The 47,612-nt window shown below is 64.4% G+C and carries 41 protein-coding genes; 21 read left to right on the top strand and 20 right to left on the bottom strand.

The features are described 5' to 3' along the window. Window positions 1–673, bottom strand: a 673-nt coding sequence (locus ACK4OE_RS03500) for an ABC transporter ATP-binding protein (protein WP_409883048.1), incomplete at its 3' end; no start/stop codon positions are given. 40 nt (window positions 674–713) lie between these two features. Beyond that, window positions 714–2,660: an AMP-dependent synthetase/ligase gene (locus tag ACK4OE_RS03495; protein WP_409883046.1), complete on the bottom strand. Its 1,947-nt coding sequence runs from the start codon at window positions 2,658–2,660 to the stop codon at window positions 714–716. 225 nt (window positions 2,661–2,885) lie between these two features. On the opposite strand from ACK4OE_RS03495, the gene ACK4OE_RS03490 reads away from it, so the two are divergent. Then, on the top strand, window positions 2,886–4,637 hold the full coding sequence (locus ACK4OE_RS03490; protein WP_409883044.1) for an ExeA family protein: 1,752 nt from the start codon (window positions 2,886–2,888) through the stop codon (window positions 4,635–4,637). Window positions 4,638–4,639: 2 nt separating this feature from the next. After that, window positions 4,640–5,473 carry a general secretion pathway protein GspB gene (locus tag ACK4OE_RS03485; RefSeq protein WP_409883042.1) on the top strand — a complete coding sequence of 278 codons (834 nt, stop codon included), beginning with the start codon at window positions 4,640–4,642 and terminating at the stop codon, window positions 5,471–5,473. Window positions 5,474–5,935: 462 nt separating this feature from the next. On the opposite strand, the gene ACK4OE_RS03480 is transcribed toward ACK4OE_RS03485, so the two are convergent. Next, on the bottom strand, window positions 5,936–7,114 hold the full coding sequence (locus tag ACK4OE_RS03480; RefSeq protein WP_409883040.1) for an ABC transporter substrate-binding protein: 1,179 nt from the start codon (window positions 7,112–7,114) through the stop codon (window positions 5,936–5,938). Window positions 7,115–7,268: 154 nt separating this feature from the next. Between ACK4OE_RS03480 and ACK4OE_RS03475 the strand changes: the two genes are divergently transcribed. Then, the gene (locus tag ACK4OE_RS03475) at window positions 7,269–8,003 is read left to right on the top strand and encodes a Crp/Fnr family transcriptional regulator (protein WP_409883038.1); all 735 of its coding nucleotides are present in this window, start codon (window positions 7,269–7,271) and stop codon (window positions 8,001–8,003) included. Between the two features lie 42 nt (window positions 8,004–8,045). Here ACK4OE_RS03475 and ACK4OE_RS03470 read toward each other — a convergent pair whose 3' ends face one another. Further along, window positions 8,046–9,761 carry a methyl-accepting chemotaxis protein gene (locus ACK4OE_RS03470; RefSeq protein WP_409883036.1) on the bottom strand — a complete coding sequence of 572 codons (1,716 nt, stop codon included), beginning with the start codon at window positions 9,759–9,761 and terminating at the stop codon, window positions 8,046–8,048. Between the two features lie 420 nt (window positions 9,762–10,181). Here ACK4OE_RS03470 and ACK4OE_RS03465 point away from each other — a divergent pair, with 420 nt between their 5' ends. From ACK4OE_RS03465 to htpG, 7 genes are all read left to right on the top strand, one after another. Next, entirely contained in the window at window positions 10,182–11,081 is a 900-nt protein-coding gene (locus ACK4OE_RS03465; RefSeq protein ID WP_409883034.1) for a DUF4394 domain-containing protein, read from the top strand. Window positions 11,082–11,167: 86 nt separating this feature from the next. Then, window positions 11,168–11,743: a methylamine utilization protein gene (locus ACK4OE_RS03460; RefSeq protein ID WP_409883056.1), complete on the top strand. Its 576-nt coding sequence runs from the start codon at window positions 11,168–11,170 to the stop codon at window positions 11,741–11,743. Beyond that, window positions 11,740–14,094, top strand: coding sequence for a putative bifunctional diguanylate cyclase/phosphodiesterase (locus ACK4OE_RS03455; protein WP_409883032.1), 2,355 nt, complete (start codon window positions 11,740–11,742; stop codon window positions 14,092–14,094). The genes ACK4OE_RS03460 and ACK4OE_RS03455 overlap by 4 nt, the downstream gene beginning before the upstream one ends. Window positions 14,095–14,477: 383 nt before the next feature. Beyond that, on the top strand, window positions 14,478–15,305 hold the full coding sequence (locus tag ACK4OE_RS03450; RefSeq protein WP_409883054.1) for a pseudouridine synthase: 828 nt from the start codon (window positions 14,478–14,480) through the stop codon (window positions 15,303–15,305). Between the two features lie 55 nt (window positions 15,306–15,360). Next, window positions 15,361–16,644 carry an esterase/lipase family protein gene (locus tag ACK4OE_RS03445; RefSeq protein ID WP_409883029.1) on the top strand — a complete coding sequence of 428 codons (1,284 nt, stop codon included), beginning with the start codon at window positions 15,361–15,363 and terminating at the stop codon, window positions 16,642–16,644. Between the two features lie 99 nt (window positions 16,645–16,743). Beyond that, on the top strand, window positions 16,744–17,679 hold the full coding sequence (locus ACK4OE_RS03440) for an exopolyphosphatase (RefSeq protein WP_409784713.1): 936 nt from the start codon (window positions 16,744–16,746) through the stop codon (window positions 17,677–17,679). A gap of 156 nt (window positions 17,680–17,835) precedes the next feature. Continuing rightward, window positions 17,836–19,809, top strand: coding sequence for a molecular chaperone HtpG (gene htpG / locus ACK4OE_RS03435; protein ID WP_409883027.1), 1,974 nt, complete (start codon window positions 17,836–17,838; stop codon window positions 19,807–19,809). 139 nt (window positions 19,810–19,948) lie between these two features. Here the strand turns inward: htpG and ACK4OE_RS03430 are convergent, their stop codons facing one another. Further along, the gene (locus tag ACK4OE_RS03430; RefSeq protein WP_409883025.1) at window positions 19,949–20,257 is read right to left on the bottom strand and encodes a hypothetical protein; all 309 of its coding nucleotides are present in this window, start codon (window positions 20,255–20,257) and stop codon (window positions 19,949–19,951) included. Then, window positions 20,238–20,786, bottom strand: coding sequence for a hypothetical protein (locus tag ACK4OE_RS03425; protein WP_409883023.1), 549 nt, complete (start codon window positions 20,784–20,786; stop codon window positions 20,238–20,240). The genes ACK4OE_RS03430 and ACK4OE_RS03425 overlap by 20 nt, the downstream gene beginning before the upstream one ends. A gap of 790 nt (window positions 20,787–21,576) precedes the next feature. On the opposite strand from ACK4OE_RS03425, the gene ACK4OE_RS03420 reads away from it, so the two are divergent. From ACK4OE_RS03420 to ACK4OE_RS03410, 3 genes are all read left to right on the top strand, one after another. After that, entirely contained in the window at window positions 21,577–24,969 is a 3,393-nt protein-coding gene (locus ACK4OE_RS03420) for an IPTL-CTERM sorting domain-containing protein (protein WP_409883021.1), read from the top strand. 186 nt (window positions 24,970–25,155) lie between these two features. Further along, the gene (gene xrtH / locus ACK4OE_RS03415; RefSeq protein ID WP_409883019.1) at window positions 25,156–25,779 is read left to right on the top strand and encodes an exosortase H; all 624 of its coding nucleotides are present in this window, start codon (window positions 25,156–25,158) and stop codon (window positions 25,777–25,779) included. Between the two features lie 25 nt (window positions 25,780–25,804). Next, on the top strand, window positions 25,805–26,422 hold the full coding sequence (locus ACK4OE_RS03410; RefSeq protein WP_409883016.1) for an exosortase H-associated membrane protein: 618 nt from the start codon (window positions 25,805–25,807) through the stop codon (window positions 26,420–26,422). Between the two features lie 179 nt (window positions 26,423–26,601). Here the strand turns inward: ACK4OE_RS03410 and ACK4OE_RS03405 are convergent, their stop codons facing one another. From ACK4OE_RS03405 to ACK4OE_RS03375, 7 genes are all read right to left on the bottom strand, one after another. Next, window positions 26,602–27,330: a response regulator transcription factor gene (locus ACK4OE_RS03405; protein ID WP_409883014.1), complete on the bottom strand. Its 729-nt coding sequence runs from the start codon at window positions 27,328–27,330 to the stop codon at window positions 26,602–26,604. Window positions 27,331–27,513: 183 nt separating this feature from the next. Beyond that, window positions 27,514–27,762, bottom strand: coding sequence for a hypothetical protein (locus tag ACK4OE_RS03400; protein WP_409883011.1), 249 nt, complete (start codon window positions 27,760–27,762; stop codon window positions 27,514–27,516). Between the two features lie 327 nt (window positions 27,763–28,089). Continuing rightward, a complete protein-coding gene (locus ACK4OE_RS03395; protein WP_409883009.1) occupies window positions 28,090–29,190 on the bottom strand; it encodes a serine/threonine protein kinase in 1,101 nt (366 codons plus the stop codon). Window positions 29,191–29,235: 45 nt separating this feature from the next. Then, window positions 29,236–30,330, bottom strand: coding sequence for a DUF2855 family protein (locus ACK4OE_RS03390; RefSeq protein WP_409883007.1), 1,095 nt, complete (start codon window positions 30,328–30,330; stop codon window positions 29,236–29,238). Between the two features lie 85 nt (window positions 30,331–30,415). Then, window positions 30,416–30,832 (bottom strand): organic hydroperoxide resistance protein, encoded by a 417-nt coding sequence (locus tag ACK4OE_RS03385; RefSeq protein ID WP_409883005.1) that lies wholly within the window; start codon window positions 30,830–30,832, stop codon window positions 30,416–30,418. Between the two features lie 84 nt (window positions 30,833–30,916). Further along, window positions 30,917–31,378 carry a MarR family winged helix-turn-helix transcriptional regulator gene (locus tag ACK4OE_RS03380; RefSeq protein ID WP_409883003.1) on the bottom strand — a complete coding sequence of 154 codons (462 nt, stop codon included), beginning with the start codon at window positions 31,376–31,378 and terminating at the stop codon, window positions 30,917–30,919. A 265-nt stretch (window positions 31,379–31,643) separates the two neighbouring features. Beyond that, a complete protein-coding gene (locus ACK4OE_RS03375; protein ID WP_409883001.1) occupies window positions 31,644–32,471 on the bottom strand; it encodes a crotonase/enoyl-CoA hydratase family protein in 828 nt (275 codons plus the stop codon). Between the two features lie 199 nt (window positions 32,472–32,670). Here ACK4OE_RS03375 and ACK4OE_RS03370 point away from each other — a divergent pair, with 199 nt between their 5' ends. Beyond that, the gene (locus ACK4OE_RS03370) at window positions 32,671–33,735 is read left to right on the top strand and encodes an OmpA family protein (protein ID WP_409882999.1); all 1,065 of its coding nucleotides are present in this window, start codon (window positions 32,671–32,673) and stop codon (window positions 33,733–33,735) included. Window positions 33,736–33,938: 203 nt separating this feature from the next. Here the strand turns inward: ACK4OE_RS03370 and ACK4OE_RS03365 are convergent, their stop codons facing one another. Continuing rightward, on the bottom strand, window positions 33,939–34,787 hold the full coding sequence (locus tag ACK4OE_RS03365; RefSeq protein WP_409882997.1) for a 3-hydroxybutyryl-CoA dehydrogenase: 849 nt from the start codon (window positions 34,785–34,787) through the stop codon (window positions 33,939–33,941). Between the two features lie 120 nt (window positions 34,788–34,907). Here ACK4OE_RS03365 and ACK4OE_RS03360 point away from each other — a divergent pair, with 120 nt between their 5' ends. Continuing rightward, window positions 34,908–36,503, top strand: a complete 1,596-nt coding sequence (locus tag ACK4OE_RS03360) for a GMC family oxidoreductase (protein WP_409882995.1) — start codon at window positions 34,908–34,910, stop codon at window positions 36,501–36,503. Between the two features lie 23 nt (window positions 36,504–36,526). On the opposite strand, the gene ACK4OE_RS03355 is transcribed toward ACK4OE_RS03360, so the two are convergent. Next, entirely contained in the window at window positions 36,527–37,390 is an 864-nt protein-coding gene (locus ACK4OE_RS03355; protein WP_409882993.1) for an ABC transporter permease, read from the bottom strand. Window positions 37,391–37,474: 84 nt separating this feature from the next. Between ACK4OE_RS03355 and ACK4OE_RS03350 the strand changes: the two genes are divergently transcribed. From ACK4OE_RS03350 to cynS, 6 genes are all read left to right on the top strand, one after another. After that, window positions 37,475–38,686, top strand: a complete 1,212-nt coding sequence (locus ACK4OE_RS03350; RefSeq protein ID WP_409882991.1) for a PAS domain S-box protein — start codon at window positions 37,475–37,477, stop codon at window positions 38,684–38,686. After that, window positions 38,683–39,369 (top strand): response regulator, encoded by a 687-nt coding sequence (locus ACK4OE_RS03345; protein ID WP_409882989.1) that lies wholly within the window; start codon window positions 38,683–38,685, stop codon window positions 39,367–39,369. The genes ACK4OE_RS03350 and ACK4OE_RS03345 overlap by 4 nt, the downstream gene beginning before the upstream one ends. Window positions 39,370–39,515: 146 nt before the next feature. Then, entirely contained in the window at window positions 39,516–40,922 is a 1,407-nt protein-coding gene (locus tag ACK4OE_RS03340) for a CmpA/NrtA family ABC transporter substrate-binding protein (protein WP_409882987.1), read from the top strand. 1 nt (window position 40,923) lies between these two features. After that, complete coding sequence (gene ntrB / locus ACK4OE_RS03335; protein WP_409882985.1) at window positions 40,924–41,793, top strand: nitrate ABC transporter permease; 870 nt, start codon at window positions 40,924–40,926, stop codon at window positions 41,791–41,793. Then, window positions 41,783–42,652 carry an ABC transporter ATP-binding protein gene (locus tag ACK4OE_RS03330; protein ID WP_409882983.1) on the top strand — a complete coding sequence of 290 codons (870 nt, stop codon included), beginning with the start codon at window positions 41,783–41,785 and terminating at the stop codon, window positions 42,650–42,652. Before ntrB ends, ACK4OE_RS03330 begins: the two co-directional genes overlap by 11 nt. A gap of 109 nt (window positions 42,653–42,761) precedes the next feature. Continuing rightward, the gene (gene cynS / locus ACK4OE_RS03325; protein ID WP_409882981.1) at window positions 42,762–43,205 is read left to right on the top strand and encodes a cyanase; all 444 of its coding nucleotides are present in this window, start codon (window positions 42,762–42,764) and stop codon (window positions 43,203–43,205) included. 22 nt (window positions 43,206–43,227) lie between these two features. Here the strand turns inward: cynS and ACK4OE_RS03320 are convergent, their stop codons facing one another. From ACK4OE_RS03320 to ACK4OE_RS03300, 5 genes are all read right to left on the bottom strand, one after another. Next, entirely contained in the window at window positions 43,228–43,995 is a 768-nt protein-coding gene (locus ACK4OE_RS03320) for an anti-sigma factor domain-containing protein (RefSeq protein WP_409882979.1), read from the bottom strand. Beyond that, the gene (locus ACK4OE_RS03315; RefSeq protein ID WP_409882977.1) at window positions 43,992–44,558 is read right to left on the bottom strand and encodes a sigma-70 family RNA polymerase sigma factor; all 567 of its coding nucleotides are present in this window, start codon (window positions 44,556–44,558) and stop codon (window positions 43,992–43,994) included. The genes ACK4OE_RS03320 and ACK4OE_RS03315 overlap by 4 nt, the downstream gene beginning before the upstream one ends. A 99-nt stretch (window positions 44,559–44,657) precedes the next feature. Continuing rightward, entirely contained in the window at window positions 44,658–45,242 is a 585-nt protein-coding gene (locus tag ACK4OE_RS03310; protein WP_409882975.1) for a DUF3455 domain-containing protein, read from the bottom strand. Window positions 45,243–45,373: 131 nt separating this feature from the next. Beyond that, window positions 45,374–46,717, bottom strand: coding sequence for an FAD-dependent oxidoreductase (locus ACK4OE_RS03305; protein ID WP_409882973.1), 1,344 nt, complete (start codon window positions 46,715–46,717; stop codon window positions 45,374–45,376). Then, a partial coding sequence (locus ACK4OE_RS03300; protein WP_409882971.1) for an acyl-CoA dehydrogenase occupies window positions 46,714–47,612 on the bottom strand: 899 nt, incomplete at its 5' end. The genes ACK4OE_RS03305 and ACK4OE_RS03300, both read right to left, overlap by 4 nt.

Here is a 47,612-nt window from a genome sequence, read left to right as displayed (position 1 = left end):
TGTCCATCACCACGCCCATGTCGTGCTCGATCAGCACGATGGTGGTGCCGAACTCGTCGTTCACGTCCAGGATGAAGCGGCACATGTCCTGCTTTTCTTCCACGTTCATGCCGGCCATGGGTTCATCGAGCAGTAGCACCTGCGGTTCCATGGCCAGGGCGCGGCCCAGGTCCACGCGCTTTTGCAGGCCGTAAGGCAGCTGGCCCACGGGGGTCTTGCGAAACGCCTGGATTTCCAGGAAGTCAATGATGTGTTCGACGTGCTCGCGGTTGGCGATCTCTTCGCGTTCGGCGGGGCCCCACCGCAGCGCTTGCATCAAGATGTTGCTTTTGATCTTGAGGTTGCGACCGGTCATGATGTTGTCGATCACGCTCATGCCCTTGAACAGCGCCAAGTTTTGGAACGTGCGCGCCACGCCCATCTCTGCCACCTGGCGCGAGTTCATGTGCGAGAACGTCTTGCCGCGAAAGGTGATGGAGCCGTCCTGCGGCGTGTACACGCCGTTGATGCAGTTGAGCATGGAGCTTTTGCCCGCGCCGTTGGGGCCGATGATGGCGCGGATCTCGTGCTCTTTGACGTTGAACGAGATGTCGGTCAGCGCCTTCACACCGCCAAACCGCAGGCTGATGTTGTTGACGTCGAGGATGACGTCACCGATCTTCTTTTTGGTCATGGGATGAATGTCTGGACTCTGTGGATGGGGGGCTGCGCGGTCATGCGGCTTTTTTGACCGGTGCAAACGTCTTGGTGTCCGACAGCTTCAGGGTGGCGCTCACGCTGCCGGTGCGGCCGTCTTCAAACTTGACCTGGGTTTCGATGTACTGCTCGGTGCGGCCGCCGTACAGCGCCTCCACCAGCACGCCGTATTTGTCCGCAATGAAGCCGCGACGGACCTTGTTGGTGCGGGTCAACTCGCCGTCATCGGCATCCAGCTCCTTGTGCAGAACGAGGAATCGGCTGACCTGGCTGCCTGCCAGCATGGTGTCGGTGGCCAGGTCGGCGTTGACCTTTTCAATGCATTCGCGGATCAGTTCGTACACCTCGGGCTTTTGTGCCAGGTCGGTGTAGCCTGCGTAGGGAAGGTTGCGGCGCTCGGCCCAGTTGCCCACGGCGTCAAAGTCGATGTTGACCATCACGCACACCTTCTCGCGGCCATCGCCCAGGGCGACGACTTCCTTGATGTGCGGGAAGAACTTGAGCTTGTTCTCCACATACTTGGGCGCAAACATGGCGCCGTCGTTGGCGCCGCCCTTGATGCGGCCCACGTCTTTGACGCGGTCGATGATCTTGAGGTGGCCATGCGCGTCAAGGAACCCTGCATCGCTGGTGTGGTACCAACCGTCGGCGGTCAGCACCTCGGCCGTGGCCGTGGGGTTCTTGTAGTACTCTTTGAGCAACCCGGCGGACTTGACCAGGATCTCGCCGTTGTCGGCTACCTTGATCTCCACACCGCGAATCGGCACGCCCACCGTGTCGGCGCGGGCCTGGTTGTCGGGCTGCAGGCAGACGAACACGGCGGTCTCGGTGGATCCGTACAGCTGCTTCAAGTTGATGCCGATGGAGCGGTAGAACGTGAACAGGTCCGGCCCGATGGCCTCACCCGCCGTGTAGGCCACGCGCACGCGGCTGAAACCCAGGTTGTTGCGCAGCGGGCCGTACACCAGCAAGTTGCCCAGCGCGTACTTGATCTTGTCGATGGCGCTCACGGCTTCGCCGTCCATGAGCGCGGGGCCCACGCGCTTGGCCACGCTCATGCAGGCGTGGAACATCTTGCGCTTCAAGGCGCCCGCGTCCTCCATGCGGATCATCACGCTGGTCAGCAGGCCTTCAAAAATGCGGGGTGGCGCAAAGTAGTACGTGGGGCCGACTTCCTTCAGGTCGATGGTCACGGTGCTGGCCGACTCGGGACAGTTGACCACGTAGCCGCAGGCCAGCCACTGCGCGTAGCTGAAGATGTTCTGGCCAATCCAGGCCGGGGGCAGGTAGGCCAGCACTTCTTCGCTGCTGGTGAGCTTGTCGAACTCGGCCCCGGCCGATGCGCGGTCGAGCAGGGTGCTGTGCGTGTGCACCACGCCCTTGGGGTTGCCCGTGGTGCCCGATGTGAAGAACATCGCGGCCACGTCGTCGGGCTGGATCTTGGCTACTTCGTTGCGAAACCACTGGGGGTTTTGTGCAACATGCGCCTGGCCCGCTTCGATCAGCGAATCCAGCGACGCCAGCCCTTGTTCTTCGTAGTTGCGCAGGCCGCGTGGGTCATCAAAGTAGATGTTCGAGATCTGCGGGCACTGCTCGCGGATCTCCAGAATCTTGTCCACCTGCTCCTGGTCTTCCACCAGGCAAAAACGCACCTCGGCGTTGTTGAGCGGGAAGATGCATTCGGCGCCCACGGCGTCCTGGTAGAGCGGCACCGGAATGGCGCCCAGCGACTGCGTGGCCAGCATGGTGGCGTACAGGCGGGGGCGGTTGGCGCCAATCACCACCATGTGTTCATGCCGCTGCAACCCGGCGCGGTGCAGGCCAGCGGCAATCTGTTCCACCAGGCGTGCCAGGTCGGCCCAGGTGTGGGCCTGCCAGATGCCATATTCTTTTTCGCGCAGCGCCGGCGCCGTGGGGCGGTCAGCCGCATGCTTTAGCAGCAGTTGCGGGAACGTGGTCAACATTACAGGTTCCTAATAGATAAAAGAAGTGTCAGCCCGGTGATTGCCGGTGGCGTCGCCTTGTGGCAGCGCGATGGGTCCCATGCTAGGACTGACTTTGACGTTATCTTGTCTTTCCGACGACAATTTACGGGAAACTCCGGGGTGGGTGAAACCCTTCCCTGGCTTCGCGGGGGGGGTGAGGGTGGCAGGGCAGGGGCTTCACACCACGGCGTTATCCTCACGGGCATGTACGCCCCGTTTTTCGGCCTTCAGCACCCGCCGTTTTCCATCGCCCCCGACCCCCGGTACCTGTTCATGAGCGAGCGCCACCGCGAGGCGCTGGCCCACCTGCTGTATGGGCTGGACGCAGGCGGCGGCTTTGTGCTGTTGACGGGCGAGGTGGGCACCGGCAAGACCACGGTGTGCCGCTGTTTTCTGGAGCAGATTCCGGCGCACTGCAACGTGGCCTACATCTTCAACCCCAAGCTCACCGTGGGCGAGCTGCTGCGCTCCATCTGCGACGAGTTCGGTGTGCCGCACGCGCCTGCGGTGCCGGGTGTTGAAACGGTCAAGGACTGCATCGACCCGCTCAACGCCTCGCTGCTGGCCGCGCACGCTAGTGGGCGCAATAACGTGCTCATCATTGACGAGGCGCAAAACCTGTCGGCCGATGTGCTGGAGCAATTGCGCCTGCTGACCAACCTGGAGACCAGCGAGCGCAAGCTGCTGCAGATCATCCTCATCGGCCAGCCCGAGCTGCGTACCATGGTGGCGCGCCCGTCCATGGAGCAACTCGCGCAGCGCGTGATTGCCCGTTTTCACCTGGATGCACTCACTCCGCAAGAGACGCAGCAGTACATCAGCCACCGCCTGGCCGTGGCCGGGCTGCAAGGCCCATTGCCGTTCAGCCAGCGGGCTTTGCGGCGCGTGCATGTGCTGTCGCACGGCGTGCCGCGGCGCATCAACCTGCTGTGCGACCGCGCGCTGCTGGGTGCCTATGCGGCGGGTGCGCGCGAGGTGAGCGTGCCCATCGTCAACCGCGCCGCGCGCGAGGTGTTTGACGCATCCGGGGCTGCGGCGGCAGCCCGCAGTGACCGGGGCCCCATGCCGGGCTGGGCGCTGGCGGGCCTGGGTGGTGTGGCTGGTGCCACGCTGGTGGCCGCAGCGGGATGGGCGCTGGGCGTGTGGCCGCCGTCTTCCGGTACCGGCATGGGCACGGGCCATCAGACCGGTGGTGCAGCGGTCGTGGCGCCAGCGCCCAGTGGCCCGCGACAGGCGGCGGCGAGCAGTGCTGCGGTGGCTGCGCCGGGTGTGGCAGCCGCCCCCGCGGCATCGGCGGCATCGGCCACACTGGCAGCCACTGCACCCACGCTTGCACCTGCGCTGCAGCAGTTTCTGGCGGCACAGTCAGCGGGCGACGCCCCCGCGTGGAAAGTCCTTGCATCGGCCTGGGGCGTGACGCTGGCCGACGGCGCCGATGCCTGCGCCACGCTGCCACGCGACGGCTTGCGGTGTTACCGCAACCGCCGCGCGGGGCTGAACCTGGTGCGGCAAATTGACCGGCCGGTGATGCTGACCCTGTTCCCATCCGAAGACGCCGACGAATCGGTATCGGCTGTGCTGCGCAGCCTCGACGGCGACACGGCCACGCTGGAAGGCAACGGCCAGACCCTGCAGTTGCCGCTGGAAGCGCTGGCACAGGTGTGGCGCGGCGACATGGCCACCCTGTGGCGCACTCCACCTGGCATGCCCGAGCGCGGCGAAATCGTCGATTCCCCCGACGGCGCCGCGTGGCTGGACAAACAACTGGCCTCCAAGGCCGCGGGCGGCGCGGGCCCCAGCAGCCGTCCCATGACGCCTGCGCTGCGACAGTCGCGCATTCACCGATTCCAGCTGGCCCAGGGCGTCACGCCCGACGGCCGCGCTGGCCCCCTGACCCTCATGCTGCTCAACCGTGCGACCGGTGTGAACGAGCCGCGCCTGCGCACCGGAGGCTAACCATGTCCTACATCCTTGACGCGCTTCGGCGCGCAGACGCCGAGCGGGGCCGTGGCGGTGTGCCCGGCCTGCATACCCAGGCTGCGCCCGTGCCCGGCAACTTGCCAGCAGAGCGCCAGTCGCCGCCGGCATCGTTGATCGTGGTGGTGGTGGCCGTGCTGGTGGTGGCTGCGTTGGCCGCAGGCGGTACGTGGTGGGCGATGCAGAGCAACGCGCCGAGCGGTGGCGTGGTGCTGGCGGGGGCACAAACTCCTTCTGCGACTTCACTGCCTGCATCGCCTTCTCAGCCTGAAGCGCCTGGTGTGGCCATGGTCGCGTCACCGTCTGTGCAGACTACCGCGCCTGCAGCCAGCGTTGCTGCCGCGCCGGTGGCGCGCGCACCCGCCAACCAGCCCCCCGTGGCCGCCGCTGTGTCGATCCCGGCCCCTGCGGCAGAGCGCCGCACTGCGCCTCCCGCGCGCGAAAAACCTGCGCCAACACTGGCCACCACGCGCACAACGACCAACGAGGTGACCCGCAACCGGGCAGTAGACGAAGCCCCGCGCGAACGCGCCCCCGCCCCGTCCACCGCCCGCCCTGCAGAATCTGCCCCCGCACCCACTGGTACCGTGTTTGCGCAGAGCGACCTGCCCGACGCGGTGCGCGCGCAATTGCCCTCACTCAAGATCTCGGGCGCCACGTACTCTGCCAACCCGATGCACCGTATGGCCATCGTCAACGGCCAGGTGCTGCACGAGGGCGATGTGGCCGCGCCCGGCCTGTTGCTCGAAAAGATCGAGCCCACGCGCACGATCTGGTCGTTCAAAGGCTACCGCTACGGGCTGGCCTCGCAATAGCAAAAATATGGGTCAAATTGGCCTCTAGCGCTTATCTAATAAGCACTAGTAGCTATTTGTTTGATAGTAATTTTGCTCGGCGCTGGGTCGTGAAAACTGGCGCCACGCAAAGCGAGAGCCACCGTGGAACTGGCTCCGCCAGGCCACGGGTGGCGTCCCTAAGAGTCTGTTTACGATCTCCCAGGGGTCGCGCAGCGGACTTTGCGGGATGGGGTGCTGGGCGCGGTGCGCAGTGGATAGCTTGGCTATCCACAAGCGCCGCAACGCCGCAGACCGCCCGCAAAGACCACTGCCCGAAGGGTTGGAGCGAAATCGGGCGATTGAACGCATCGACTGCTTGCATGGGCATGAGCCCATGCGGCGCATCCGAAGCATCCACTCATCCCGATTGCGCTCCAACGCGATCCCCTGCGAGATCGTAAACAGGCTCTATGGGGGGAGCGGCGCAGCCGCTCAGGGGAGTCACCTGATAAACCGCCCATCGCGTCCCACCAGTGTCAGTTCCACAAACCGCGAGGCATTGCGCTCCGGCGTGCTGGCGTTGATTTCAAACCCGCCCAGATCCCACTTCTTGAGGTTCCAGGTCGCGTCGATGAAGGCTGCGCGCGTGGGGTTGCGGCCTGCGCGCTGCAGGGCTTCGGCGAACACGCGGGCGTTGATGTAGCCCTCCAGCGCCAGGTGCGACGGCTCTGCGGTGGCGCCAGAGGCTTTCCAGGCGCTCTGAAACTCGCGCACCACGGGCATCACCACATTGGACGGCAGCGGCACCACCTGCGAAATGGCCATGCCGGTGGCGTCCGGCCCCAGGGCCTTGACCGTGGCGGGCGTGCCCATCACCGACAGCGCATACAGCGTCACGCCGCGTTGAAGCGCGCGAAACGCTTTCACGAACTCCAGTGTGGGCTTGCCTGCCAGACCGACGACGATGGCCTCCAGGTTGCCGCCCGCCAGCTTGGCCGCTGCCGCGCCTGCGTCCGATGCGTTGTTCTCCACCGTCACAGCAACGGCACTGGGCAGCTTGAGTCGGTCCATGGACTGCTTGGCAGCCGTAAAGATCTCTTTGCCGAACGCGTTGTTCTGGTAGACGATGCCGATGCGCTGAATGCCGATGGTGGACAGGTGCTGCACCAGCTTTTCGGCCTCGTCGGCGTAGCTCGCGCGGATGTTGAACACGTTGCGCGCCGTGGCGATGCGGCTCAGCTGTGCGCCGGTGAACGGCGCAAAAAACGGGATGCCGCTCTCAAGCACCTTGGGCAGCATGGCGTCGATCATGGGCGTGCCCATGCAGTTGAACAGCGCAAACGTGTCGCGCTCGGCCATCAGTTTTTCCACGTTGGCAAGTGCTTTGGGCACTTCGTAGGCGTCGTCCAGCGTGACCAGTTCGATGGTGCGGCCGTTGACGCCGCCGCGCGCATTGATGCCCGCAAACGCCGCCTTGGCGCCCTGGTGCATGGCCGAGCCCAAATCGCCCAGCGGGCCGGTCAGTGCGGTGGACTGCCCAATCTTGAGGACACTGTCCTGTGCCCTGGCGCCGCCCAGGTGCCCCAGCCATGGCAGGCTGATGGCGGCGGACAGCACCGTGCGCCTGTTGATAGTCGTGGAAGGCCGGGGGGGCCGGCAAGCAGGCTTGTGGTTGTGCATAGGTGTCTCCTTGTTGTGGCCCGTGCGCGCTCGTGGCGGCCAGGGAGGGGGAGATCATCCGGGTGCGATTGACATTTCTTTGTCTTTCTGACGACAATTCGAGTCGTGGATTTCCCGCATCCACGCTCTTTCTTCCTTTGCTTTGTGAGCCGCCTTGGACCCACGCACCCACCAGGACCTGTCGCTGCACCAGCGGCGCCGGTCGCCCTCCGCTGAAGAGCTGGACGGCATTCCGTGGCTGCCTCTGCTTTTGCCTGCCGAGCGCGAGCGGGCCGTGGCGGCGCTGCTGGTGGGCGACGCCAAGGCGGGCGACTATGTGTGCCGCGTGGGCCGCCCGGTGACCTACTGGTTTGGCGTGGTGGAGGGGCTGCTCAAGATGAGCAGCGACGATGCGCAGGGCCAGACCATGACGTATGCCGGCCTGCCGCCCGGCGGCTGGTTTGGCGAGGGCACCACCATCAAGCGCGAGCCCTACCGCTACAACATCCAGGCGCTGCGCAAAAGCATCGTGGCGGGCCTGCCGCTGGAGACATTTCACTGGCTGCTGGACCACTCCATTGGCTTTAACCGTTTTGTGATGAACCAGCTCAATGAGCGGCTGGGCCAGTTCATCGCCGCGCGCGAGATCGACCGCCTGAACAACCCCGACGTGCGCGTGGCGCGCAGCCTGGCATCGCTGTTCAACCCGGTGCTGTACCCCGGCGTGGGCGAGGTGCTGCGCATCACGCAGCAAGAGCTGGCATACCTGGTGGGCCTGTCGCGCCAGCGGGTGAACGAGGCGCTGGCCGCGCTGGAGGCGCAGGGCGCGATCCGCGTGGAGTACGGCGGCCTGCGCGTGCTGGACCTGGCGGCACTGCGCTCCAGCATCTTTCAACTCAAAGGCGGTTGAAAGGCTCTGGACTGTCGCTTCGCCTTTTCAGCGGATCGCCAATCAGCGGGGCAGCGACGGCAGCTTGTTGCGTGGCTTGAGCGAGGACGGCAAGCTGGCGCGGGCCGCAGGTGCCGGTACCGGTACCGGTGATGCAGCGGGGGCTTGCATTCGTGCGCCCCAGCTGTTTTCGTCCCCGCCATCGCGTGTCAGGCGGAAGGCGCCCACCATCTCAGTCAGGCGCCCCGCTTGCTCCTTCAGGCTGTCGGCGGCGGCGGCGCCTTCTTCGACCAGTGCGGCGTTTTGCTGGGTCATTTCATCGAGCGCACCCACCGACTGGTTCACATGGCCGATGCGCTGGCTTTGCTCCTGCGTGGCGGCGGTGATCTCTCCCATGATGTCGGACACGCGGCGCACCGACAGCACCAACTCTTCGATGGTTTTGCCCGCGTGGTTCACCAGGGTGCTGCCTTCCTGCACCTGGTCTACGCTGGCGCCGATCAGCGCCTTGATCTCGCGCGCGGCATTGGCCGAGCGGCCCGCAAGGCTGCGCACCTCGCTCGCCACCACCGCAAAGCCACGGCCTTGTTCGCCTGCGCGGGCGGCTTCTACCGCCGCGTTCAGCGCAAGAATGTTGGTCTGGAACGCGATGCCGTCGATCACACTGATGATGTCGGCGATCTTGCGCGAGCTGGCGCTGATGGTGTCCATGGTGCGTACCACCTGCGACACCACCTCGCCACCGCGCGTGGCGGCGTCGGACGCCGTGGACGCCAGCTGGTTGGCCTGCCGGGCCGAGTCGGCGCTTTGCGACACCGTGCCGGTCAGGTCCAGCAGAGAGCTGGCCGCGCTTTGCAGGTTGTGCGAGGTTTGTTCGGTGCGCTGGCTCAGGTCCAGGTTGCCCGAGGCCACTTCGGAGCTGGCCACCAGGATGGAATCAGCCGTCTGGCCGATCTCGCCCACCAGGGTGCGCAGGCGCTCCTGCATGGCGGCAATGGCTTCGAGCAGGCGTCCGGTTTCGTCATGGATGCGCACTTCCACCTGCGAGGTGAGGTCGCCGTTGGCAATGCGCTCGGCCACCACCACGGCGCGGCCAATGGGTGCTGTGATGCTGGTGGTGATGCGCCAGGCGATCAATCCACCCAGACCCATGGCCAGCAGCACCAGCAACCCGCCCACCATGCGCGCATTGCGCTGCGTGCTGTCTGCGTTGGCCGTGGCCTCTGCGTTGAGGGTGTTCTGCAGCGCAATGAGTTCGCCCAGCTTGTTGCGCCATGCGGTTTCACTGGGGGCCACGCGGGTCATCAGGGCCAGCGTCGCGCTGACAGTGTCGCCGTCATCGGCCGCCTTGATGGCGGTTTCCAGCTCGGGGCGGGTTTTGGCGCCCAGCGCCTGGATCTCGCTCAATAACTGAATCTCGGCGGGCGTCGCCGTGGCAGGCACCATCAGTTGCGCCAGCGCTGCTTCTTCGGTGCTGTATTCCTTGAGGGTCTTGCCCACCGCGTCGATCTGCTCGCGTGCCTGTTTGGGGTCGATGTCGTTGAGCATGGCGGCCGAGCGGCTCTGGATGCCGATGGCACTCACGCTCTCCAGCATGCCGTTGACCAGCTTGGCCTTGTTGGCGCCGACGCCTGTGATGAGTTGCATCTGGTCATGCACCTTGCCAACCGACAGCTGGCCCACCGCAGCCACCGCCACCAGCAATACAAGTACGCAACCAAACCCCAGACCGAGGCGGCTGGAGATGGACAAGGATTTAAGAGAAGAAGCGGCCAGCATGAGGGGTCCTTGTGGTCTCGAAAGCGAAGAAACGGAGAGACAAAACGAAAGTAACCGAATGTGAAAAAGCTGAAGCAATAACGGTGCCTGAGCCCATTCGAGGCATGCAGGTCTGCGCGGGCCGGGGCCGGTGCAGTGTAGGCAGAAATAACAAAATGTGTCATGAGGCTTAGGGATAGCCGCATGTCTAAAGCGCATGGCCTGCTTGTTACAAATTGGAAGCCTGGAGAGTCGTGCCACCCCACGAAATTGAAACAGTGCTGTGCTGGAAAAAATATGGGTAAAAATGGCATCTAGCGCTTGCCTGTAAAGCGCTGATAGCTATGAATTTTGTTAGTTTTCTGGTCGCCAAGGGTTACCCCCGGGGCTGTGGGGCAAGAACCGCTCGGGTATAACCCGGTTACAGATGCGAGGTCTTGTATGAACCTGTTTTTCCGTCGATTGAGTGGGCGAGCCGTTTGGGGTGCGCTGGTTGGTGGCAGCTTGCTGGCAGGCTGCGCCGCGCCCCTGCCGCCTGCGGTAGCGCAGCGCGAGTTGGTGGTGGCGGTAACGTCCGCGCACGAACTCATCACCTTCAATGCGGCGCAGCCCGATCGCATCCTGGAGCGCCGCCCGGTTACGGGCCTCGCGGCAGGCGAACGGCTGGTGGGCATCGACTTTCGGGTAGCGCGGGGTGTGCTGTATGCGTTGTCGCAGTCCGGGCGGCTGTACACGCTTGACATTCCTAACGGCGCCTTGCGGCCTGTGGGCGCAGCGCCCGCCGCGTTGGCGCTCAATGGCACGTCGTTTGGCTTTGACTTCAACCCCGCCGCTGACCGCATCCGCGTGGTGTCCAACACCGGCCAGAACCTGCGCCTGCACCCCGACACCGGTGCGGCGGTGGATGGCGACCCCACCATCGACGGCGTGCAGCCCGATCCGGCCCTGCGATACGCGGCAAGCGACGCCAACGAGCGCCGTGCCCCGGACATTGCAGGCGCCGCCTACACCTATAACACCCAGGACAGCAAGCTCACTACCAACTACGCCATCGACCGCGCACTGGGCGCGTTGGTGATGCAGGGCTCGCGCGAAGGCGTCACCCCGGTGGTGTCGCCCAACACCGGCCAGTTGCGCACGGTGGGCGTCCTGGGACTGGGGCCGCTGACCGATGTGGCTTTTGACATCGCCGATGTGGGCAATACCGCCCTGATTGCGGTGCGCACCCCCACCGACAACCAGACCCGCCTGCACCTGGTGGATCTGGCCACCGGCGCCGCCAAGCCCCTGGGCAAGGTCGGCGAGGGCGCCCCCCTGCTGGGCATGGCCATCGAACCGTGATGAAGCAAGCCCGCCCGCACCCGCAGGTGCACCTGCACCAGGCCACCTGCACCGGCTGGGCGCGGGCTGCGGCGTGGGGCGCGTTGATGGGCCTGTGCGCTGCCGCGCATGCGGGCACGGTGCAGGTTGACGTGCTGGACGCTGCAGGTAAACCTGTGGCTGACGCGGTTGTGTTTCTGGACTCGGCTGATGCGCGCAAGCAGGTCAAGCCCCTGGCAGGCGCCGAAATGGCGCAAGAGAAAAAACAGTTTGTGCCCGGCGTGCTGGTGATTCCGGTGGGCACCCAGGTGCTGTTCCCCAACCGCGACTCGGTGCGTCACCATGTGTATTCCTTTTCGCCCGCCAAGAAGTTCGAGCTGAAGCTGTACACCGGCACGCCCGCCAGCCCGGTGCTGTTTGACCAGGCAGGCGTGGTCGCGCTGGGCTGCAACATCCACGACCAGATGATCGGCTGGATTCTGGTGGTGGACACGCCGCACTACGCGCGCAGTGCTGCTGCCACCGGCAAGGCGCAGATCGACAATGTGCCTGCGGGCACGTACACGTTGCGCACCTGGCACACGCGCCTGCCCGTGGGCGCGCCCGCGCTGGAGCAATCGATCACCGTGCCCGCCACTGGCACGGGCACTGCGTCGGTGCGGTTGACGGGGCTGCAGCCTTGACACTGCGCTGGGCCCGGCGCAGCCTCATCCTGCGGCTGGTGGGGCTGTCGCTGTTGCTGCTGCTCATCGTGCAGGCCGCCGGTTTTGCGGTGGTGCGCGCCACCATCGACCGCAACGCGCGCGCCCAGATCGCCCGGGCGCTGGACCTGGACGAAAACGTCTGGCGCCGCCTGCTGGAGCAAAACGCTGACAAGCTGCGCCAGGGCTCGGCCCTGCTGGCGGCCGACTACGGCTTTCGGTCGGCGGTGAACTCGGGCGACGATGAAACCATTCAGTCCGTGCTGGAAAACCACGGCAGCCGCATCGGCGCCGCCGTCACGGCGCTGCTGGACACCGACCTCACCCTCCGCGCTGTGAGCCTGACTGACGACAGCATGGACGAGTTTCCTCAAACGCTGCGCCAGGTGGTGCCCCCGCTGGCGGCGCAGCCCCAGGGAAGCCAGGTGGCTGTGATGGACGGCGTGCCTTACCAGTTTGTGATGGTGCCCATGCGGGCGCCGGTGGTGATCGGCTGGGTGCTGATGGGGTTCCCCATCAACCAGGCGCTGGCCGACGAGATGCGGCAGTTGTTGTCCGTCAACGTGGCGCTGGTTGTCAGTGATGCTGCGGGCGGTTCGGGCGGTGCGGGCAGCATGATGAGCGTGCCGGTCAGCACCATGCCGCCCGAGACGCTCTTGGTGCTCAAAAAGCAGGGCATCGTTTCGGGTGAGCTGCGCACGCCCGAGGGCACGCTGCTGGTGCGCAGCACCCGCATCGACAGCGTGGGCGGTGAGGTGCAGGCGTTGCTGCTGCGCTCGGTGGACGAGGTGGTGGCCCCTTATCGCCAGCTGCAGGTGCTGCTGGCCATCATCACCGTGGCGGGCGTGTTGTTGTTTGCCGTGGGCACGGGCCTGATGGCGCAGCGCCTGACCACGCCGCTGCGTTCGTTGCTGGCAGCCACGCAGCGCCTGTCGCGCGGAGAGTACGACGTGCCGCTGGAACACACCGGCCGCAACGATGAAATTGGCAACCTGGCGCGCTCGTTCGACCACATGCGTGTGGATATCGGCACGCAGCAAACCGAAATCCGCCGACTGGCCTACTGGGACCGGCTGACCGGTTTGCCCAATCGAGAGCGGTTTCGTGAAGCGGTGGTGCGGGCCATTGCAGGCAGCGCCGCCGGGCATCCGCTGGCCGTGCTGACCCTGGACCTGGACCGCTTCAAGCACGTGAACGATGTACTGGGCTATGCGTTTGGCGACCGACTGCTGCAGGCTGTGGCCGAGCGCCTGACCCAGCAGATGGCATCGCCCGACGACATGGTCGCCCGGCTGGGCGGCAATGAGTTTGCGCTGCTGTTGCAGCGCGCCGATGCCGCCGCGGCCCACGCGCTGGCACAGCGCATCAACCAGTCGTTTGAAGTGCCCCTGGCGTTTGAAGACCAGACGGTGGACCTGAGCGCGGGCATCGGGTTTGCCTGCTGGCCGGGTGACGCGCAGGACGCCGACACCTTGCTCAGCCGCTCCGAAATCGCCATGTATGCGGCCAAGCGCAAGCTCAGCGGGGCGGTGCAGTACGACGCATCGTTTGACTCGGCGAGCTCGCAGACGCTGTCACTGTTGTCTGAGCTACGCAAAGCTGTCGAGCACAACGAGCTGCGCCTGTACCTGCAGCCCAAGGTGCCGCTGCACGGCCAGGCCGGGCTGGCGGCCGAGGCGCTGGTGCGCTGGCAACACCCGCAGCGCGGGCTGGTGCCGCCCATGCAGTTCATCCCCTTTGCCGAGCAGACCGGTTTTGTGCGGCAGCTGACGCTGTGGATCTTTGAAGAAGTGGCCCGGCTGCTGGCCGACCCCCGCACGGTGGCCATGCCGTTGCGCATTTCGGTAAACCTGTCGACCCGCGACCTGCTGGACCCGGACCTCAGCAACCGGTTGGCCGCCATTTTGGTGCGCCATGGGGTGCCCGCCACGGCGTTCTGCCTGGAGATCACCGAGAGCGCCATCATGGACGACCCGCAGCGCGCCGAGGCCATGCTCAACCGCCTGTCCGAGCAGGGCTTCAAGCTGTCTATCGATGACTTTGGCACGGGGTATTCGTCGCTGGCCTACCTCAAGCGCCTGCCGGTGGACGAGCTGAAGATCGACAAGTCCTTTGTGATGGGCATGGAAGCGGGCGAGGACGACGCGATGATCGTGCGCTCCACCATCGACCTGGCTCACAACCTGGGCCTCACGGTGGTGGCCGAGGGGGTCGAGACCGCCGCCATCCTGGAGCGGCTGCGGGCGCTGGCCTGCGATGAGGCACAGGGCTATCACATCGCCCGACCGCTGCCTGTCGATGATTTTCTGGCCTGGCAGGCGCGTCAGAGGTAAGCTTCGGGCCAGTTTCCCTCTGGCCTCGGATGCCGTGGCGAAAAGCGGATTCACTCTGAAATTTGGCCCACCCGGCCCTGCAGGCGAAAATACGCGCAATGTCTTCTTCCAGCTCCCGCCCGCCTGCCGGCCCCGCCGCCCCCACAGCCGCTTCTTTGCCCTCTGGGTCTGGCGCAGGGGAATCCCCCACATCTGCACCCGCAGCGCGCCCGGTGCTCCGTCGCCCCGCTGTGGCGTCCAAAGCAGCGCCCGCCCGGCCTGCGCCGCCACCGCGCGTAGCCAGGGCACCCGCACCTCCCACCTATCGCACAGCGTCGGGTTCGTTTGTAGCGCCCATCAAGCAGGTGCCCGAACGAGCGTCCGCAACCATCACGGTGAACGGCATGGTCAGTTCGCGCCTGAACAAGCGCATGGCCGAGCTGGGCCTGTGCTCGCGGCGCGAGGCCGACGAATGGATTGCCCAGGGCTGGGTCAAGGTCAATGGCCAGGTGGCCGAAATGGGCGTGCAGGTGCTGCCCACTGACCGCATCGACGTGGACAAGGTCGCCCAGGGGTTTCAGGAGCAGCGCGTCACCATCTTGCTGCACAAGCCCATGGGCTATGTCAGCGGCCAGGCGGAAGACGGCCACACGCCCGCCGTGGCGCTCATCAACCCGCGCACCCACTGGCGGGACGATCCCAGCCGCAACCGCTTTTCGCCGCCGCAGTTGCGGGGCTTGGCGCCCTGCGGGCGCCTGGACATCGATTCGGTGGGGTTGCTGGTGCTCACCCAGGACGGCCGCGTGGCCCGCCAGATCATTGGCGAGGACTCCGAGATGGAAAAGGAGTACCTGGTGCGCGTGGTCTACCAGGCACCGGGTCAGGCGGTGCCACGCCACCCCAGCGAGCGCTCCGCGCCGCTGCAGGAAATCGACGAGCGCGACCCTGTCAGCACCAACGTGCAGGCGGTGTTTCCGCGCGAGTTGCTGGAACGCCTGCGCCACGGCCTGAGCCTGGACGGCGAGCCGCTCAAACCCGCCAAGGTCGACTGGCAAAACCCCGAACAACTGCGCTTTGTGCTGACCGAGGGCAAAAAACGCCAGATCCGCCGCATGTGCGAGCAGGTCGGCCTCAAGGTGGTGGGGCTCAAACGCATCCGCATTGGCCGCATCACGCTGGGCAACCTGCCGGTGGGGCAGTGGCGCTATCTGTCACCCAACGAGCGGTTCTGAGCATTCACGGGCTCCGCGCATTCACCGCCTTGCATTGTTGACCGGAGCCTTCTTCATGCCCAATCCCCCGCGCCCTCGCTCCGGTGCTTCCGATGAGCCCAAGGCCCCCCGGGCCAACCCGCTGCGCCAGCTGCGCGCCTCCGATCTGCGGGGTGTGGCCCGGTTGGCCACGCAGGCCACCACCGGCATCAGCCGCGTGGCCGAAGGGGTACACCAGTCGGTGCTGCGCACCATGGGCCTGCCCGGCGGTGCCGAACCAGGTCGCACCCGGGGGTTGACGGGACTTGTCTACCAGAGCATTCGTGGCGTCACGCAGCTGGTGGACGCTGGCTTGCAAGCAGGCTTGGCGCGGCTGGAGCCGTTTTTTGCGCAGGGCGCGCCCAGTGCGGTGGTGCAGTGGGAGCGCGAAGCCGTCATCGCCGCGCTGAACGGCGTGATGGGTGACCGCCTGGCACGTGACAACAACCCACTGTGCACCCGCATGGGCTTTTATCAGCACGGATTGCCGCTGGATGTGCCTGTGTTGGCAGCGTCGGGTGTGACCACAGGCAAGCTGCTGGTGTTGGTGCATGGCCTGTGCATGAATGATCTGCAGTGGCTGCGCGATGGCCATGACCATGGTGCCCATCTGGCGGACGCGCTGGGCTACACCCCCGTGTACCTGCGCTACAACACCGGGTTGCACACCTCTGTCAACGGTGCCGAGCTGTCGGGCCAGCTGGAATCGCTAGTTGCCGCATGGCCTGTTCCCGTGACTGAGGTGGCGGTGCTGGCGCACAGCATGGGCGGCCTGGTGGCGCGCAGTGCCTGCGAGCAAGCGGGCGCGCCCGGCGCGCCACCCAGCCGCTGGTTGCCCCTGCTACGCCACCTGGTCTTCCTGGGCACACCCCACCATGGCGCGCCGCTGGAGCGGGCGGGGCACTGGGTCGATGCGCTGCTGGGCAGCACGCCCTATTCAAGGCCGTTTGCACGCCTGGCGCAATTGCGCAGTGCGGGCATCACGGACCTGCGCTACGGCCACGTGCTGGACTCCGACTGGCTGGGGCGCGACCGCTTCCGCAAGACCCCCGATCAGCGCACCCCCGTGCCGTTGCCCGCGGGCGTGGCCTGCTGCGCGGTGGCTGCAGCCGTCGCCCCCCGGCGCAGCCCGGCGGCCGACCGCCTGGTGGGGGATGGGTTGGTGCCGTTGCGCAGTGCCCTGGGCATCCACGATGATGCGCAGCGAACCCTGGATTTCCCCAAGCAGCGTCAAGCCGTGTTCTACCGTCTGGGTCACCTGGCTTTGCTGGGTGACAGGGGGGTGGCCCAGCAAGTTGAACAGTGGTTGCGATCCCCGTGAAAAGCCGCCCGGATGGTGACTTTTTCCTTGCCGACGGCGTTGCCGGTGGCCGGAGCCCCGCTACCATGTGCCCCAGTGAATCGTAATAAGGAGAATTTAGTGAGCGATGTGAAATACCGCCTGGTCACCCGCAGTGACTTTGACGGCCTGGTCTGTGCCGTGCTGCTCAATGAACTGGACCTCATTGACGAAATCACCTTTGTCCACCCCAAGGACATGCAGGACGGCAAGGTGGCCATCACCAGCCGCGACATCACCACCAACCTGCCCTATGTGCCGGGCGCCCACCTGGTGTTTGACCACCACGAATCGGAAACCATCCGCAACTCAGGCCGCCGGGACGAGAACCACATCATCGAAGCGCACGCACCGTCTGCCGCGCGCGTGGTTTACAACCATTACGGCGGCAAGGCCGCCTTCCCGCGCGTTACCGACGAAATGATGGCCGCGGTGGACCAGGCCGACTCGGCCCAGTATTCGCGCGACGACATCCTCAACCCGCAAGGCTGGGTGCTGCTGAACTACCTGATGGATTCGCGCACCGGGCTGGGCCGGTTCCGCGAGTTCCGCATCAGCAACTACGCGCTGATGATGGACCTCATCCAGTATTGCCGCGACCACACCATCGAAGAAATCCTGGCGCTGCCCGATGTGCAGGAGCGCGTGAACCTATACCGTGAGCAGGCGGCCAAGGCCAAAGAGCAGTTGCTCAGCTGTGCGATTTCCATCGGCAACCTGGTGGTGCTGGACCTGCGCGATGAAGAAACCATCTGGGCCACCAACCGGTTCATGATTTACGCGCTGTTCCCCAAGGCCAATATCTCCATCCATGTGATGTGGGGCCTGCAAAAGCAGAACACGGTGTTTGCAACCGGCAAGTCCATTTTGGACCGCAGCAGCAACACCCACGTGGGCAACCTGATGCTGGAGTTTGGCGGTGGTGGCCATGCCGCCGCGGGCACCTGCCAGGTGGCCAACGACAAGGCCGACGCCATGCTCAAGACGCTGATCCAGCGCATCAACGCCGACGGTTGAGCTGCTGGGCGCTACGGCGGCCATCCACTGGCCGCCCTTGAAAAGCCCTGAGTTGCCCCTAAATCACGCCTGCTGGTTCGGCAGGCGTGATTTTTTGTGCCGGGCCCTTTTTTCTGTTTTGTATTCCGACCCATCCGACTGAGAGAGAAACCTCCCATGAGCAAGCAAACCCTGTCGTTCCAGGCCGAAGTGGCCCAGCTGCTGCACCTGGTTACCCACTCCCTGTACTCCAACCAGGAAATCTTCCTGCGCGAGCTGATCTCGAACGCATCCGACGCCTGCGACAAGCTGCGTTTTGAGGGCCTGAACAACTCCGCCTTGTTTGAAGACGCGCCCAACCTCGAAGTGCGCGTGGCCTTCGACAAGGCCGCCAAGACGCTCACCATCACCGACAACGGCATCGGCATGAGCCAGCAAGAGGCCATTGACCACCTGGGCACCATTGCCAAGAGCGGCACCAAGGACTTCATGGGCAAGCTCTCGGGCGACCAGAAGCAGGACGCCCAGCTCATCGGCCAGTTCGGCGTGGGCTTTTATTCGGGCTTCATCGTGGCCGACAAAATCACAGTGGAATCGCGCCGCGCGGGCCTGCCCGCCGAAGAAGGCGTGCGCTGGATCAGCGGCGGCACGGGCGACTTCGAGGTGGAAACCATCACCCGCGCTGCACGCGGCACCAGCATCGTCCTGCACCTGCGCGACGACGCCGAGGAATACCTCAACGCCTGGAAGCTCAAGCAGGTCATCGCCAAATACTCCGACCACATCAGCCTGCCCATCCTGATGGAAAAGGAAGAGTGGAAAGACGGCGAGCTGATCACCCCCGGCGACGAAAACGGCGGCCGCCAGCCCGGCGGCATGGTCAAGACCGGCGAATGGGAAACCATCAACAAGGCCAGCGCGCTGTGGAGCCGCCCCAAGAAGGACGTGACCGAAGAGCAGTACACCGACTTCTACAAGGCCATCAGCCACGACCAGGAAGCCCCGCTGACCTGGGCCCACAACAGGGTGGAAGGCAACACCGAGTACACGCAGCTGCTGTACATCCCCGCCAAGGCGCCGTTCGACCTGTGGAACCGCGACAAGAAGGCCGGTGTGAAGCTGTACGTCAAGCGCGTGTTCATCATGGACGACGCCGAAGCACTGATGCCCACGTACCTGCGCTTTGTGAAGGGCGTCATCGACTCGGCCGACCTGCCCCTGAACGTGAGCCGCGAGCTGCTGCAGGAAAGCCGTGACGTGCGCGCCATTCGCGAGGGCAGCACCAAGCGCGTGCTGAGCATGCTGGAAGACCTGGCCAAACATGACAAGCACGATACGTCGGCCAACGCTGATGGTGTGACCGACGTAGTCGATGCCGACGACAAGGCCAAGGAAGGCAAGTACAGCCAGTTCTACGCCGAATTCGGTGCTGTGCTGAAAGAAGGCCTGGGCGAAGACTTTGGCAACCGCGAACGCCTGGCCAAGCTGCTGCGTTTTGCCTCCACCACCAGCGACACCGCCACCGTGGGCTTTGCCGACTACAAGGCACGCATGAAGGAAGGGCAAGAGGCGATTTACTACATCACCGCTGACACGCTGGCTGCCGCCAAGAACAGCCCGCAGCTTGAAGTCTTCAAGAAGAAGGGCATCGAAGTGCTCTTGATGACCGACCGCGTGGACGAGTGGGCGCTGAACTACCTGCACGAGTTTGACGGCACCCCGCTGCAAAGCGTGGCCAAGGGCGCTGTGGACCTGGGCACGCTGCAGGACGAAGCCGAGAAGAAGGCGGCCGAGGAAGCCGCCGAAGCCTTCAAGCCCGTGCTGGCCAAGTTGAAAGAGGCGCTGAAAGACAAGGCCGAAGACGTGCGCGTAACGACGCGCCTCGTTGATTCACCCGCCTGTCTGGTCGTGCAGGACGACGGCATGAGCACCCAGCTGGCCCGTATGCTCAAACAGGCTGGTCAGCAGGCGCCCGAGACCAAGCCTGTGCTGGAGGTCAACGCCGAGCATGCGTTGGTCAAGAAGCTCGATGGCAGCGTGCACTTCCACGACCTGGCCCACATCCTGTTCGACCAGGCGCTGCTGGCCGAGGGCGGTTTGCCCGAGGATCCGGCCGCGTATGTGAAGCGTGTGAACGCCTTGCTGGTCTAAATATCAGTGAAAATGGCCTCTAGCGCTTGTGCAGTAAGCGCTGGTAGCTATCAAAATAAAAGCAAAACCCCGGGGTGCTTTGTTGGCACTGCCGGGGTTTTTTTCTGCAGGGGGCGGTTGGATGCGCCCCGGAGGCGCTTCACTCCTCAGGCTGGGCCTGCTCCAGGATGCGGGAGTGCGCGCGGTTGCGCTCTTGCGGGTCAGCGTCGATCAGCGCCTTGAGCGCTCCTTCGGGCACCACCAAGCCTTTGCGGCGGTCGTTTTTGACGGGCATGTTGCGCCAGCCTGAAAGCACCAGCCAGTCCCACAGTTCGCGGGGCACCGGCTGGCTGACGGTCATCTTGACCTGACCGCGCAGGATGGTTGCGCCCACCTGCGGCAGGGGCCCCACTGGCGCCGGCTTGCGCTGCTGGCGAATGGAAAAAAGGTTACGAAGCAAATCCTTCATGGGCTGACCAACTCGCTGGGGGATAAAAGTGCTCGCAGCATAGCCCACCGGGGGCGTCCAGCTCAAGGCCGCAATGGCTGCCAGGCCCCGGGGGGCTTCCCCGCAGGGTCTGCATGTCGCGCAGCTGGCCCAGGCCGTCGTGCACGGAGGCTATGAGGGCCGACAGTTGCTGGGGAATGGCCTGCGTGGCTTCGGCGCGGGCTGCGCCTTCCAGGTCCTGGGCCTCGCGGCGCATGGTGGCACGGTCCTGGGCCTCGGCGGTGGCCTGAATCGTGGCGATGCGGCGGTTGCAGTGGCGGATGAAATGGCCCAGCAAGGTGCGCAGGCTGGGCGGGTCGAACGGGGCAAGCCGCTCCTCGTGCACCCGGGCGTCAAATGGCGGGCGCTGGGTCTGCGTATCGGCGGGGATTGCAGCAGCAGCAGGGGTTTGTGGCGCCGGTTCTTGCGGTGCGGCCTTGGGGCGACAGCCAGGGCGCCAGGGCTTGCCACAGTCGTCTTCAAGCAGCGGCTCGGTCAGGTAGGCGTTCATGCGTGCTTAAAAGGCGGCCTCGATGTCAACTGCAGCTTCCTTGGCCGTCAGCAATGCGACCTCGGACGCTGAAGAGGGCCGCGTCTGTGCCATGCTGTTCAGTGGGGCCGTGAATGCACGGGACATTGCCCGCGTCCGCCCGCAGCGGCCTGCCTGTGCGCGACATCAGGCTCGAACAGCGCCGTGTGTCCAACGCGCCCCGCCTCGTGCTGCAGCATGGCGCGATGAGTGACCGGTAGTTTTGCTCCACGCTGCGTATGCCATCACCACCAGCGAGATCAGCCCCTCAATGCCACCAGCAATGTGATCTGGGTAGCCCGCAGGCGGTGGTGAAAGAGGCGCCCGTAAATCATGCGGCACTCATCAGGCGTCCAGCGCATGCCACTGCGGCAGCACATCAAAGACATGCGTTGCTACCGGCGATCGCTGAGGTACTCCGCGCGGACATGCGCCGAAGTTTAGGCCGCTGCGTGGCGCAAAGAACACACCACATCCCTTTCAAAAGTTAACGATTGTGGCCCGGCGCGCACTGCGCCCACTAGGCCGATAGATTCACGCCTTGCATTCAGCCGCCGTGGTCAGGGCGCGTCTTCGTATCCCCCTCGCACCGAACTTTTTGCCACCCCGAAAAGGGGGCTGGTGAGGTTGCGGCGTGGCTGAAATTTTCAGCAGTTCACATCAGGAGAAATCTATGTTTGACCATGTAGCGCGATGGCTATTGCGCGGGCTTCCCACGAGGATGCCGGCGCAGCGGACGCACAGTGATGCAAGCGCTTCCGGGATGGGGAGTGTGGCGTGCGAAGCAGGTGCGCCCACCCCACGGGTAGTCAGCGCTGTCCGCCGGTTTCGCTGGTTGTTGTTGGCGGGCGGGCTTTTTGCCGGGGCTGCGTTTGCGCAGTCGGCAGACCTCGTGGTCAACCATTCCGATTCTCCTGACCCCGGCCCAGCGGGCGGCATTTTCACGTACACGCTGCGTGTGGACAACAACGGCCCGAATGGCGCGGTGGGTGTTACGTTGGCAGATACGCTTCCGGTGGGCTCGACGTTCATTGATGTGAATACCACGGCAGGGACGTGTAACCCTCCGGCTGGTGGAACCGTCAACTGCGCGCTGGGGGACATCCCCTTCAACGCGAACCAGACAGTGACCATTCGCGTGCGCCTGCCTTCAGCAGGAGTGTGGACCAACACGGCCACGGCTGGCAGTGCCACCACGGACCCGAATACCAGCAACAACGTCAACAGCATTCAGGACACCACTGCCACCCAGGCCGCTGATCTGGCCTTGACCGCCACGCCGTCGCTCGCCAATGTAGCGGCGGGTCAGGCTTACTCCTATGCGCTTCAGGCAAGCAACAATGGCCCGGATGCGGCTGATGGCAGCCAGCGCATTTCCTTCACCGTGCCGGTGGGGGCGTCGATCACCGCGGCACCCTCGGGTACTGGATGGGTGTGCACGCCCGCGACTGGCTACCCATTGAGCAGTGGATCGGTCAATTGCACCCGCGCGGGAACGCTGGCGAACGGGGCGACCACGTCCATATTGACTGTGCCGGCGGCCTCCAATGTGAATGGTACTGTGACGGCTGCGTTTTCCATTGCCGGTATCAAGCCCGACACATCGGCCATGCCCGATGGTGATCTGAGCAACAACACGGCGACTGCGGACGTGACGTCGGCCGCCGGTGCCGATGTGAGTATCACCAAAACGCGTGCCAGTGCGAACGTTGCGCAAGGAGGCAACGTGGTGTACACCCTCACACCGCGCCTCAATGGTGGCCAGTCTCTCGTCGGCCAGCAAGTCACGGTGACTGATACCCTGGGTGCCGGTCTGACGTATGTTTCTGCTGCAGGTACAGGTTGGGCCTGTGACGCCACCATCACCTGCGTGCGTACCGAATACACCGGCGCCAACTTCAGCAACATGCCAGTCATTACCGTGACGGCAACGGCCACTGCGACGGGGGTGTTGAGTAACACGGCGAGCATCAGCACGCCACTGCTAGACCCTGCACTGGGTAACAATACGTCCTCGGTTGACGTGACATCCAGCAATGACTCGGACATGCAGCTGACCAAGACCGCCAGCTTGAACCCCGTGGTGCCCAACCAGGCATTCAGCTACTCGTTGACCGCTCGCAACACGGGACCTCTTGCGGTGCCTGTTGGGCAAACTATCACTGTGAGCGATCAAGTGCCTGCGGGGGTGACTTTGAATAGCGTGGTCAGCGCGACCGGATGGACTTGTGGAGCGCTGCCCTTGGTGGGCCCCGGAGTGTGGAGTTGCAACAGGGCGGACGGATTGTCGGTCAATACAAATGCACCTGTTGTGCAGGTGTCAGCCGTAGTCACTGGGGCCAGTGCGGTCACCAACAACGCCTGCGTGGCGCTGGGCGGCGGCGGGCGTGTGGACGGAAACGGTGGCAACGACTGTGCGGGTGTGACGGTGACCGCATCCGCCACCCAGGCTGATCTGCGCGTCGTTTCCAAAACGGCGGCACCCAACCCCGTAGTGGCAGGCGAAAACCTGACCTACGTGATCACGGTCGAAAACTTGGGCCCTGCCAACGCTACGAACGTGGTCGTGTCCGATACGCTGGCGAGCTTGGTGAATGTCGGTGGATTCCAGTCGGCTGCTGCTTCACAAGGCACTTGCACGCCCAACGTCGCGACCAACGGAGTCAGTCAGAGCTTGAACTGTGCCTTGGGGACACTGACCTCGGGATCTCAAGCCACAGTGACGGTCGTGGTTCGCCCCAGCATCGCCGCGACGGGCCCGCGCACCAACACCGCATCGGTGCGGTCCAACGACATTGGCGACCCTGATCAGACCAACAACAGCGGCAGCGTGACCAGCCAGGTCAATGCCATTGTGGATGTGACCGCCGCCAAGACAGCCACGCCCGCCACCGTGCAGGCAGGTGCTCCGATCACCTTTGTGGCCACGATTCGCAACGCGGGCCCTTCGACCGCACAGACGGTGCAGATGGTCGACACCTTGCCTGCCAACGCGGCGTTCATCGACCTGGTTTCGGTGAGTGGCGGTGGAACGTGTACGCCCATCGCGGCCGGTACCGTGGGCGGTACCCTGACCTGCACCTGGGCAAGCATCGCAAGCACCGTGCAACAGACTGTCAATTACCGCATGCGCCCATTGGGCACGGCGGCTGGCAGCAATGTGGTCAACAGCATTGCGGCCACGACCGCAACGGCAGAGTCGGACCTCACCAACAACTCCGCCACAACCACCACGCCAGTCACGGCAGCCCAGTTGGATATTCTGGTGAACAAGGTGGACAGCGCAGATCCGGTCAACCTGGGGCAGCCCACGACGTACACCATCACCGTCAACAACAGTGGTCCGTCGTACGGCACGAATGTAGTGATGACGGACGTCTTTCCTGCACCAGGATCCTCGCCCACTGCGACCTTCAGCTACCAGGGTGCGCTGACGGTGAACGCTGGCGGGGTGTGTACCGAGCCCGCCATTGGTGCCACCAGCGGCACATTGCGCTGCGTGTTCCCGGGCCTCAACAGCGGTCAGACCGCCACGGTGACCTATGTGATGAACGCCGAAACCTTGACCGTGGCCGGAGCCACCAGCGGTACCGCTTTCAACCGCGCCAGCGTGACCGTGGATGAAACCGAGTCCACCCTGGCCAACAATGTGGTCACGCATGACACCACGGCGCGCCGCTTTACGGTGGCCACCGACCTGGCGTTGACGAAGTCGGCCCCTGCGGGCCCCATTGCACCTGGTGCCACGTTGGACTACACCTTGGTCGTCACCAACAACGGACCGCTGGCGAGCGACGGTGCGCAGGTGGTGGATGTTCTGCCTGCCGGTGTGAACTTTGCATCCGCTGCGGGTTGTGTGAATACAGCTGGCACAGTGCGCTGTGCCATCGGTTCGCTCGCCGTGGGTGCATCGCGCACGTTCACGATCAGCACCACCCTGTCGTCGCCGTACACCGGGGCGCGTCCCTTGGTGAACTCCGCCTCACTCGATGCTCCGGGCGACACCAATCCAGCCAACAACACGGACGACGCTTCGACCACGGTGTCGAATCCGCCTGGCGGGGTCAGCAGCATTCCCACATTGTCTGAGTGGGGGCTCATCATCCTTTCTGTGTTGCTGGGCCTGATGGCATGGAGGCATTCGGTGGTGACACGCCGCCGATAGCTTGCTGCAGCGCAGTGGCGCCTCTGGCTTGGAGGCTTGCCACTGCCCTTTGCCTCACAGAGCCAGCGCGTTTCAGGGCGTGCTGGCTTTTCTGTTTGTCGATAATGCAGGCTTCGCCCATCCGTTGCGTGTCCTTTGAGAGGACAAAGGTTCGGGCACTTTGCCGTTCCACCAAACCACCTCCCCATGCTGCGTTTTTTTCTAACCTTCGTGGTTCTACAGCTCACACTATTCGGCATCAACATGCTGAGTGTGGTGCAGCAGCATCTGGTGCTGCCCTGGACAGCCTTGCTGGCCCGCATCTGCGTGGCGCTGGTCACGCTATTCGATTCAACGGCAGCCGCTGCGGGCAAGGTGCTCTGGAACACGGTGACCGGATTTGGCGTGTCGATAGAACCCGGCTGCAATGGCATCGAGGCGTGCATCGTGCTCTTTGCGGCTGTGCTCGCGTTCCCTTCGACATGGCGGCACAAGCTGGTTGGGCTGGTGGCAGGTTTTGTGGCGGTGCAGGCGCTGAACGTGGTGCGCGTGATCAGCCTCTTCTACCTGGGGCAGTGGAATACGGATGTGTTCAATTTTGCCCACGAATTCCTGTGGCAGGCGCTCATCATGCTGGATGTGCTCGTCGTCTGGCTGCTGTGGGTGCGCGCAGGCAGCAAGGCGCAGGAGCGATCTGATCCGCCGCCGTCCAATGATCCTCCCGCTCCACCCACGCCGCCGGTGCAACCTGTCGCACCCCGGGCGGTTCCGGCAGGCCCGTTGGTGAGCGCGTCGCTTGATCTGTCGCCACCCGTGCGGCCCTCGGCCTGATGCGGCTTGGAAAAATGGAGTGCCCATGCGCCGCCCTTCCGCACTGACGATTTTTGTGTTGTCCGCCTTCGGGTGGATCGTGGTCCTGACGGCCTTGTGGTCGCAGGTGTCCGCTTGGACGTCCTATCCTGTGGGCGTGCTGTCGCACATGGCCCTGGAGCAGGGCTCCCCGATGTGGGTGCGGCAGGTCCACCTGTCGCCCGGCAACATGGAGGTGGACACCGCCATCTCTGTGCCTGTGCCGGAAGCTGGGGGCCGTCGCGGCGAGATCACCATTGAAGCCAGTCCTGCCCGTTACGCCTATGGGCTGCCCATTTTTCTGGCGCTGGTCTTGGCCGCGCGGGGCAAAGGGCGGTCCGGGCGGGCGATGGCGGGGTATGTACTGCTGCTGCCGTTTCAGGCCGTGAGCCTCACCATGTATTCGCTCATGCAGATGATGCTGGCAGCGCAATTGAATCTGCGGACGTTGCGCATCGCGCAGTGGCAGATGGAAGCCATCGTGTATGGCTACCAGGTCGGGTCGCTGGTGCTGCCGACCTTGGTGCCCATTTTGCTGTGGCTGTGGATGGACCGCCGCTTTGTGAACGACGTTCTGGTGCGTGGTTGGAAGGAGTCCATGGCGCCCGCATTGCCGCCATCCTGAATGTTGTGCTGGTGGCTGTCGAACGTGGAAATCTTCGGCGCAAATTAGCCGCAATCTTCCGTTTCTCACCCGCAAAAACTGTTCTCGCTGGCCCCAGTTTTCGCTATTTGACGCTCCAGTCCGCTAGGCCGCTAGGCCGCTAGGCCGCTAGGCCGCTAGTGCGCTAGTGCGCTAGTGCGCTAGTGCGTAGCCTCTGCTGGCGCGCGGTGTGACGCGGGACTGTCTGAACCCACTGGGTCCAGCCGATACCCCATGCCATAGATGGCCGTGATGGTGTAGCCATTGGCGTCTGTCAGTTCCAGCTTGGTGCGCAAGCGCGATACGTGGGTGTCCAGCGATCGCGACGGGGCTTCGACGGTGTCGCCCCAGACCACTTCGCGCAGGTGTGCGCGCGACAGAAGGCGCCCCGGGTTGCGGAACATGAACAGGGCCAGTTCGTACTCGCGGTTTTTCAGTTCCACCGGCTGGTCGTGCACGGAGAGTTCGCGCTTGTCTGCGTCAAAGCAGTAGGGGCCGAACACCAGCCGGGAGCCCATGGCTTCCGGGAATGCGCGCCGCAGCAAGGCGGTCATGCGCGCTACCAGTTCGCCCATGCGCAGTGGTTTGGTCATGACATCATCGGCGCCGCGTGTCAGGGCTTCAACCACGTCGCGCTCGTCCTGGCGGCGGGTGATGAACAGAATGGGCAACTGCAGGCCACTCATCTGGCGCACGGTCTGCACGACGTCGGAGCCTTCCATGTCGGGCAGGTGCCAGTTCACGATCAGCAGGTCAAACGTGTCGTGCCGGACGTCTTTGAGCAAGCTCGTGCCGTCGGCGTAGGTGTGGCACACATGGTGATGGCGTTCCAGTGTGCCTTTGATCAGCTCCAGCAGGATCGGATCGTCATCAAGAACTGCAATGCGCATGGTGGTGGGGCGTGGGGCGCAAGGCCTCTTCGATATCAATAATGGAACTCCCCCCAATGGGGAGTGCTTTGATATTGCCCGACAACAGGTCGCTGTGCATGTGGGTTGACAATCGTTTGCAATGGGCCGGGCGTGCTCCGCAGCACTTGAAAACGGCCTCGGTACTGCCGGATGCGCGCAGGATCAGGCCGCGCAGTGCGCCTGTGGTGTGTGGCGGTGTTGCACCCAGCGCATGCCTTCGCTGGTGGCGTAGTGCGCTGCAGTGGCGTGGTCGGAGAACAGGGGCACCAGGCGCATCACGCGGTCATGTGTGCCGCTGCCAGTGCCCGAGCGGATCGATACCGAAGCAGCGTATTGGCCGTCGTCGAGCATGCGGGTCAGGGGCGAAATCAGGTATTTGCCAACGATGGTGTTGGGTTCGGTCAAGGTCATGGAAAAGCAGGCCGCAGGCGGTGCTGCGGCATCGTCAAAAGGGGTAACGGTAAGAACAGCCTGGGCGCTGTCCGGGTGATTCGATCCTGGTCGCAAACCTCGCTCGGAGGTTTCAAAAATCCAGGAGAGCACCGACAGGATCCGCAAGAGCGTGGAGCGAATCCCGGGTGGCCAGACGTCGGTAGTGTCTGGCCCAGTGGCACAAGGGCCACATGATCAACGGCGGAGCGCGGACCGGAAGGGGTCTAAATAGCGCGCCATTATGAAAACTTGGCTTTATCGAAACGCTGATTATATAGAAGTTCGCTTTGGTGTGCTCAAAGGCGCTCAAATGCTCAACGGTTCTTCTTCCATTGCCTCGATCTGCTCAATCAGCATGTCCACCTGCCCGCGCCAGTAGTCGCTGGTGCCAAACCACGGGAAGTTCACCGGGAAGATCGGGTCTTGCCAGCGGCGCGCGAGCCAGGCGCTGTAGTGGATGAGGCGCAGCGTGCGCAGTGGCTCGATCAGCGCCAGCTCGCGGCGGTCAAAGCTGCGGAACTGCTCGTAGCCGTCGACCAAGGCGCTCAACTGGTGCGTGCGCTGGCGCCGGTCGCCCGACAGCAGCATCCACAGGTCCTGCACGGCGGGGCCCATGCGCGCGTCGTCCAGGTCGACAAAGTGCGGGCCGCCACGGCCCCATTCGTCAAGCGGGGTCCACAGGATGTTGCCGGGGTGGCAGTCGCCGTGCAGGCGGATGGCGGTGGCACTATTTAAGCCAAATTGGCCTCTAGCGCTTGATGGGTAAGCGCTAGTAGCTATTAAATCGAGAGCTTTTTCGCACTGCTCCTTCCAAGCCGCCTGCATGTCGAGCGGGATGATCTCGTTCGTGAGCAGCCAGTCGCGCGATGCCGTGCCAAAGGTCGCCAGGTCCAGCAGCGGCCGGTGCACAAATGGCTGGGCCGCACCCACGGTGTGGATGCGGGCCAGAAAGCGGCCGATCCATTCCAGCACCTCAAAATCATCCAGCTCGGGCTGGCGTCCGCCGCGCCAGGGGCTGACGGAAAACGCAAAACCGTCGTGCTGGTGCAGCGTGCTGCCGTTCAGCACCAGCGGCCCCACGGCGGGCACCTCGGCGGCCATCAACTCGGCGGCAAACGCGTGTTCTTCCAGAATCTGCGCGTCGCTCCAACGGCCGGGGCGGTAGAACTTGGCCACCACGCGTTCGCCGTCTTCCAGTGTGACCTGGTACACCCGGTTTTCGTACGACGACAGTGCCATCAGGCGCCCATCGCCGTAGAGCCCCACGCTGGCCAGAGCGTCCAGCACGTGGTCGGGGGTGAGGCGGGCGTAGGGATGCTGGTCGTTGGCGGTATCGGCAGTGCTGGCGCTGGCAGGGGCGGCGATGTTGTAGTTGTGGTCGGCGTCGTCGGAGGGCAGTGCGGTCATGCCCCATTGTCGCTGCCCGCCTTGCCACAGCCCGGGCTGCGGGCGTCAGCCCGCCTGCATCGTGGCGATGTGGCCTGCGCGCGGGTCGCTGTTGCCTGCCAATACCGCGGCAAACAGCGCCTGCGTGGCCTCGGGCCCTGCGTGGTGTTGCACCACCAGCCAAGGCTGGGGTGGCGCTGCCACGGCGGCGCTGAACTGGTTCCAGGCTGCCACCAGGCGGTCATTCAGCCCCTGGGCACCCCAGTCCGCATGCCGTTTCTTCACCTGTGCGGGCGCAAAAAACATCACCGGGCGCGGGCCGGGCAACTGGCCCGCGCCCCCCAGGTCCTGCACGTGGCTGGCGCCCACCGAGCAGCTGTAGGCCAGGCCGGTGAAGTGGGCATGGATGCGCTGGCGCAGGCCCATGCTGCCCGCAAAGTCGATGTAGACGCTGGGCGGGGCGCCGTCGATCTGGTCCAGCATGTCGTAGGTGACCACGCGGTCGTAGCAGCCCAGGCTTTCGCAAAACGCCACGTTGCCGGGCGAGGTGAGGCCGATGACTTCAATGCCGTCCCGCTGCGCGAGCTGGAACGCGGTGCCGTAGGCTGTTTTGCTCGATGCGCTGGACAGCAGCATGCGTTTTGCGCCAAAGAACTGCTGGTCCGCCAGAAAGTCGTCGATGAGCCACGAGGTGATGAACAGGGGCCGCAGTAGCGCCTGCACGTCTTCGTTGTCGCTGCGGTACAGCCCGTCGGTGCTGGTGCGCAGGTAGTGGTTGTACACAGCGTGCAGCCCCGCGCGATGGGCGGCGCCGTCACTGAACCCCGTGGGGTTGACGCGCTGGGGCGACAGCACGGCCTGGCTGCCCATGGGCCAGTAGCCGTACAGCCTTTCGCCCACAGCGACGGCCGGGTGCAGGGACTGCGTCACGGTGCCAAACCCCCACACGGGCACGATGCCCCAGCCGAGCTCGTTGGTGGGGAAGAATTGCCAGTAGTTCAGCATGTCGCCCAGGGCGGCGTAGGTGATGTTGTTGGTGGTCAGCGCAAACTGCTCGACCCGCACGCGGATCTGTCCCTCGGCAAGGGGAGTGTCGTCGGTGGTCAACAGCCGGGTGGTGGCCAGCTGGTCCTGGCGAACGAGAAGGGTGGTGGTGCTCATGGCGCCACGCTAAACGAAACGGCCCGCCGGTTCAACACAGGCGGGCCGCTTTGGTGACAGGGCAGAAGCCCTGTCGGCTTGTTGTTTACACCAGCGTGATGGTCACGTCGATGTTGCCGCGCGTGGCGTTGGAGTAAGGGCAGACCTGGTGGGCTGCGTCCACCAGCGCCTGGGCGGCGGTGCGGTCCATGCCGGGCAGGCTGACGTTCAGGCGGGCGGCAATACCGTAGCCCTGGCCGACCTTGCCCAGGTCCACGCTGGCGTCGATGGACAAATCATCTGGCAGTGCGATCTTTTGCATGCCGGCCACAGCCTTCATCGCGCCGATGAAGCAGGCAGAGTAGCCAGCGGCAAACAGCTGCTCGGGGTTGGTGCCGGTGCCGGCCGTGCCGGGCGAGGACAGCTTGACGTCCAGGCGGCCGTCATCGGTGCGCGATGCGCCGTCGCGGCCACCGGTGGTGTGGGCATTGGCGGTGTACAGAACTTTTTCGAGCGAGGCCATGGTGTTTTCCTTTGAGTGATGCCCGCTAGGCGGGACGGTGGAGGGAATGGGTAACTGGGTAAAAACGTTGAGGCGTAGTGCGGTTCAACGCGGGTTGAGCTTGTCGCGCAGGTTCTTGAGCTGGCCTGTCAGCGCGGCCAGTTCGGGCAACGAGCACTGGCTGCTTTGCAGCACGCACTGCGGGATGACCTCGGCGCGGTCGCGCATCGCCCGGCCATCGGCGGTAAGGGTGATGCGCACCCGGCGCTCGTCCTGCACATCGCGCAGCCGGGCAATGTGGCCCTGCACCTCCAGGCGCTTGAGCAGCGGCGTGAGCGTGCCGGAGTCCAGAAACAGGCGCTCGCCCAGGTCAGACACTGTGAGGCCGTCCTGCTCCCACAGCACCAGCATCACCAAATACTGCGGGTAGGTCAGGCCGATGGTGTCGAGCAGTGGCTTGTAGAGCTTGGTCATGGCCAGCGAGGCGGAATACAGCGCGAAGCAGACCTGGTTGTCCAGCTGCAGGGCGGCAGGGCTGGGGGTGTGGGGCGTGCTGTGGCTGGGCATGGGGTGGATTGTGATGCTAAATTAAATTGCGTGCAATTTAATTGTGAAAAACTTTGTTATTGGGTGGAATTGGCTCCGGATGTGGGCGGCATGGCGCCGTTGGTGCTATCCGCGGGCGACGTGCACGCAGGCCTGGGAAAGTGGCATTGCTGCTGTCAGAAGTAGCGTGCTATCAATAGTGAAGCTGGTAGCGCTTATGGAATAAGCGCTAGAGGCCAATTTGACCAAAATATTGCGATATGTCCGGCAACCAGCAGCTACGCCATCACCGCCCGCTGAACTGCGCGGGCCGCCGCTCGACAAAGGCACGCACGCCTTCGGCTGCATCCTCGCTGTTGGCTAATTGCTTCTGCACCGGGATGAACTCCGCCACCGCCGCCGCCTGCCCCTGTTCGATGGCCTTGAGCACGTTGAGGCGTGTGGCCACCACGGCCCGCGGCGCCTGGGCGGCGATGCGCTGGGCGATGGCCAAGGCCTCGTCCAGTTCCTGGCCTGCAGGCACCACCTTTTGCACAAAGTTCAGGCGATACGCCTCGGCGCTGCCGAACTCATCGGCGGTCAGCAGGTGCAACAGCGCATTGCCGGTGCCTGCCCGCTCTGCCATGCGCAGCGTGGCGCCGCCCGTGGCCATGATGCCGCGCTGCACCTCCATCTGCGAAAAGCGGCAGTTGTCGGCCGCCACCACGATGTCGGCACCAAGCATCAGCTCGATACCCACCGTGAAGCAGATGCCTTTGACGGCCACCACCATCGGCTTGGTGCGGCGCCGGTAGCCGGGCAGGCCGTAGTCGTGCGGCTCCACCATGCCTTCCGGGATGGCCTTCTCGCCGCGCTGCATGTAGGCACTGACGGCAGGCAGGTCCAGCCCGGCCGTGAAATGGTCACCCATGGCATGCAGCACGCCCACGCGCAGTTCGGGGTCGTCATCGAGGCGGGTGTAGGCCTCGGCCAGTTGGCGGAACATGGGCGGCGTCCAGCCATTGCGCTTGGCCGGGCGGTTGATGCCGATCAGCAAAACATGGCCGAGCACCAGGGTGTCAATGCAGCCCTCGGGTGGTGGGGACGTGGGGGTGTTGGACGCGATGGTGGGCATGGTGTGTCTCCTATGGGCCCACCATTCAAAACCCATTGGGACGTGCGCACCGTCCCTCGCGTGACATTGCGCGCCGTGCCAATGACGCCCCGCGGCGTAGGTTCCCTGTGGGTTTGTGCCACTGCCGCGTAGGCGCGGCAAACGACAAGCATCACAATAGGCGCGCCCCGACCCAGAGGAATTCAGAGGAATCGACAAAATGGCCCACCACACATCGCACATCCCTCGCCTTCTTGGCCGCAGCGCAGCGGCGCGCAGAACATTCAGTGTCGTGCGGGGGCTGGGGCTCGGTCTGCTGTGCGGACTGGCCTTGGCGCAGGACATGCCAGGCGCCAAAGACCACCCATCCATCAAGCGGTATGCGGGCTCCAGCATCGTGGCCTATGACGTCAAGCAGTTTGATTCAGTCGACATCCCGACCAGCAGCTTCGTCAAATTCAACCTGTCGACGGGCAAGCGCGAATTCACTACCCCGCCGGTGGTGGCCGAAGGCAAACGCACCCGTATCTGGTACGAGGCACCGGGCGCGACCAGCAGCGTGGAGGTGTTTCGCAACTATGCGGCCGAGCTCACGGCCGAGGGTTTCACCCTGCTGTATGACTCCACCAAAGACACCCAGTTGGGCAAGTGGAATGGCTATCTGAATGCGTTTGGTTTCAACAAGGCGCCGCTGGCAACCAGCCGCAGCCAGTTTGTGTTCACCGGCGCAGCCATGAGCGGCATCCACACGTTGTCTGCCCAACGCGAGCGGCAGGGGCAGCTCACGTATGTTCACTTGGTGACCGTGCAGTGGGACAAGCCCAACGTCACCTACAAAGCACAACGTGGCGCCTATGTGGCGCTGGACGTGGTGGACGTGGGCAACCTCAAGCAAGACATGGTGAGCGTGAGCGCATCCGACATGTCCAAAGCCATTGCCAACACGGGGCGCGTTGCGCTCTATGGAATTTTGTTTGACACCGCCAAAGCCGATCTCAAGGCCGAATCGAAACCTGCGCTGCAAGAGATCGCCAAGCTGCTGCAAAGCGACACCAGCCTGAAGCTGCGCGTGGTGGGACACACAGACAACCAGGGCGCGCTGGAGTCCAACATCGCCTTGTCAAAGCGCCGCGCCGAAGCGGTCACCGCAGCGTTGGCCAGTAACTACGGTGTGGCCGCCAACCGGCTGTCTGCGTTTGGGGTGGCAGACCTGGCCCCCGTGGCCAGCAACAGCGCTGAAGAAGGCCGTGCCAAAAACAGGCGGGTAGAGCTGGTGCCCCAGTGACTGTGGCTCACAAGCGTTTCGGGCATCGGTACTGCCTCTTTCGCACTGCACGTGTTGCCTGCGACACGGCGTCTAGCATTAGCCGCGACGCTGCGTTTTCTCTGATGCGCTAAACGCAAGCCGCAGTCCTTCGACTGCGGCTCAACCTGCGCGATAGTGGTCGTTTCGTTGTCGCTGGTGCCGTCTTGCCAACGGCAAACCTGTCAGTAGCTGTAAACGCCCTGGCCTGTTTTGCGCCCCAGACGACCGGCGGCGACCATTTCCTTGAGCAGCGGGCAGGGGCGGTACTTGCTGTCGCCAAACTCGGTGAGGTACACGTCCATCACAGCCAGGCACACATCCAGGCCAATCATGTCCGCCAGCGCCAGCGGGCCGATGGGCTGGTTGCAGCCCAGCTTCATGCCCGCGTCGATGTCCTCGGGCGTGGCCAGGCCTTCGGCCAGCACGAAGAAGGCCTCGTTGATCATGGGCACCAGGATGCGGTTGACCACAAAGCCAGGCGCGTTCTTCACGGTGATGGGGCTCTTGCCCAGGGCTTCGGCCAACGCCTTCACGGCGTCGTGCGTGGCGTTGCTGGTCTGCAGGCCGCGGATGATCTCCACCAGCGCCATCATGGGCACGGGGTTGAAGAAGTGCATGCCGATGAAGCGGTCCGCGCGGCTGGTGGCGGCGGCCAGCTTGGTGATGGAGATCGACGAGGTGTTGGACGCCACGATGACTTCGGGGGCCACCACGGCATCGACCTGCTTCAGTATCTTGAGCTTGAGCTCGTAGTTTTCAGTGGCGGCCTCGATCACGAGCTGCGCGGCCTTCAGGTCATCGTAGCTGGTGGACGTCTTGATGCGCGACAAGGCGGCGTCCTTGTCGGCAGCGCTGATCTTCTCTTTTTTGATCAGGCGGTCCAAGCTGCCAGCCACGGTGGCCAGGCCTTTTTGCACAGCCGCGTCAGAGATATCCACCATCACCACGTTGATGCCTGACACCGCGCAAGCCTGCGCAATGCCGTTGCCCATGGTGCCCGCGCCGATGATGCCAACGGTCTGAATCGTCATATAGAGAGCCTTCTTCAAAGTGAAACGGATGGGCCAGATGGTAAGACGAAAAGCACGCCCGTTCGGTTATCGTGGCGCCAGCCCGCTCAAAACTAGACGGGCGCTGGAGACAAAACAACCATGTTCGACTACATCGTGATTGGTGGCGGATCAGCGGGCTCGGTGCTCGCAGGCCGACTGACCGAAGACCCCGCCGTGCGCGTCTGCCTGCTGGAGGCGGGGCCCGCCGACAAGAGCGTACTTATCCATTGTCCCGCCGGGCTGGCCGTGATGGCCAAGTTCGAACTCAATGGCTGGGGCTTCAACACCACCCCGCAAGCCGCGCTCAACAACCGCCAAGGCTACCAGCCGCGTGGCAAGGTGCTCGGGGGCTCCAGCTCGATCAACGCCATGGTTTACGTCCGTGGTCAGCATGCCGACTACGACCATTGGGCCGCGCAAGGCAACCCGGGTTGGGGCTGGAACGATGTGAAGCCCTACTTCCTGCGCGCAGAGAACAACGAGCGCGGCGCAGATGCCTGGCACGGCCAGGGCGGGCCCTTCAATGTGGCAGACCTGCGCGCGCCCAACCGCTTCAGCAGGCACTTCACCGACGCCGGTGTGCAGGCCGGGCATCCTCACAACACAGACTTCAACGGCGCCACGCAAGAGGGCGTGGGCCTGTACCAGGTCACCCACAAGAATGGCGAGCGCCACAGCGCCGCCAAGGGTTACCTCACCCCCCATCTGGGGCGGTCTAACCTCCAGATCATCACCGGCGCACGCGCCACGCGCATCCTGTTTGACGGCAAGCGCGCTGTGGGGGTGGAATACCGTCATGGTGGAGCACTGCACCAGGTGAAGGCCCGTCGTGAGGTCTTGCTGAGTGCGGGTGCGCTGCTCTCGCCGCAGCTGCTGATGCTGTCGGGTATCGGCCCCGGCGCCCAGTTGCAGAGACATGGCATTGGGGTGCTGCACGATCTGCCGGGCGTGGGCGCACATCTGCATGACCATCCCGACGTGGTGCAGGTGATGAACGCGCCCCAACTCACCGACCTGTTTGGCCTGTCACTATCTGGCATGGCGCAGACGGTGCGCGGAGTGCTCGAATGGCGCAAGAGCCGCAACGGCATGCTGACCACCAACTTTGCGGAGGCGGGTGGCTTTATCAAGAGTGACCCATCGGAACCCGCGCCCGACTTGCAGCTGCATTTTGTGATCGGCAAGCTGGTGGATCATGGACGAAAGACGGTGTTCGGCCACGGCTACTCGGCCCACGTGTGCCTGCTGCAGCCCAAGAGCCGGGGCACGGTGTCACTGGCCAGCAGCGACCCCATGGCGCTGCCGCTGGTAGACCCACAGTTCCTTGCCGACCCGGATGACATGCAGCGCATGGTGCGCGGCTTCAAGCGCACCCGCGAAATCCTGGCACAGCCTGCGTTGGCGCAATTTGGCGCCAAGGAGCTAGCGGCATCGGGCAATGCACGCAGCGATGCGCAGATTGAGCAATTCATCCGTCAGTACGCAGACACCATCTACCACCCCGTGGGCACTTGCCGCATGGGGCCCGGGCCGATGGACGTAGTGGATGCACAGCTGCGCGTGCGCGGCGTCTCGGGATTGCGTGTGGTGGACGCATCCGTCATGCCGCGCATTGTGAGCGGGAACACCAACGCGCCCACGGTGATGATTGCGGAAAAAGCGGTGGACCTGCTGCGTGCCGAGGCGCGTGTCTGACAACGTGTCGGCAGGGCGCCTGGTCAGGCCCGAAAGCGCTTGCGCGTGAGTGCCAGCGCCACCCAGAACGCCACCACCGTGGTCACTACCAATACCAGGCCATGGCGCCAGGGGTGGGAGGGCCACTGGTCCATGAACAAAGGCCGCACCAGCTCGACCGCATTGGTCAGCGGGAGCCAGTCAGAGATGGCGCGCACGATGGGCGGCAGCTGCTCGCGCGGGAAGAAAACGCCTGACAGGAACATCATCGGCGTGAGCACCAGCGTGAAGTAGTAGGTAAAGAAGTCGTAGCCCTTGGCCAGCGCGTTGAAGATCAACGCAATGCTGGAGAACATGATGCCCACGAACACCAGCACTGGCCAGGCCAGTAGCAGCTTGGGACTGTGGCTGATGCCGAGCGCCAGCATGACCCCAAGGATGGCGGTGACGGTGAACACGGCCTTGAATGCGGCCCACAGCATCTCGGCCAGCACCACGTCGTCCAGGCTGATGGGCGCGTTCATGATCCCGTCCCAGGTCTTTTGCACGTGCATGCGCGAAAAGGCCGAGTACAGCGCCTCGAAGCTCGCAGCGTTCATGGCGCTCATGCAGATGGAGCCGCTGGCCAGGAAGAGGATGTAGGGCACCTTGGTGTACCCCTCCGCCGTTGCCACGTTGACCTGCCCCACCAGCGCACCCATGCCGTAACCAAAGGCCACCAGCCACATCAGGGGCTCGGCAATGTTGCCCACCAGGCTGGGAATGGCCAACTTGCGCCATACCAGCAGGTTGCGCATGAAAACCGGCCAGCACCGCGTCGACAGGCTGGGGGTACGCCATACCGAGGGGTTGGTAGGCATCGTTGTGGCATCGGCTGCATCCGCCGAAGGGTTGGGAACAGTTTGCATGGGGCTATTGTGCTGCGTTCGCATGTGCGCTTTGGCACTGCGTTGCAGGCGCCGTGGGCACGGCCATTGCTTGCGGGGTGTTGCATGACGACTTCTCACGTGCTCAATCTTCCGGCGGGCGCCAGTGCGCTTTGGCAGAACCGGCTCGGGCTGCTGCTGGATTCCACGGGCGAAGGCGTGTTTGGTATTGACTTGGCGGGCAACTGCGTCTTCATCAACCGCGCGGGGGCGCAAATGCTGGGCTTTGCGGCCGAGGAGGTGATGGGGCGCAACATGCACGCACTGACCCACCACTCGCATCCAGACGGCAGCCCCTACGCCGACAGCGATTGCCCGATCTTCAACGCCTTTCGCAACGGGCTGCCGTGCCGGGTGGACACCGAAGTCTTCTGGCGGCGTGATGGCTCATCGTTTGCCGTAGAGTATTCAAGCCATCCCATCCTGGAAGGCGAGCAGGTGCATGGTGCCGTCATCGCCTTTCTGGATATCACCAGCCGCAGGCGCGCTGCCGACGAGCTCCAGCGGGCGCACGATGAGCTGGCGCTTGCCAACGACGAACTGGAGCGCCGTGTGGCGGCGCGCACGCAGGAGCTGTCACAGGCGCTGGTGCAATTGCGTGAGCTGTCGGCCTACTCGGAGCAGGTGCGAGAGGACGAGCGCACGCGCATCGCCCGTGAAGTGCATGACGAGCTGGGCAGCCTGCTGGTAGCGCTGAAGATGGATGTGAACTGGTTGCACAAGCGCCTGGGCGAGCAGGGCGAGCGCACGCCCGAGGCCGCGGGCGACATGCGCATGCAGATGCGCTGCAAATGCCAGAACATGAGCCGCCTGATCGAAACCGCGGTGGACAACGTGGGCCGCATCATCACCGACCTGCGCCCCAGCATCCTGGACCATCAGGGCCTGTGGGCTGCACTGGAATGGCAGGCGCAGGAGTTCGTGCAGTCTGCAGAGCTGGAACTGACCTGGCAAATGAACGTGCCCGAGGCCTTGCACCTGCCCGAGCCCGCAGCCATTGCTGTGTTTAGGATTTTTCAGGAGATGCTGAGCAATGTCGGCCGCCACGCCCAGGCTACCTCAATCGACATTGCGATCGACTTGCACGATGACACGCTGCAGTTGCGGGTGCAGGACGACGGCGTGGGTGCCACCCGCGATGCGCTGGAGGCACCCACCGCCTATGGTGTGATGGGCATGCGAGAGCGGGCGCGCCAGCTGGGTGGGCAGCTGCGCATCAACAGCGAGCCAGGCAAAGGCTCGTGCCTGCAGTTGTTGATTCCGCTGGAGTTGTCATGAATTCTGTGGTCCGTGTGTTGATTGGGGATGACCACCGCATCGTGCGCGAGGGTCTCAAGCAGGTGTTGGGTGACCCGGCCAACGGATTGCCCGACATTGCGGTGGTGTCGGAGGCCACACAGGGCGCCGAGGTGCTGGAGCAGGTCGCCGCACTCGCGGGCGCGCAAGGGCTGGACCTGGTGCTGCTCGACATTGCCATGCCCGGCATGGACGGCCTGGAGGTCCTGCAGGCGCTGCGCAAGGCTTGGCCTGCCTTGCCCGTTCTCATGCTCAGTACCTACCCAGAACGGCAGTACGCCGTGCGCTGCATCCAGATGGGTGCGGCGGGCTACCTTCACAAAAGCGCCGACCCCGACGACATGGTGGCGGCCGTGCGCAAGGCGGCGTCCGGCGGGCGGTATTTGACCGAAGCAACCGCTTTGGCACTGGCCGGCGCGGTAGAGCGCACCGGCGTGGTGCGTGCCGCCAGCGCGGGCCTGCCCGCCGGGGTAGACGCGCTCTCCTATCGAGAGCACCAGGTGTTTCGCCTGCTGACGGCTGGTCAAAGCGTGAGCGAAATTGGTGCGCAACTCAAGCTCGCGCCCAATACCGTCAGCACCTACCGCGCGCGCATCCTCGAAAAAACCGGCGCCCGCAACGATGTCGAACTCGCCCTGCTGGCCCGGGGGGCGCCAGAAGGCTGACTTTTGCTGTGGCAGGGGCTTTTTTGTAGTGCTGGCCCTACACGCTGTAGATGCCAGCCCCACTAAATAGCAAGCCTCACCACCATCACGCGCGAACTGGCCCGCGCTTTGCGTATTGCATGGCACCAATTTCCTGGAGGTGTGCCATGTCCGAATTCTTCTCGCCTTTTGATGCCGACCGCCCGTTGATGCTCAAGTGCAGCTGCGGCCGCGACCACACTGCCGCCGACCACCAGGCTGAACTGTCATCGCAGGAAGCCGCTGCCACGCTGCGCGCGCGCAGCCTCACCAGCCAGTTCGAGGCCTATAGCAACGAATTCATCGAGGCTACTTTGGTCAAGGCCATCTTCCCGCAAGATGCGGTGCGCCGCCGCTTCATCAAGGCGGTGGGCAAGAGCACGGCCATGGCGGCCATTGCCAGCGTGCTACCCGTGGCCAGCATGCAGGCCATGGCGCAAGAGAAGCAAGGCGCGCTGGAGAAGACCAACCTCAAGATCGGCTTCATCCCGATCACCTGCGCCACCCCGCTGATCATGGCCCACCCGCTGGGTTTCTACAGCAAGCAGGGCCTGAATGTGGAGGTGACCAAGACGGCGGGCTGGGCGCTGATTCGCGACAAGATGATCAACAAGGAGTACGACGCCACGCACTTCCTGTCGCCCATGCCGCTGGCGATCTCAATGGGCCTGGGCTCCAACTCCGTGCCCATGAACGTGGCCACCATTCAGAACACCAATGGCCAAGCCATCACGCTGGCGTTGAAGCACAAGGACAACCGCGACCCCAAGAACTGGAAGGGTTTCAAGTTCGCGATTCCCTTCGAGTACAGCATGCACAACTTCTTGCTGCGCTACTACCTGGCAGAAGCGGGCCTGAACCCCGACACCGACGTGCAGCTGCGTGTGGTGCCCCCAGCCGAGATGGTGGCCAACTTGCGCGCGGGCAACATTGACGGGTTCCTGGGCCCCGACCCGTTCAACCAGCGCGCTGTATTCGAGGAAGTCGGTTTCATCCACCTGCTGACCAAAGACCTGTGGAACGGCCACCCCTGCTGCGCCTTTGGCACCAGCACCGAGTTCATCCAGAAGAACCCCAACACCTTTGCTGCGCTGTACCGCGCGGTGCTCACCTCGGCCGCCATGGCGCGCGACCCGGCCAACCGCGAGCTGATTGCCAAGGTCATTGCGCCCCAGGCCTATCTGAACCAGCCCGAGGCGGTGCTCAACCAGGTGCTCACCGGCAAATTCGCCGACGGCCTGGGCAAGATCCAGAACGTACCCGACCGCGCGGACTTCGACCCCATGCCGTGGCAGAGCATGGCCGTATGGATGCTCACGCAGATGCAGCGCTGGGGCTATATCAAGGGCGACGTGGACTACAAGCAGATCGCTGAAAAGGTCTTCCTCATCACCGATGCGAAAAAGCAGATGAAGGCGTTGGACCAGAAGGTGCCCGAGGGCGCGTACCCCAAGTTCAAGATCATGGGGCGCGAGTTCGATGCGGCCAAGGCGGCCGAGTATGCGAAGAGCTTCCCCATTCGCAAGGTAGCGTGAGATGGGCTCGACCAAGAACCTCAACTTGCGCGCGGGGCTGTTGTCCGTGCTCATCTTCCTGGCCCTGCTGGGCATCTGGTACATCGCCACGGCGTCGTCGGGGCCGGTCAACAGCACGGCGGGTATGACTGCCGAGCAGATCGAGTACGCCAAGATGATGGGCAAAGACCCTGGCGCCAGCGCCAAGGGCAGCGGCTTCCCATCGCTGGCCGAGATGGGATCCACGATGTGGGGGCACCTCTCGAACCCGTTCTATGACAACGGGCCCAACGACAAGGGCATTGCCATCCAGTTGGCGCACTCGCTGGGGCGTGTGGCGCTGGGCTTTGGCCTGGCCTGCCTGGTGGCGATACCTCTGGGTTTCATCATCGGCATGTCGCCCTTGCTGCGTCGCGCGTTCGACCCCTTCATACAGGTGCTCAAGCCCATCAGCCCGCTGGCGTGGATGCCATTGGCGCTCTACACCATCAAGGACTCGTCGATCTCGGGCATCTTTGTGATCTTCATCTGCTCGGTGTGGCCCATGCTGGTGAATACGGCATTCGGCGTGGCCTCGGTCAAGCGCGAGTGGCTCAATGTGTCGGCGACGCTGCAGGTCAACCCGCTGCGCAAGGCTTTCCTGGTGATCCTGCCGGCTGCGGCGCCCACCATCCTCACGGGCATGCGCATCAGCATGGGCATCGCCTGGCTGGTGATCGTGGCCGCCGAGATGCTGGTGGGCGGCACCGGCATTGGCTACTTCGTTTGGAACGAGTGGAACAACCTGTCGCTCACCAACGTGATCTTCGCCATCCTGGTCATCGGCGTGGTCGGCATGCTGCTGGACCTGGCCTTTGGCCAACTTCAGAAGGCAGTGACCTATGTGGAGTGACGTGACCCATCGCGCATCCGCTGCCCCTCATGCAAGCGGCGCGCCGCAACGAAAGGCTTCTGCTGTGAACGGTTTTCTTCAGATTGAACGGCTCAGCAAAGCCTACGTCCCCACCAAGCCGGTGTTTGCCGATGTGTCGTTTGCGCTCGACAAGGGTGAGTTCGTCTGCATCATCGGCCACTCTGGCTGCGGCAAGACCACCATCCTCAACGTGCTGGCGGGGCTTGATACCGCTACCTCGGGCAACGTCATCATGGATGGGCGCGAGGTCTCTGGCCCCAGCCTGGACCGCGGCGTGGTGTTCCAGAGCCATGCACTCATGCCCTGGCTCACCGTGCGCCAGAACATCGCCTTTGCCGTCAAATCGCGCTGGCCGGAGTGGAAGGCTGCGCAGGTCACCGCGCATGTCGAAAAGTTTGTGGCGCTGGTGGGCCTGAGTCCCGCCATCGACAAGAAGCCCTCGCAGCTGTCAGGCGGTATGAAGCAGCGCGTGGGCATTGCCCGGGCCTTCTCCATCCAGCCCAAGATGCTGCTGCTCGATGAACCGTTTGGCGCGCTCGATGCCCTCACGCGCGGCACCATCCAGGACGAGCTGATGACCATCGTGCGCCAGACGCAGCAGACCGTGTTCATGATCACGCACGACGTGGACGAAGCCATCCTGCTGGCCGACCGCATCTTGCTCATGAGCAATGGCAACGAGACGTCTGAAGGCTATCGCCCCGGCGGCATCGCCGAGGTGGTGGTGAACCCGCTGCCACGCGAACGCACGCGCACCAGCCTGCACCACCTGGACGGCTACTACGCGCTGCGCAACCACATCGTGGACTTTCTCGTCACCCGGGCAAAAGCCCACTGATTCCGTTCTGCGACACGCCTTGCCTTGCTGCCCGTGCGGGTGGCAGGGAGAGCTGCAGCCCGAATTTTCTGCCTGCTGTTTCAACTACCCACCTCAAGGAGCCATCACCATGAACCGCAACGACGTCACCGAAAAGATCATCAGCACCAAGGTCGCCAAGGGCCTGCAGTGGGATGCCATTGCCAAGAAGGTCGGCCAGTCCAAGGAGTGGACCACCGCCTTGTGCCTGGGCCAGATGACCGCATCGCCCGAGCAGGCCAAGGTGCTGGGCAAGATATTCGGCCTCACGGCCGAAGAGCAGAAGTGGCTGCAGGTCGTGCCTTACAAGGGCTCGCTGCCCACGCCTGTGCCCACCGACCCGCTGATCTACCGCTGGTATGAAATCGTGAGCGTGTACGGCACTACCATCAAAGAGCTGATCCACGAGGAGTTCGGCGACGGCATCATGAGCGCCATCGACTTCAGCATGGACATCACACGCGAAGCCGACCCCAAGGGCGACCGCGTGAACGTGGTGCTCTCCGGCAAGTTCCTGCCCTACAAGCAGTATTGAAATACGGCTGAGGCCGTGTTCGTCAAAGCACTTTGACGGCCCGGCCGATGAACTGGATCGGCCCCGTGGGTTTGCCAATCGGCGAACCGGTGGGGGGTTCCAGTGTCAGCTCAAACAGCTGATTCGGCTGCAGGGGTGGCAGCTTGTTCAGCGGGATCTGCAGCGGCTGCCCTGGCTTGACGAGGCCCAGCGACACGGGGCCGCTCCAGTCATCAGCTTTGGTCCAGAACTCCAGCGCCTTGTCGGCAGGTACTTCCATCACACCCAGCGGGATCAGGCTGATCTGCTGGGGCGAGCTGGCCTGCACCACCCAGCCGGGTGCCTTGTCCTGCGGCGCCACCAGCACCACCATGAACTTCGGCGGCGCAGCCACAGGCGCGGTGCGGGTAACGAGCACCGCCGCCAGCACAGCAGCCATGGCAAACCCAGATCCGGCCAGGCCGCGCCACAGGCCCAGGTGGTTCCACCAGCGTTCGCCCAAGGGTGCGCGAGCATCTCGGCTTCTCTGTTGTGCAGAGGGCGCAGATACCAATGGTGCACTCGCGGCTTGCAGCGATTGGTCAATGCGCGCCCAAAGAGCTGCAGGCGGTACAACGGGGTCGGCCAGCTGCGCCAGTGGCAGCAACCGCGCCTCCCAATCCGCCACGGCCTGCTGCAGCGCGGTATCCGTGGTCAGGCGCTGCGTGACTGTGTCTCGCGTCGCAGCGGGCAAGGTGCCCAGCACATATTCACCGGCCAGCACCTGAAGGTCCTCGGGCGACGACGGTGTGGGTTGCGTGTGCGGGTTCATGCCATGCACTCCCGGAGCGACACCAGGCTACGCCGTATCCAGGCCTTGACCGTGCCCAGGGGCGCTCCCAGGCGCTCGGCGATTTCGCCGTGCGAGCAGCCATCGACATAGGCGTGCAGCACACAGTTGCGCCGCGCCGGGTCCAGTCCCTTCAGGCAATGCTGAAGGCGGCCCAGGCTGGCGTTGAGTTCAAAGGTTTCTTCCACCTCGCGGTAGGCCTGCACAGACATGTCGGCCTCCAGGGCTTGGGTGGTGGTTTCGTCCACATCAACGTGGCGGCCAGCGTCGCGCACGGCGTTCAGGGCCAGGTTGCGGACCACGCTGTAGATCCAGCCGCGGGCACTGCCCCGGCTGGCGTCAAAACTGGCCGCTCGGGTCCAGATGTTCACACAAGCGTCGTGCACTATGTCTTCGGCCAGCGCCCGCTGGCGCACGATGCGCAGCGCTACGCCCAGCAGGCGAGCTCCCTCTTGTTCATACAGGCGGCGCATGGCGCTCCTGTCGCCCTCGGCGCAGGCAACGAGGGTTGCTTCGTAGTCAAAATCGCCAGGGGTATCAGGCACAGGTTGCAGTGGGCTCGGCTAAAACGTCGGCGCATCGTAGCCGAGAACCTCCTGCCGCCTCTGTGCAATCCCCCGCGCTGCAGGGGATTGCCGTGGTGCTTACGCCGCCTTCCAGAAGATGTAGTCGGCCTGGTACTTGACGATCTGGCGCTCGCCCTTGTTGGCCGGCGCGCAGGCCGATGCCGGCGCCACGCCACCCTTGAGTGCCACGCGCTGGATGTACGTGACACCCGTCATCGCACCCATGCCCATGGCGGGGTTGGCCTTGACGAGCTGGTAGGGCAGGTTGCCCGTGCCCGAGGGTGCCACGGCCAGCTGGGTGGCCGTCAGCTTGGAACCGTCGCTCGACTCCCAGGTGGCGGGTGGGCCGTAGTAGGTGCCCACTGGTTTGCCGCTGCGGTCATTCAGCACGGCCTTGGGGCCCACAAACACCCATTCGGTCTGGCCAGGCATGTTGGCCTTGTCGCGACATTCATACGTGATCTCGCCCACGCCCACGGTTTCCATCGCGACCTTGTTGCCTGCAGGCACCTTGATGGTGTCGGGCAGGCTATCTTGCGAGAACATGGGCTTGGCACTGGAGGACGATGACGACATCGAACCACAGGCGCTCAGCAGCACGGCAGCGGCAATGGCGCCGGTCAGGGGGATCAGGCGGGAGAGGGTAGGTTGGGTCTTGTTCATGGCGTTTCTCTTCTTCGGTTGGGTTGAAAGAACAGCAGCAAGATCCGCTGCTGTAGGTACTACCCACGAAAACGCCATTTGGATGCAGTCGATGCAAAAAATATTTCGCCGCCCCCCTTGCCGGGGTGCGATCAATGCAGCGTCAGCGGCCGGGTGGTGGTTTTCACCCGCACCACGGCGCCCCGGCTTTCATAGGGACTCGCCTCCAAGCCCAGCACCGCCGCAGCCAGGGTGCGCGCCTGCCGCGCAATGGGCTCGATGTACCTGCTGCATTGACCGCCGATGCTGATGCAGTCGCCCAGCGCATGGATGCCGGGCACGCTGGTCTGCAGCGTGTCTGCACGCACCGCAATGCCATTCGCCCAATCAAGCCCTGCACTCTGCGCCAGGCGGTGCGGTGGCACGAGGCCTGTTGCCACCACCACTTCGTCCGCTGCAAAACGCTGCCCGCTGGTGGTGCTGACGCGGTAGCGCGACCCCACGCGTTCCACCTGCTGCACCTGCAGGCCACCCTCAAAGCGGATGGACAGGTCCTTCCAGGCGTCTAGCAACTGCGGCCCTGCCTGCTGGCTCTGCCAGCGCGCCAGCGGCTCAGTGGCAGTGTCCAGCAGCGTGATGCGATGGCCGCCCAGCGCCAGGTCGTTGGCCAGTTCGCTGCCGATCAGGCCCGCGCCGATGATGAGCACGTCCTTGGGCTGGTCGCCCAGGTGCTGGCGCAGGCGCTGGTAGGCGTCCAGGTGGTTGATGCGCCAGCACAGGCTGGCGGGTAAGCCCGGAGGCAAGGCGGCCTGCGCACCGTGGGCCAGCACCAGGTGGCCGTAGCGCAGCGTGCCCCGGGTGGTGCGCAGCTGGCGCGTGTCGGCGCAGATGCGCACGGCATGGGTATGTGCCAGCAGGGTGACGCCCAGGCGCTGCGCGGCATTGCGGCCGGTTTCGGAAACTAGTGCGTGCGGGTCCAGTTGGCGCGCCATGGCCACCGACAGCAAGGGTTTGTCGTACCGGTCGCCCGCGCAGGCGGTGACCAGGGTGATGGGCAGTGTGGCACTGTGCTGGCGCAGGGTTTCGGCCAGTTGCCAGCCTGCGCGGCCCGCGCCGACGATCACCACGCCCGGCTCGCCACGCGGGCGGATGGAGGGGGGTGATGCGCTGGCTTGCGCCCGCAGCGCTTCCAGCGTGGGGGCTTCATACAGAGAAAAATCGGCCTTGGTCACCCCGCACAGGGGGCAGGCCCAGTCGTCGGGGATGTCCGCCAGCCGTGTGCCGGGCGGCAGGCCGCCATCGGGGTCGCCGTCCGCCTCGTTGTAGATGTAGCCGCAGGCGTTGCAGATGTAGCTTTGCCAGGGCGCCGCAGAGAGTCCATCGGCCCCGTCGGTCCCATTGGCGAACGCATCGCACAACGCCTGTGACGTTGTGCTCAACGCAAATTCGGAGGTGGCAAAGGGCGTGTGGGTGGGCGTGGGGGCAGTGGGCGTCATGCAGGCATCTCCTCGGTGCTGAGCCGGGCGATCTCCTTGCGCAGGTGTTTGATGGCGGGCGTGACGATGGCCACAAAGTGCGACTCGCGCACGCGCCGCTGCACGTCCGAGCTCATGAGGTAGCCGCGCGCACCCTGGTGCATCAGGGCCGACTGGGCGGCGCGCAGGCACAGCTCCGCGCCGTGGGCGCGGGCGTCCAGCACATCAATGAAGAAATCAGTGCTTGTGTCGAAAGGCGTCTGGGCCAGTTGCATGACGCGTGCAGTCAGTGCATCCAGCTCGGCCTGCAGGGCATCGGGGCGGTCTTCCAGGAACTGGTTGACGTGGCCCAGTTGGGCCTCCACCGCCCACATCGAGTCGATGGCGCCCTGGGTGATGCCCACCGCCATGCCACATTGCAGCATCACAAACGCAGCGCGGATGCGGGCAATGAAAGGGCGGGTAGGGTCGGCCATGGTGTCGGCCGTGCCGATGAAGTGGTCCTTGAGCCGCAGCGCGTAGGTGCCCGTGCCCTCCATGGCGGAGAAGCTGGGGCATTCGCGCATCTCCACGCCAGGGGCATCGCAGCGCAGCAGGAACATCACCTCGCGCTGGCTGGTGCCGCCATCCGCATCCACCACCGCCGCAATCGCGCCGCAGTAGTGGTCGGGCCCCAGGTTGCTGACCCAGGGCAGGGTGCCGTTGACAAGGTAACCGCCCTCCACCGGCGTGGCCTTGAGCAACAGGCTTTCGATCTGCGCGTAGCTTTTCATGGGGTTGGACAGCGCAGTGCCCCCCATGCCCTCGCCGCTGGCGTGGCGCTGCAGCACATCGCCCACCAGCGCGGGGTTGCCCGACTGCTGCAGGTACAGCCCGCACACCGCCTGGCACCACATCATGAAGCCGGTGGCGCCGC

This window comes from Acidovorax sp., from assembly GCF_046314175.1.
Lineage (GTDB): Bacteria > Pseudomonadota > Gammaproteobacteria > Burkholderiales > Burkholderiaceae_C > Acidovorax.
Note: the sequence above shows the minus strand (reverse complement) of the source record. Positions and strands in the feature narration are given on the sequence as shown.

Coding starts and splice junctions, on each gene's coding strand:
- ACK4OE_RS03495 (WP_409883046.1), bottom strand. CDS start 2,660: ATGTTGACCACGTTCCCGCAACTGCTGCTAAAGCATGCGGCTGACCGC.
- ACK4OE_RS03490 (WP_409883044.1), top strand. CDS start 2,886: ATGTACGCCCCGTTTTTCGGCCTTCAGCACCCGCCGTTTTCCATCGCC.
- ACK4OE_RS03485 (WP_409883042.1), top strand. CDS start 4,640: ATGTCCTACATCCTTGACGCGCTTCGGCGCGCAGACGCCGAGCGGGGC.
- ACK4OE_RS03480 (WP_409883040.1), bottom strand. CDS start 7,114: ATGCACAACCACAAGCCTGCTTGCCGGCCCCCCCGGCCTTCCACGACT.
- ACK4OE_RS03470 (WP_409883036.1), bottom strand. CDS start 9,761: ATGCTGGCCGCTTCTTCTCTTAAATCCTTGTCCATCTCCAGCCGCCTC.
- ACK4OE_RS03465 (WP_409883034.1), top strand. CDS start 10,182: ATGAACCTGTTTTTCCGTCGATTGAGTGGGCGAGCCGTTTGGGGTGCG.
- ACK4OE_RS03460 (WP_409883056.1), top strand. CDS start 11,168: ATGGGCCTGTGCGCTGCCGCGCATGCGGGCACGGTGCAGGTTGACGTG.
- ACK4OE_RS03450 (WP_409883054.1), top strand. CDS start 14,478: ATGGTCAGTTCGCGCCTGAACAAGCGCATGGCCGAGCTGGGCCTGTGC.
- ACK4OE_RS03445 (WP_409883029.1), top strand. CDS start 15,361: ATGCCCAATCCCCCGCGCCCTCGCTCCGGTGCTTCCGATGAGCCCAAG.
- htpG (WP_409883027.1), top strand. CDS start 17,836: ATGAGCAAGCAAACCCTGTCGTTCCAGGCCGAAGTGGCCCAGCTGCTG.
- ACK4OE_RS03430 (WP_409883025.1), bottom strand. CDS start 20,257: ATGAAGGATTTGCTTCGTAACCTTTTTTCCATTCGCCAGCAGCGCAAG.
- ACK4OE_RS03425 (WP_409883023.1), bottom strand. CDS start 20,786: ATGAACGCCTACCTGACCGAGCCGCTGCTTGAAGACGACTGTGGCAAG.
- xrtH (WP_409883019.1), top strand. CDS start 25,156: ATGCTGCGTTTTTTTCTAACCTTCGTGGTTCTACAGCTCACACTATTC.
- ACK4OE_RS03410 (WP_409883016.1), top strand. CDS start 25,805: ATGCGCCGCCCTTCCGCACTGACGATTTTTGTGTTGTCCGCCTTCGGG.
- ACK4OE_RS03405 (WP_409883014.1), bottom strand. CDS start 27,330: ATGCGCATTGCAGTTCTTGATGACGATCCGATCCTGCTGGAGCTGATC.
- ACK4OE_RS03400 (WP_409883011.1), bottom strand. CDS start 27,762: ATGACCTTGACCGAACCCAACACCATCGTTGGCAAATACCTGATTTCG.
- ACK4OE_RS03395 (WP_409883009.1), bottom strand. CDS start 29,190: ATGACCGCACTGCCCTCCGACGACGCCGACCACAACTACAACATCGCC.
- ACK4OE_RS03390 (WP_409883007.1), bottom strand. CDS start 30,330: ATGAGCACCACCACCCTTCTCGTTCGCCAGGACCAGCTGGCCACCACC.
- ACK4OE_RS03385 (WP_409883005.1), bottom strand. CDS start 30,832: ATGGCCTCGCTCGAAAAAGTTCTGTACACCGCCAATGCCCACACCACC.
- ACK4OE_RS03380 (WP_409883003.1), bottom strand. CDS start 31,378: ATGCCCAGCCACAGCACGCCCCACACCCCCAGCCCTGCCGCCCTGCAG.
- ACK4OE_RS03375 (WP_409883001.1), bottom strand. CDS start 32,471: ATGCCCACCATCGCGTCCAACACCCCCACGTCCCCACCACCCGAGGGC.
- ACK4OE_RS03370 (WP_409882999.1), top strand. CDS start 32,671: ATGGCCCACCACACATCGCACATCCCTCGCCTTCTTGGCCGCAGCGCA.
- ACK4OE_RS03365 (WP_409882997.1), bottom strand. CDS start 34,787: ATGACGATTCAGACCGTTGGCATCATCGGCGCGGGCACCATGGGCAAC.
- ACK4OE_RS03360 (WP_409882995.1), top strand. CDS start 34,908: ATGTTCGACTACATCGTGATTGGTGGCGGATCAGCGGGCTCGGTGCTC.
- ACK4OE_RS03355 (WP_409882993.1), bottom strand. CDS start 37,390: ATGCAAACTGTTCCCAACCCTTCGGCGGATGCAGCCGATGCCACAACG.
- ACK4OE_RS03350 (WP_409882991.1), top strand. CDS start 37,475: ATGACGACTTCTCACGTGCTCAATCTTCCGGCGGGCGCCAGTGCGCTT.
- ACK4OE_RS03345 (WP_409882989.1), top strand. CDS start 38,683: ATGAATTCTGTGGTCCGTGTGTTGATTGGGGATGACCACCGCATCGTG.
- ACK4OE_RS03340 (WP_409882987.1), top strand. CDS start 39,516: ATGTCCGAATTCTTCTCGCCTTTTGATGCCGACCGCCCGTTGATGCTC.
- ntrB (WP_409882985.1), top strand. CDS start 40,924: ATGGGCTCGACCAAGAACCTCAACTTGCGCGCGGGGCTGTTGTCCGTG.
- ACK4OE_RS03330 (WP_409882983.1), top strand. CDS start 41,783: ATGTGGAGTGACGTGACCCATCGCGCATCCGCTGCCCCTCATGCAAGC.
- cynS (WP_409882981.1), top strand. CDS start 42,762: ATGAACCGCAACGACGTCACCGAAAAGATCATCAGCACCAAGGTCGCC.
- ACK4OE_RS03320 (WP_409882979.1), bottom strand. CDS start 43,995: ATGAACCCGCACACGCAACCCACACCGTCGTCGCCCGAGGACCTTCAG.
- ACK4OE_RS03310 (WP_409882975.1), bottom strand. CDS start 45,242: ATGAACAAGACCCAACCTACCCTCTCCCGCCTGATCCCCCTGACCGGC.
- ACK4OE_RS03305 (WP_409882973.1), bottom strand. CDS start 46,717: ATGACGCCCACTGCCCCCACGCCCACCCACACGCCCTTTGCCACCTCC.